The organism is Sphingobium sp. PNB (genome assembly GCF_019873065.1).
In the GTDB taxonomy this organism is placed as follows: Bacteria; Pseudomonadota; Alphaproteobacteria; order Sphingomonadales; family Sphingomonadaceae; genus Sphingobium; species Sphingobium fuliginis.
Genome location: NZ_JAINEZ010000043.1, coordinates 1 through 41,435, shown reverse-complemented (window position 1 = coordinate 41,435; position 41,435 = coordinate 1). Strand labels below are relative to the sequence as shown.

The 41,435-nt window shown below is 61.3% G+C and carries 35 protein-coding genes; 14 read left to right on the top strand and 21 right to left on the bottom strand.

Annotated features, from left to right (window positions below; genetic code table 11):
* Positions 1-376: 376 nt before the first annotated feature.
* The gene (locus K7W03_RS15375) at positions 377-2,767 is read right to left on the bottom strand and encodes a TonB-dependent receptor (protein WP_222886743.1); all 2,391 of its coding nucleotides are present in this window, start codon (positions 2,765-2,767) and stop codon (positions 377-379) included.
* Between the two features lie 158 nt (positions 2,768-2,925).
* The gene (locus K7W03_RS15370; protein ID WP_222886742.1) at positions 2,926-4,176 is read right to left on the bottom strand and encodes a cytochrome P450; all 1,251 of its coding nucleotides are present in this window, start codon (positions 4,174-4,176) and stop codon (positions 2,926-2,928) included.
* A gap of 106 nt (positions 4,177-4,282) precedes the next feature.
* On the opposite strand from K7W03_RS15370, the gene K7W03_RS15365 reads away from it, so the two are divergent.
* Positions 4,283-4,966 carry a TetR/AcrR family transcriptional regulator gene (locus tag K7W03_RS15365; RefSeq protein ID WP_176598818.1) on the top strand — a complete coding sequence of 228 codons (684 nt, stop codon included), beginning with the start codon at positions 4,283-4,285 and terminating at the stop codon, positions 4,964-4,966.
* Positions 4,967-4,969: 3 nt separating this feature from the next.
* Here K7W03_RS15365 and K7W03_RS15360 read toward each other — a convergent pair whose 3' ends face one another.
* Genes K7W03_RS15360 through K7W03_RS15350 form a run of 3 tightly spaced genes read right to left on the bottom strand, consistent with a single transcriptional unit; the run spans position 4,970 to position 9,444 of the window.
* On the bottom strand, positions 4,970-8,449 hold the full coding sequence (locus K7W03_RS15360; protein WP_176598817.1) for an indolepyruvate ferredoxin oxidoreductase family protein: 3,480 nt from the start codon (positions 8,447-8,449) through the stop codon (positions 4,970-4,972).
* Entirely contained in the window at positions 8,442-9,149 is a 708-nt protein-coding gene (locus K7W03_RS15355) for a glutathione S-transferase family protein (RefSeq protein ID WP_176598816.1), read from the bottom strand. The genes K7W03_RS15360 and K7W03_RS15355 overlap by 8 nt, the downstream gene beginning before the upstream one ends.
* Complete coding sequence (locus K7W03_RS15350) at positions 9,136-9,444, bottom strand: Rieske (2Fe-2S) protein (protein ID WP_176598815.1); 309 nt, start codon at positions 9,442-9,444, stop codon at positions 9,136-9,138. The genes K7W03_RS15355 and K7W03_RS15350 overlap by 14 nt, the downstream gene beginning before the upstream one ends.
* A gap of 215 nt (positions 9,445-9,659) precedes the next feature.
* Here K7W03_RS15350 and K7W03_RS15345 point away from each other — a divergent pair, with 215 nt between their 5' ends.
* Positions 9,660-10,679 (top strand): AraC family transcriptional regulator, encoded by a 1,020-nt coding sequence (locus tag K7W03_RS15345; RefSeq protein WP_226870198.1) that lies wholly within the window; start codon positions 9,660-9,662, stop codon positions 10,677-10,679.
* A gap of 15 nt (positions 10,680-10,694) precedes the next feature.
* Here the strand turns inward: K7W03_RS15345 and aldA are convergent, their stop codons facing one another.
* The 3 genes from aldA to K7W03_RS15330 all read right to left on the bottom strand — a co-directional run bounded on the left by aldA (position 10,695) and on the right by K7W03_RS15330 (position 14,675).
* Positions 10,695-12,122, bottom strand: a complete 1,428-nt coding sequence (gene aldA / locus K7W03_RS15340) for an aldehyde dehydrogenase (RefSeq protein WP_176598813.1) — start codon at positions 12,120-12,122, stop codon at positions 10,695-10,697.
* Positions 12,123-12,139: 17 nt separating this feature from the next.
* The gene (locus tag K7W03_RS15335; protein WP_222886740.1) at positions 12,140-13,357 is read right to left on the bottom strand and encodes an alpha-hydroxy acid oxidase; all 1,218 of its coding nucleotides are present in this window, start codon (positions 13,355-13,357) and stop codon (positions 12,140-12,142) included.
* Between the two features lie 67 nt (positions 13,358-13,424).
* On the bottom strand, positions 13,425-14,675 hold the full coding sequence (locus K7W03_RS15330; RefSeq protein WP_222886739.1) for a cytochrome P450: 1,251 nt from the start codon (positions 14,673-14,675) through the stop codon (positions 13,425-13,427).
* 240 nt (positions 14,676-14,915) lie between these two features.
* Between K7W03_RS15330 and K7W03_RS15325 the strand changes: the two genes are divergently transcribed.
* From K7W03_RS15325 to K7W03_RS15305, 5 genes are read left to right on the top strand one after another with little or no spacing between them, the layout of a single operon-like run.
* A complete protein-coding gene (locus K7W03_RS15325) occupies positions 14,916-15,635 on the top strand; it encodes an ester cyclase (RefSeq protein ID WP_176598810.1) in 720 nt (239 codons plus the stop codon).
* 14 nt (positions 15,636-15,649) lie between these two features.
* Positions 15,650-16,720: an aldo/keto reductase gene (locus tag K7W03_RS15320; RefSeq protein ID WP_176598809.1), complete on the top strand. Its 1,071-nt coding sequence runs from the start codon at positions 15,650-15,652 to the stop codon at positions 16,718-16,720.
* 2 nt (positions 16,721-16,722) lie between these two features.
* A complete protein-coding gene (locus K7W03_RS15315) occupies positions 16,723-17,082 on the top strand; it encodes an EthD domain-containing protein (RefSeq protein ID WP_176598808.1) in 360 nt (119 codons plus the stop codon).
* Positions 17,083-17,101: 19 nt separating this feature from the next.
* The gene (locus K7W03_RS15310) at positions 17,102-18,301 is read left to right on the top strand and encodes an MFS transporter (protein ID WP_222886738.1); all 1,200 of its coding nucleotides are present in this window, start codon (positions 17,102-17,104) and stop codon (positions 18,299-18,301) included.
* Positions 18,298-18,621 carry a DMT family transporter gene (locus K7W03_RS15305; protein WP_176598806.1) on the top strand — a complete coding sequence of 108 codons (324 nt, stop codon included), beginning with the start codon at positions 18,298-18,300 and terminating at the stop codon, positions 18,619-18,621. Before K7W03_RS15310 ends, K7W03_RS15305 begins: the two co-directional genes overlap by 4 nt.
* A 4-nt stretch (positions 18,622-18,625) precedes the next feature.
* On the opposite strand, the gene K7W03_RS15300 is transcribed toward K7W03_RS15305, so the two are convergent.
* Genes K7W03_RS15300 through K7W03_RS15285 form a run of 4 tightly spaced genes read right to left on the bottom strand, consistent with a single transcriptional unit; the run spans position 18,626 to position 21,886 of the window.
* The gene (locus tag K7W03_RS15300) at positions 18,626-18,943 is read right to left on the bottom strand and encodes a 2Fe-2S iron-sulfur cluster-binding protein (protein WP_176598805.1); all 318 of its coding nucleotides are present in this window, start codon (positions 18,941-18,943) and stop codon (positions 18,626-18,628) included.
* On the bottom strand, positions 18,940-19,869 hold the full coding sequence (locus K7W03_RS15295) for an enoyl-CoA hydratase-related protein (protein WP_176598804.1): 930 nt from the start codon (positions 19,867-19,869) through the stop codon (positions 18,940-18,942). The genes K7W03_RS15300 and K7W03_RS15295 overlap by 4 nt, the downstream gene beginning before the upstream one ends.
* A gap of 15 nt (positions 19,870-19,884) precedes the next feature.
* Positions 19,885-21,090 carry an acetyl-CoA C-acetyltransferase gene (locus K7W03_RS15290; RefSeq protein WP_176598803.1) on the bottom strand — a complete coding sequence of 402 codons (1,206 nt, stop codon included), beginning with the start codon at positions 21,088-21,090 and terminating at the stop codon, positions 19,885-19,887.
* Between the two features lie 13 nt (positions 21,091-21,103).
* Positions 21,104-21,886, bottom strand: coding sequence for an SDR family NAD(P)-dependent oxidoreductase (locus K7W03_RS15285; protein ID WP_176598802.1), 783 nt, complete (start codon positions 21,884-21,886; stop codon positions 21,104-21,106).
* 220 nt (positions 21,887-22,106) lie between these two features.
* On the opposite strand from K7W03_RS15285, the gene K7W03_RS15280 reads away from it, so the two are divergent.
* Positions 22,107-23,051 carry an NAD(P)-dependent oxidoreductase gene (locus tag K7W03_RS15280; protein WP_222886737.1) on the top strand — a complete coding sequence of 315 codons (945 nt, stop codon included), beginning with the start codon at positions 22,107-22,109 and terminating at the stop codon, positions 23,049-23,051.
* A 342-nt stretch (positions 23,052-23,393) separates the two neighbouring features.
* Here K7W03_RS15280 and mobF read toward each other — a convergent pair whose 3' ends face one another.
* The 3 genes from mobF to K7W03_RS15265 are packed head-to-tail and all read right to left on the bottom strand — an operon-like array spanning position 23,394 to position 28,533.
* Entirely contained in the window at positions 23,394-26,174 is a 2,781-nt protein-coding gene (gene mobF / locus K7W03_RS15275) for a MobF family relaxase (RefSeq protein WP_222886736.1), read from the bottom strand.
* Complete coding sequence (locus K7W03_RS15270; RefSeq protein WP_222886735.1) at positions 26,171-28,237, bottom strand: type IV secretion system DNA-binding domain-containing protein; 2,067 nt, start codon at positions 28,235-28,237, stop codon at positions 26,171-26,173. The genes mobF and K7W03_RS15270 overlap by 4 nt, the downstream gene beginning before the upstream one ends.
* Positions 28,234-28,533, bottom strand: coding sequence for a CopG family transcriptional regulator (locus K7W03_RS15265; protein ID WP_176598798.1), 300 nt, complete (start codon positions 28,531-28,533; stop codon positions 28,234-28,236). Before K7W03_RS15265 ends, K7W03_RS15270 begins: the two co-directional genes overlap by 4 nt.
* A gap of 488 nt (positions 28,534-29,021) precedes the next feature.
* Here K7W03_RS15265 and K7W03_RS15260 point away from each other — a divergent pair, with 488 nt between their 5' ends.
* Positions 29,022-29,378: a hypothetical protein gene (locus K7W03_RS15260; protein WP_226870196.1), complete on the top strand. Its 357-nt coding sequence runs from the start codon at positions 29,022-29,024 to the stop codon at positions 29,376-29,378.
* A 151-nt stretch (positions 29,379-29,529) separates the two neighbouring features.
* Here the strand turns inward: K7W03_RS15260 and K7W03_RS15255 are convergent, their stop codons facing one another.
* The 5 genes from K7W03_RS15255 to K7W03_RS15235 all read right to left on the bottom strand — a co-directional run bounded on the left by K7W03_RS15255 (position 29,530) and on the right by K7W03_RS15235 (position 32,988).
* The gene (locus K7W03_RS15255; RefSeq protein WP_222886734.1) at positions 29,530-30,543 is read right to left on the bottom strand and encodes a DUF2493 domain-containing protein; all 1,014 of its coding nucleotides are present in this window, start codon (positions 30,541-30,543) and stop codon (positions 29,530-29,532) included.
* Between the two features lie 81 nt (positions 30,544-30,624).
* Entirely contained in the window at positions 30,625-31,116 is a 492-nt protein-coding gene (locus K7W03_RS15250; protein WP_086485663.1) for a DUF736 domain-containing protein, read from the bottom strand.
* 742 nt (positions 31,117-31,858) lie between these two features.
* A complete protein-coding gene (locus K7W03_RS15245) occupies positions 31,859-32,158 on the bottom strand; it encodes a hypothetical protein (protein ID WP_222886733.1) in 300 nt (99 codons plus the stop codon).
* Entirely contained in the window at positions 32,155-32,439 is a 285-nt protein-coding gene (locus K7W03_RS15240) for a hypothetical protein (RefSeq protein ID WP_222886732.1), read from the bottom strand. Before K7W03_RS15240 ends, K7W03_RS15245 begins: the two co-directional genes overlap by 4 nt.
* A gap of 132 nt (positions 32,440-32,571) precedes the next feature.
* On the bottom strand, positions 32,572-32,988 hold the full coding sequence (locus K7W03_RS15235) for a hypothetical protein (protein WP_222886731.1): 417 nt from the start codon (positions 32,986-32,988) through the stop codon (positions 32,572-32,574).
* A 414-nt stretch (positions 32,989-33,402) separates the two neighbouring features.
* On the opposite strand from K7W03_RS15235, the gene K7W03_RS15230 reads away from it, so the two are divergent.
* Complete coding sequence (locus tag K7W03_RS15230; RefSeq protein ID WP_222886730.1) at positions 33,403-34,158, top strand: MucR family transcriptional regulator; 756 nt, start codon at positions 33,403-33,405, stop codon at positions 34,156-34,158.
* A 146-nt stretch (positions 34,159-34,304) separates the two neighbouring features.
* On the opposite strand, the gene K7W03_RS15225 is transcribed toward K7W03_RS15230, so the two are convergent.
* Positions 34,305-35,477, bottom strand: a complete 1,173-nt coding sequence (locus K7W03_RS15225) for a hypothetical protein (protein ID WP_222886729.1) — start codon at positions 35,475-35,477, stop codon at positions 34,305-34,307.
* A 269-nt stretch (positions 35,478-35,746) separates the two neighbouring features.
* Here K7W03_RS15225 and K7W03_RS15220 point away from each other — a divergent pair, with 269 nt between their 5' ends.
* From K7W03_RS15220 to K7W03_RS15205, 4 genes are all read left to right on the top strand, one after another.
* Entirely contained in the window at positions 35,747-36,097 is a 351-nt protein-coding gene (locus K7W03_RS15220; protein WP_226870195.1) for a MarR family transcriptional regulator, read from the top strand.
* A gap of 138 nt (positions 36,098-36,235) precedes the next feature.
* Positions 36,236-36,922, top strand: coding sequence for an RNA polymerase sigma factor (locus K7W03_RS15215; RefSeq protein WP_319024320.1), 687 nt, complete (start codon positions 36,236-36,238; stop codon positions 36,920-36,922).
* Positions 36,915-37,979 carry a FecR family protein gene (locus K7W03_RS15210; RefSeq protein ID WP_222886727.1) on the top strand — a complete coding sequence of 355 codons (1,065 nt, stop codon included), beginning with the start codon at positions 36,915-36,917 and terminating at the stop codon, positions 37,977-37,979. The genes K7W03_RS15215 and K7W03_RS15210 overlap by 8 nt, the downstream gene beginning before the upstream one ends.
* Before the next feature lie 144 nt (positions 37,980-38,123).
* Positions 38,124-40,676, top strand: coding sequence for a TonB-dependent receptor domain-containing protein (locus K7W03_RS15205; protein ID WP_222886726.1), 2,553 nt, complete (start codon positions 38,124-38,126; stop codon positions 40,674-40,676).
* Positions 40,677-41,435 lie beyond the last annotated feature (759 nt).

Sequence of the window (41,435 nt, the reverse complement as noted above, 5' to 3'; positions counted from 1 at the left end):
AATCCCGGTGACGCACCCAGCCCGTCACCGTGACCAAGACCGAGAAACTCTAGCCCCAGGTGGTCCAGAGAATGGTGTCGGATCAGAAGGAGCCGGACTCTACCTCTGAATGGTAACAATCAGGGGAGCACGTCAGTCCCTTTTCAGATTGGCTGAGAGACTTTTGGAAATGCGCGAAAGATCGCATTTCGATGCCGCACGAGCCTTCTCCCTTACACGACCACCCAACGGCAGTATCATATTGGTGGCCGGATGGGGGAGAAGGCTGGTGCCGCATGCGCTAAAAAGGCGCATTTCCAAACACCTCTCTGACAAAGAATGTGCTGCCACCTTGCGATGACAGCACATCCAGCGACCCTCCACTGCCCGTCGAGGATTATCTGAAACCGAACTTCAGGGTTACGCCATAGGTAGCCGGCCGGGCGGCGTAGCGAACGACCACATCCTGGGTGACGAACTGATTGCTCCAATAATATTCATTGAAGACATTGCGCCCCCAGACCGACAGGCTCCACCTGTCATCCAGCGCCTTGATGCCGGCACGCATGTCTACAGTCTTGAATGAGCCGATGACGGAAGAAGGCGCGACGCCCAGCGTGGAGCTCGTCTTGCTGTTGTACAGCATATTTGCTCCCATAAAGGCACCAAGACTGTCGTTCAGATTCCACTCATAATTGATGTCACCCACCACATGCCATTTCGGCGAGAAGGGCAGCGCCGATCCGCTGAAGTCGCCTGACACGCGCTCATTATTGATACCGGAGAAATTCAGAACCTTTGAGTCGACATAGGTGACGGCGCCACGCAAGATCAGGCCGGAAACCGGACGTGCCGTGATTTCCACCTCTGCGCCGTTGATCCTCGACTTCGGCACATTCACCAGCTTCTCCAGCTGGTTGAACACAGGGTCGATCACCAGACCGCGGATCTGCTTGTCCTTATAGATATAATGGAAGGCAGCCAGATTGAACTGAAGCGCGCGGTCCATCGCCGAAATCTTCGCGCCGACTTCATAGGCCGTCACCGATTCCTGCGTGACGGGCGAGAGCTGCGCAGTCGTGGACGCCGGCAGTGTCGGGAAGCTGCCCGATTTATAGCCCCGCGATGCCAGAGCATAGAGAAGAATGTCCCGATTTGGCTTATAGTTGACGCCCAGACGCCAGGAGAAATTATCTTCTTTCAGACTGTCGGTATAGGGCGTGCGTGTGTTTTCGAAGGTTGTCGCATCCATGCTGAGGCAGGATGTCGGGCCAAGCGGAGCGCCTGGCGTACCTGAGATCGCATCCGAGAGTATCTTGAATGTGGTCTGCATGCCAATGTCACCGGTCATGCAGGATGTGTAGTCATTCTTGCTCTTCGCATAGCGAGCGCCCGCCAACAGGGTAAGCTCCCGCGTCACCTCCGCCTCGACATTACCGAAGATCGCCCAGTCCTTGATATCCTGGGTGATCGTCGTCGTGGAAGCCGCAATCCATGGCCCACCAGGAAGAATGGCCGTATTGGTTGAGTCGCCAGTTAGAATGTCGTTGGCGCTACGCACCTTGTTCTTCGCATAGTTGCCGCCGAGCAACCAGTTGATGCCATGCATATCGCCGGAAAGCCGCAGTTCCTGACTGAAACTCTTGACCCGCCCGTCGGCATTGACGCCGGCATTCTTCAGTGAAGTACCATCGCGGTCGACCGAGTAATTCTCATTATAACGCGAGAAGGCCGTGATGGACGTGAGCGTTATATCATCCGTCAGTTCATAATCGCCGCGTAGCGACAGTTGATAGAAGCCATCGTCCCGCGTCAGATCCCGATCGGAATCCCAGTCTGCGGCCCGGGCGTTCTCGGGCGCAGGGCTGAGAGTGCGGAACACGGCGATCCGACGCAGCGTCTCGGTCAGATCCGCAGCGCCAGCTGCTGCCGCGAACGGCGCTGTTGTCTCGTTCAGCTGGAGGAAAAGGCCCTGAAGCTGGCCCGCCTGCGTGTCGGACTTGTCCCGCCAGCCATTGGCGCTGAACAAGAGAGTCAGGCGCTCGCTGGGCTTCCATTCCGCCTGGAAACGCCCGCGCAACTGGTCCTGTCGCCCGAGGCTGGCATCGCGGTTATAATTATATTGCCACGGGCCAGAAATGGTCGCAGCTCCCGCCAGACGCACGGACAGCGTATCGCTGATCGGACCACTAATGAAGGCTTCACCATCGAAGGTATCGAAACGACCATAAGATGCCGTTATACCGGCCTCAAGAGACTTGGTCGGCTTGGCCGCGATATAGTTGATCGCCCCACCGGTCGAGTTCTGGCCGAAGAGAATACCTTGAGGCCCTTTCAGGACCTCAACACGCTCCAGGTCTAGAGACACGCCCTGCGTGAATGCGCCATAGGCCAGTGGAACCTGATCCACATAGACGCTCACAGCGGGGCTGGCCCCCAGCGTGTAATCATTGAACCCTACGCCGCGGAGCGTGTAGAGCGGGGTCCCGTCCTGACTCTTGGTGAATGTGAAGCCGGGCGTGATCTTTGCCAGATCGCCCGCGCTACCCACACCCGCCGACGCCAATTGATCGGCAGAGGCCGCCGTGATCGACAAACCGACATCGTTCAAATTCTGCGCACGCTTCTGCGCAGTAACGATGATGTCTGCAACACCGCCGGAGGGAGTTTCTTCAGACGCTTGCGCAGGTGGCGCGGTTTGTTCCTGCGCAAAGGCTGAAGCAACATGGGTGATCGCAATCACAGAGGCTGCAGTCGCAAGAAGTCTCGACGAGAATTTCGTCATCATATTCCCCTCCAGAACGTGCGGCTTTACTCGATGGAAGCCGCATTTTTACTGTGCATCCTGTGATAGACCATATGGAGGATGATAACAGGGCGCACCGTGCCAGTTCGGGGCGAAACGCGCCATGGTTGAGCGATTGGCATCCCATGTGCCACACTACCTCATGAAGAGGCCCCATTTCCTGCGGTCGGCCAAACCAATTCCAGCGTCTCCAACCCGCAAGTTACGCCAAGCAGATTGAACGGTTTTGCCCCTGGTTTCAGTGAGAAGTCCGGGATTCGCCTCAACCACTCCCGCAGGAATATGCCAATCTCACGACGCGCCAGTGTCGCGCCCGGGCAACTGTGCGGCCCAGCCCCAAAGGCAAGGTGCCGCGCCGGCCGCTCTCGATCGAACCGGACTTCCAGCGGATTGTCGACGCGGCGATCATCCAGGCCGCAGAGCATGTTGATGGGCAATATCGTGTCATTTTTCCGGAAGGTCACGCCTTTATATTCGAAATCTTCCTGGATCACGCGCGCCGCCTGGACGATCCCGAACCGACGAAAAAGCTCCTCCATCGCGTCGCGAACAAAGCGATCGTCATCCAGCCGTTCGATCAATGTCGCACGGTGCTCCGGATGCGTAGCGAGAAACAGCGTGATGTACGACAGCATGGCTGCGATCGTATCGAGTCCCCCGAACAGGATCAGGGTCATGTAGGAGATCGCGTCCATTTCGCTGATCATCTCGTCGCCGACTGATGCATTGACGACGATCGAGGCAAGGTCATTGCCCGGATTGGCACGGCGGGCGCGCACGATGTCGGTCACATACACGAAAATCGCCTGCTGCGCTTCCTGGCGAGCTTCCAGCGTGCCACCCTTGATGAACTTTTCCACGAGCGGAAGAAGCCGGTGCCGCTCTTCCCGAGGAAGATCGACCAGGTCGAGGAAGATGTTCATGGGCATGATGTTGGCAAAATCCGCCACGAAATCACATTCGCCCTGGCCGATCAGCTCATCGATCAGATCATCGACCAGCTGACGCACGCGTGGCTCCATGTCGTCCACGATTTTGGGAAAAAGAGCGCGACTCAAAGGCTTTCGCAACTCCGTGTGGAGTGGTGGGTCCGTCTCCAGAGGCAATGAGCGTGGCGCATTGTCATCGCGTGGCAGAAAGACCCGCTTGCTGGAAAAGCGCGCGGGATCACGCAACATCATTTCCACATCCTCGGCCCGGGTCGCAACCCAATGTCCGCCATTGTGCGGCGTCCAGAAAATGTCTGGGCTCGCCAGCTGGACGGTGTGAAAAGCAGCTTGAGCATCCCAAGCACCGCCGGGAACACTATACATGTTGAAATCAATCACTAGCGACAGCGGCACATGATCGGGCCGAACCGCCAGCGAGACACGTTCACCAGCTTCCTGCATCCACTCTCTCCAGAAATTATGCCGCTGGATTAGATATTATTGAACTTACCTTCAATAACATGGTATGAGCGAAACGGGCCATGTCCAGGCAGATCATGACAAAACGATGCTGCGCCGCTTTTGGCAATTGCATCGCCATTTGAGCACCATATGGATTTTTGAGATGAACGCGGAAAATCAGCGCTCGCGAAAGGAAAGGGCGCCCCGCCTCTCACCAGGCGCGCGTCAGGCACAGTTGCGGGCTATAACGCTGGAGCTCCTGGCCGAACACGGCCTTGGTCATACCAACCACACGATGATCGCGAAGCGTGCGGGCGTGTCATTGCCCACCATGATGCATTATTATGCAGATCATGACGATCTTGTGCGGGATGTTCTCAACGAAGTCGCGAATTTCCTTCTGCACGGAATTGCCACGCGAGCCGCCGCAGAACAGGTTGATCCGCTTGCCGCGTTGGAGGAAATGCTCGTCTCGCTGGCGCGTTCGATCGACACGCATCAAGATGTTGTGCGCACGTGGCTCGACTGGAGCACGGCCACGCGTCACCCCACATGGCCCCGCTATATCGCCTTTCGCGAGGCTGCCTGCGCCGTGGTCGGAAAAAAGCTGAAAGAAGGAAAGGCTGACGGCACCATCAGCAAAGATTTGGTGGTCGAGGAGGCCGCAGAAGTGGTCGTCGGCCTCGCGCACATGATTGCGCAGATGCGTTTCACCGGGTCCACGGTTGCGCAGACCCGGCTTGCAATACAACATCTGCTCACCGGCTATCTGGGAGGAAAGCCGCGCTAAGGGTCAGCTGACCGCGACCTCCCGCTCAGGTGCCGCGACTGCACGGGTTTCTTCAAACTTGCGCAATATGGTCGGTTCGAGTGCTTTCACCTGTTCGACATTGGCGTGCTTGACATGTCCATAGCCGCGAATCTGCGCAGGCAACGAGGCCAGTTCTACAGCGGCGGCGTGGTTGGCGGGGGTCAGCCGGTCTGCGACCATGCGCATCTGCGCTTCATAATGGTCGATCAGCCCCCGCTCCATCCGACGCTCCTCGGTATAGCCGAAGATGTCGAAGGCGGTCCCACGTAGTCTCTTGAAGCGGGCGAGGACAGCGAAAGCCTTGCCCATCCATGGACCGAACTCGCGTTTGATCAGGTGCCCATTCGCATCGCGCTTGGAGAAGAGCGGCGGCGCGAGATTATAACGCAGCTTCGCGCCATTCTCGAACGTCTCCTTCAGCTGCTGCTGGAACGCTGGGTCCGCGTGCAGGCGAGCCACCTCATACTCGTCCTTGTAGCTCATCAGCTTGGCGAAGTTGCGAGCCACCATGACCGATAGAGTATCCTTGCCCGGCGCGGCCTGCTGTTCCGCATGTCTCACCAGGTCGACAAGGTCGCGATAGCGCTGGGCCCAGGCTGCATTCTGATAGCCAGTAAGCAGGCCAGTGCGGTGGGCGACAATATCGTCAAGTTTGGTCAGCGGCTGGAACTCGATCTCCTGCACATGACTCACCACGGCCTGTTCGATCCGCTGCGGGTCGACCGCCTGGAGGCGCCCGAGCGCGAAGGCTGCCTTGTTGAATGGGATCGCCACGCCGTTGATCTCGACCGCCCGCTCGATCGCTTGCGGAGAGACCGGCAACAGGCCAAGCTGGCTCGCATAGCCAAGCATGAACAGATTGGCGGCGATGGTATCTCCGAGCAATGCCAGGCCAAGGCCAGTGGCGTCGACGCTTTGCAACTGCGCGGACATTTTACCGAGGCGGCGAACCAGCAGCCCCTGATCCAGGGTCAGGTCTGGATTGCGCTGGAAGGCCGGCGTTGGCGTGACACGGGCGTTGACGACGGTCTTCGTCCGCTCGCCGTCCAGGGTGATCGCCGGTTCCTTGGAGAGAGCCGCGACGGCATCGAAGGCCAGCGCTAGATCCGCCTCGCCGATGCCCAGTTTCTGCGCACCCAGATCCTCATTATGCGCGGCGATGCGGACATGGCTATATACCGCGCCATTCTTCTGGCTAAGGCCGGTCATGTCGAACACCGATGTCGACTTGCCTTCCAGATGCGCCGCCATGGCGAGCAGCGCGCCGATGGTGACGACGCCGGTCCCGCCAATGCCCGACACCATGATGTTATAGGCGCCGTCCTCGAGGGAAACGAGAGCCGGAGACGGAAGAGCGATGTCGGTCTCACTCGCCAGCTGCGCCTTTTTGGGCTTGCGCGGCTCGGCGTCCAGCACCGTCACGAAACTCGGACAGAAGCCCTTCACGCAGCTATAATCCTTGTTGCAGTTCGACTGGTCGATTTGCCGCTTGCGCCCCAGTTCGGTTTCCTTGGGCCAGACGCTGACGCAATTGGACTGGACCGAGCAGTCGCCGCAACCCTCGCAAACAGCCGCATTGATGAACATGCGCTTGGCCGGATCGGGGAACTTGCCCCGCTTACGGCGACGGCGCTTTTCCGCGGCGCAAGTCTGTTCATAGACGATGACCGTGACGCCCGGCACGTTGCGCAATTCCTTCTGAACCGCGTCATAGCTGTCGCGATGATGGACCGTGACCCCGGCGCCAAGGCCGCTATGCGACCCATAAAGTTCAGGCCTGTCCGTCACGACGACGCAGCGTGTCGCTCCTTCGGCCAGCACCTGCCGGGTGATGTCACCGGGCGTCAGCGGTCCGTCCACCGGCTGACCTCCGGTCATGGCGACGGCATCGTTGAACAGGATCTTGAAGGTCATGTTGACCTTCGCCGCCACGGCGCCCCGCACCGCCAGCAGGCCGCTATGATAATAAGTGCCATCCCCCATATTCTGGAAGATGTGATTCATGTCGCTGAAATAAGCGAGGCTGTACCAATGCGCGCCCTCCCCGCCCATCTGCGTATTGGGCAGCATTTCCGGGCCGGAATACATCGCCATCGCATGGCAGCCGATGCCGCCCGCGGCGATCGATCCTTCAGGAAAGCGGGTGCCTGTATTGTGCGGACAGCCTGAGCAGAAATAGGGCGACCGCCCGGCATCGGCGGGCTTCAGCGCCGCAACCGTCGCCATTTGCCGCGACAGGCGTTCGGCGCGCTCCGCCAACGCTGCATCCTCGACGCCCAGACGCTGCAGCCGCTCGGCAATGACGATCGCCAGTTGCACCGGCTCCAGCTGTTCGTCCGCCGGAATCATGGCAACGCCATCTTCATCGGTCTTACCGACGATGCGCGGCATGTCCGGCCGGCCGTAGAGGATCGCCTTGGCCTGGTTCTCGACCAGCGGGTCCTTCTCCTCGATGAACAGCAACTCGCTCTGGCCGGCGGCGAACTCGACCAGCCCTTCGCGCTCCACCGGATACATGCAGCCCAGCTTGTAGAAGGACAGGCCGAGCGCCGCCGCGGCTTCCCGGTCCAGCTCCAGCATCTTGAGCGCCTGGCGCACATCCTGCACCGCCTTGCCGGTCGACACGATGCCCAGACGCCGCTGCGGCGCGTCGATCAGCGTCCGGTCGATGCCGTTGGCGCGCACGAACTTGCCGACCAGCGGCCAGCGATAGCGCTTGAGCACGATCTCCGACCCAATGCGGTCGAGATGGGTGGGGTAATTGTGGAAGCCATTGGCCGGGGCCGGACCGCGATCGGGACAGACGGGGCCATTGTCCCGCATCTCGATGTCAACCGTCATCGTCTGCTCCAGCGTCTCGTTGGTCAGCTTGAAGCCGGTATAGAGGCCTGTATAGCGCGACATGGCAAAGCCCAGCAGGCCCAGATCGATCACATCCTGCACGTCGGACGGCGCCAGGATCGGCATGCCCGCATGCATCAGCGCCATCTCGCTCTGATGCGCGACGGTCGACGATTTGCCCGAATGATCGTCCCCGGCAACGATCAGCACGCCGCCATGGGGATGGGTGCCCGCGATATTGCCATGCTTGAAGGGATCTCCCGAACGATCCACCCCCGGCCCCTTGCCGTACCAGATCGCGAACACGCCGTCGCGATGGGCGCCCGGCGTGGTCGCCAGCATCTGCGTGCCCCAGACCGCCGTCGCCGCCAGATCCTCGTTCACGCCGGGCTGGAACAATATGTCGTGGCTCTTGAGCAGATCCTTGGCCCGCCACAGTTCCAGGTCATAGGTGCCAAGCGGCGATCCGCGATAGCCCGAGATGAAGCCCGCCGTATTGAGCCCCGCCCGCGCATCGATCTCCTTCTGGAGCAGCGGCACGCGGATCAGCGCATGGGTGCCGCTCATGATCACCCGGCCTTCTTCGACCGTATATTTATCGTCCAGTTTCACGTCACGCATGATGGGTCTCTTTCAGCTCCGGCTCATGCCAGGCGGCCGCCTTGTCGCGGAGATAGGCAGCAAAGGCGGTGTCAAAATCGGTGAGAACCGTCCGGCTACTCGGCCGGTCGGCGATCAGGTTGAACCAGTTGCGCAGGCCGTCGACCTGATCCAGCAGGGACATGTCCCAGGTGAAACGCGCCACCCGCTCCCCAATGTCGAAGGTGTAGAAGGCGAAGAGGTCCGCCGTCGTCAGCTCTTCGCCCATAAGAAAGGGCTTCAATTCCACCAGATGGCTGAGTGCGCGCATTGCTCGGTCAAGGGTTTGGCGCGCCGCTTCGGTGGTGCCGGGCGCATTGCAGCCACCCATGAACACACCGGGAAATAGCGAACGCAGCGGCGTCTCGACATAGAGCTGCACGATGTTCGTGACCTGCCGCGCCTTCGCCCGCCCGAACGGCTCGTCCGGCAAAAGGGGAATGCCGCCTGTCGCCTCCTCCAGATAGTCGAGGATCGCCACCGTCTCCGCGATGCAACCTTGCCCTGTCTCCAGATAGGGGATCTTGCCCATCGCGCTGCGGGCGAGAAATGCGTCATCCTGCCTCGCCCGCTCCACGACGATCTCGAACGGCACATCCTTCTCGATCAGCGCAGCGCGCACCGTATTGAAATAATTACTCACGGCATAGCCGTGCAGCCGCAAGGCATCAGGCCGGGACATTGACCGAGACCAATATATCGTCGCCATCCCGCGTGACGGCATAGGTCGTCAAGAGCAGGTCAGGATCCTCTTCACAGCTGCCTGAGGGAAGATTGAAGGTCCAGCCATGCCAGGGACAGATCAACTGACCGTTGCAGATTTCGCCCTGATGCAATGGTCCCTGCGCATGCGGGCAGCGCGCCGCCGTGGCAACCGGCTCCCCGTCGACGAGAAATACCAACAGCTTGGTTTCGTCGACAGAGGCCCGGATCGGCTGACCGACCTCCAGATCTGCCATGGTTCCTACCTTGTGCATCCTGCCCGCTCTCCTTGCGCCATTTAGGCCCTTATTCCGGCCTAACCTGATGCCCGACGTTGGGGCATGGCGGACAGCGCCATGTCACAGCAAAACGTGACAGGACGCCCATTTTTGCCACAAATTCGTTGACGCACCGGGGGGAAAGCGCGACGCTACGAGCAGCAAAAAGGGACAATATGTCCCTGTCGCTTCAGGAGAGTGACGTGACTGGAATGGGCGTTTCGCGGTCGGCATCAACCGGCTGGGTGCTGGCGATCATCCGCGCCATGCGAACCGAAGGCGTGGACACCGACGCCGTTCTGTCTGAGATCGGAATGGACCCGGCGCTTCTGGAAGGCGGCTTCAGCCGCTATTTCCAAGCCGATGTAGGGAAATTGTGGCGCCGCGCAGTCGAACTCACGGGTGATCCCGATTTCGGCTTCAAGGTCGCGGCCGAAGTGCGTCCGGCGACCTTTCATGTGGTCGGCTATTCGATGAGCTGCTCCTCGACCCTGTCAAAGGCCTTACATCGCTTTGCCTATTATTGCCGATTGATATCGGATTCGGCCGCCGCGACCCTGACGGAAACGCAGGATCAGGCCATGCTGGAGTTCCACTTCGATACTGGCGGCGCGCCTCCGATCTATCAGACCGTGGATACCGTGGTCGCCAGCGTCCTGTCCTATCTTCGCTGGATCATCAACGAACGGCTGGTGCCGGTCGAGGTCCGCTTTGCCCATGAAGTGCCGCAACAGACGGCCAATTTCTCTAAATTTTTCGGCTGTCCGGTGCGGTTCGAGGACGCGCAGAACTGCATCATCTTTCGCAAGCGGGATCTGGAACGCCGCATCCTATCGTCGGATGAGGAACTGGCTTCCCTGCTTGACGGGGCGGCCAATCGCCATCTGGAACAGCGCATGGCTGGGCGCTTCGCGACCCGGGTCCGGGACCTGATGATGGCGCAGTTGCCCGATGAAGTACCGTCCAAAGTCGAGACTGCCAGGCGCCTCGGCATGACGGAAAGGACTTTGCTGCGACGGCTGAAAAATGAAGGCACGACCTTCGCAGATGTACTTCAGAAGTTGCGCGAAGAGCTGGCATTCCAATATCTTCAGCGCGGCATGTGTCTGAGCGAAGTCGCCTATCAACTGGGTTTTTCCGACAACGGAACTTTCTCTCGCGCCTTCAAACAGTGGACGGGGCGCCGCCCGAGCACCATCTTCAGCGAAGAGCCGGGAGAGAAGGCGGCCTAAGCCGCCTCCGATCGATCAGGTCTGGATATAGGCGACCTGCGTGTGCGTATATTCGTAAAGCCCATGCTTGCCGTCCGTGCCACCTATACCGGACTTGCGCACCCCGGCATGAAAGCCCTGGATCGCCTCGAAATGCTCCCGGTTGACATAGGTTTCACCGAAACGAAGGTCGGAAATCGCCTTCATCGCTGACGACAGGCTGCGGGTGAAGATGGAGGAAGACAGGCCATAGTCGCTGGCATTGGCCAGCGCGATACCCTGGTCGAGATCGTCGATCTCGTTCACCACGATGACGGGTCCGAAAATCTCCCGGTGCATGATGTCCATATCCGGCGTGGTCCCGGCGAGCACAGTCGGCCGGTAATGACAGCCCGCCCCCTCCAGCACAGCGCCACCTGCCAGGACTTCCGCGCCGAGCGAGCGCGCATTGTCGACGAGCGCCTCGATCCGCTGTACCGCTGCCCGATTGATGACCGGCCCCATCGCCACTTGCGCCCCGCCCAGAGGATCGCCCTGGCTGATCCCGCCGACCGACGCGGCCAGCTTGTCCCGGAATTGTTGCGCAACACCCTTCTGAACATAGACCCGCTCGGCGCAGTTGCACGCTTGCCCTGTATTGATCGTCTTGGACATGGTGAGCGTCTGGACGGCCAGATCCACATCCGCGTCATCAAGAACAATCACCGGTGCCTTGCCGCCCAGTTCCAGGTTGACCTTGGTCACATTTCGGGCGGCGCTGGCCATGATCGCAGAACCGGCAGCCGAACTGCCGGTGAAGCTGATCATCTGTACGGTGGGATGCGACACCAGCGCCGCCCCGGTCGTTTCACCCCGCCCGCAGATAAGATTGAATACGCCCACCGGCAGGTCCGTCTCGGCGACTAGCCTCGCGAAAGCCGCCGCGCCGAATGGCGTTTCTTCAGACGGCTTCACGACAATCGTATTGCCGGTGACGAGCGCGGGCGCCACCTTCCGCGCGACCATGAAGAAGGGGAAGTTCCAGGGCAATATGCCCGCCACCACGCCCATCGGCCGCCGGAACAGCAGCATGGTCTCGCCTGGCCGGTCGCTTGAGATGACCTCGCCCTCGATCCGCCGACCCCATTCGGCCATATAGTCGAGATATTCGGCCGTCAGCGCGACTTCCATCTCCGCAAGCGGCAGTATCTTGCCCTGCTCGAGCGCGGTGATCCTGGCCAGTTCGGGCAGCTTTTCCCTGATCTTCGTCGCGATCGCCCGCAGAGCCAATCCGCGCGTATGCGCCGGCAGGCGCGCCCAGTCGGCCTGCGCCGCTTCAGCAGCGCGCAGCGCGGCATCCACCACGCCCCTGTCGGCATCAGGCGCCCGCCCGATCACATCTCCCGTAGCGGGATTGAGGACATCGATCACGCCGTTCGCCGACGTGAATTCGCCGCCAATATAATTTTCGAAGCTCAGATTCATGGTCCGTCCCGCCGTCATCAAAGGATATTGCGCAAAGGGGTCGCCGAACGAGCCGACTCCTGCGTGCGAAGGAAGTCCGGCACTTCGCTCGCGAGCCGGATATGGTTGCGGCCAAGTTCGCTGAGACTGCCGCAACCGAGCAACGCCAAAGTCCGTTCCGTCTCCGCTCGCAGCAATTCAAGCACCCGCCCTACACCGGGAGCACCGAAGGCGCTGAGGCCGTAGAGATAAGGCCGCCCCGCCATGCACGCCGTCGCCCCCATCGCCAGAGCCTTGACGATATGACTGCCCCGCCGGATGCCGCCATCCAGGATCACCTCCAACCGGTCGCCGACCGCATCGACTATGTCCGCCAGCAGATCGATCGTGGGCGGCACGCCATCAAGCTGACGACCGCCATGATTGGACAGGATGACGGCCGTTGCTCCGGCCGCTGCCGCCATGCGCGCGTCGCGCACGGACTGGATGCCCTTGATGGCGAACGGGCCACCCCAATATTGCGCGACACGCTCTACCGCAGCCCAGGTGATGTTCCGTTCCATGCGCGCTGCGAAATAGGTTGCAAGGGTCGAAAGATCGCCGCTTTCCGCGTTCGCCGGACCGACGTTGGGCAAGCTGAAAGCAGGACTCGTCAGATAATTGACGCACCAGCGAGGACGCAATGCGAAGGACAGAATACTGGCTGCTGTCAGGCGGGGCGGCACGGTCAAGCCCGTGCGCAAATCCCTTTCCCGATTGCCTGCAACGATCGTGTCCACCGTCAGGCAAAGCGCGTCGAATCCCGCTGCCTTGCAGCGGTCGATCATCGCGAAATTCAGCTGCTCGTCATTCAACAGATAAAGCTGGAATATCTTGGGGCCCGCGCTGCTTCTGCCCACATCCTCAATGCTGGAGGTCGCCATGGTCGACAGCGCATAGCCGACGCCGCTCCGCTCAGCCTCGCGCGCCACGCCCAACTCGCCATCACGATGGAACATGCGGGTCATGCCGGTGGGCGCAAGCAAAAGGGGCCAGGCAAGGTCGCGCCCCAACACCCTTCGCCCCATATCGACCGAACGTATGTCCTTCAGATAGTCAGGCGCCAGATTATACCGGTCAAATCCTTCAATATTGGCCAGCATGGTGCGCTCATCATCGGCGCCCCCGGCGATATAATGATAGAGCGGCGCAGGCAGGCGTTTGCGCGCCAGCCGCTCGAAATCGGCGATATTATGGCAATTGCCGGTTCGAGCCATGCCCGTCAGGCCTCCCTAACAGACGCCCTTCGGGCGCCCTTTTCTTGTCATCGCAGCGCTAAGAAAGTCACCGCACCCTGTAGCGCACCGGAAGGACATGCGGTCCGCGTGCGAAATAGGAATCTAGCCAATGAACCTCATCCGAAACCGGCTCGATCAGGGAGAAGCGCGAGAAGATGACTTCCAGCGCCGACTTGGCTTCCATCCGGCTGAGATAGTTGCCGAGGCAAAAATGAGGCCCCTGCCCGAAGGACATGAGCGGCACCTCGATCTTGCGGTCTATATCGAACACTTCAGGATTGTCGAACTTGCTCTCGTCCCGGTTGGCCGAAGCAAGGATAGGCATGATCGCCGACCCGGCTGGGATTTTCACGCCGGCGATTTCCGTATCGATCGTCGTGTGACGGAAGATGATCTGGACCGGCGGATTGTACCGCAGCACTTCTTCCAGCACGGCCGGTATCAGGCTGTGATCCGCCAGCACACGATCGAACACATCGCGATGCCGGTTCAGTTCGATCAGCGTGGTGCCAAGCAGGTTGGTCGTCGTCTCGACGCCTCCGATCAGCAGCAATATCGCCATGGAGAGGACTTGGTTGCGCGTCAGCTTCTGCCCGTCAACCTCGGTGGTGATGAAGGTGGAGATCAGGTCATCGCCCAGATTCTTCACCCGCTCGTCATACAGATCCTCGAAAAAGTCCCGCATCTTTTTGGTGCTGGCTGCGATATGAGCGAGCTTTTCAGGTCCATAGGCAGCCCGGTTGGCCGCTGACAGCACATCATCGACCCAGACCTTGAACTCCGCGCGGCGCTCGGTTGGCACACCCAGAACCTCGGCCACGACCGTCACCGGGTAAAGGGCGGTAAATTCCCAGGCGAAATCGAACTCCCCTTCCGGCCCGTGCTTAGCGATGATGTCGTCCACCAGCAGGTTGGCAATCTCATAGGTACGATCGCGAAGACCATTCACCTTGGAGGGCACGAACGCCTTGTTGGCGATCCTGCGAAGCTGCATGTGGCCGGGCGGGTCCATGGAGATCATCGGCGCTTCCTCAGGCACCGGATCATATTCGCCCAGCAGCGCCGGCCAGAACTGGCCAGAACTGAACGTTCGTCCATCCTTCAGCAACGCGTCGATGTCATCATAGCGCGCCACGCCATAGGCCTGGAGGCCAGGCAGCCATTTCACCGGCTCATTGCGGCGAAGTTCGACATAATAGGGATAAGGCTCATGCTTCACATCCGGGTTCAGCGGATCATAATCCAGTTTTCCGCTTGCGCCGCCGGCATTGGCTTCCATGATCGCCGTCATCGTCATCCAACTCCACATTATCGCGCCAGCCGTTGGGACAGCGCTGTTGTTGGGGCGAGACTGCGCTATTCCGGGCCGGGATCGAAGGGCGGTTCGTGCCAGTCAAAGGCAGGATGTGCCAGATATGCCCTTCCTGTCACGTTTCGCCCTCAACTGACCCAATCGGCTGTAGATTCCTTACGGTTCAACCGACACACTCCGATCCAGACAGGCAATAACGACCGGTAGCAGGAGAGGCCCAGAGCCATGCATATTTTGTACGCCCCCTTGGTGAATGACGCCCATCTGTCGCCCGAGCAGCAGGACGTGCTGCAACGGCTGCGGAGCGGCACATCGATCACGGCCGACGCCCCGATCGCTCAGGGCGGCGGCGCGCGCGAGCATAAGAGCTTCGAGGCCGCCCAGGATTGGGTCACAGCCTTTTTCGACAAGGGCGCCGAAGAGGTGCTGGGCTATTATGCCGATGATTTCGTCTGGGAAGATATCGAGTTCATGCAGACGATCACCACGAAGGAAGATCTCTACAAGGCCTTCGTCGTTTTCAACAACAGCGGTCCGGAAAGCCCGTTCGGCGTGCACAAGTTCGAGGTTCTGACCTATGATGGCGGCCCGGCCGGCCGCTCACGCGGCGTGCGCCGCACCGAGGGCCCACCGCCCGAATGGCAGGGCGGGCTTGAGGGCGACTATGCCCGCTTTGCCAACAATATCTATCTTGGCGCAGACCTCGACTATGACGAGTGGGGCTATATGCAATGGGTGTGGAAGGCGACGCATAACAGCGACTTTTTCGGCATCCCCGCCGCCGGCAAGACCACGGTGACGCGCGGTACAACCACCCAGATGTACAAGAACGGCAAGATCGTCCGCTGCCGCACCCACTGGAATTTCCGTGAATTCGCCATGCAGCTCGGCATCATTCCGCCGCCGGATGAAGCATGGCGCAACAATCCGGGCCTCAACGCCTGATTGGACAGGACGCTATGCGCTATTCCCTGCTAGGCCGCAGCGGGCTTCGTGTTTCGAAGCTCGCTTTGGGCACCATGACCTTCGGAACAGCGGCCGACTGGTCGCGTCCCGAAGAGGAATGCCGCCCCGTCTTCGACGCCTATGTCGAGGCGGGTGGCAATTTCATAGACACCGCGAACATGTATACCGGCGGGGAGAGCGAGAAGATGATCGGACGTTTCATCGCGTCCGATCGCGACCGCTTCGTCGTTGCGACCAAATATGCCAATGCCGTCCCCGGCCGAAGCGATCCCAATGAAGCGGGGGTCCATCGCAAAAGCCTCGTCCGGTCGCTGGACGCCAGCCTGAAACGGCTCGGAACCGACTATATCGATCTCTATTTCGTTCACTGGTGGGACTTCACCACGCCGGTGGAGGAGGTGCAGAGGGCACTGACCGACGCCATCGCGGCAGGCAAGATTCTTCACATCGGTCTTTCCGACGTACCCGCATGGGTCGTGTCGCGCGCGCAAACGTTCCACGACCTGCGCGGCCTCGCGCCGATCAGTTGCATGCAGCTCGAATATAGCCTGGTGCAGCGCTCGATCGAACGCGAGCATATACCGCTCGCGCAGGCGCATGACATCGGCATCACCGCCTGGTCGCCGCTGGCGGGCGGCATATTGAGCGGCAAATATACCCGCCCCGGCACGGCCGATGACGGATCGTCTAAGCGCATGGACTCCATGCAGTTGCAACAGCTCAATGCCCGCAACTGCACAATCGCAGTGGCGGTCGAGGAGGTTGCCAACGAACTGGGGGTCAAGACATCGCAGGTCGCCCTTGCCTGGATCATCGCACGCGATGTGATCCCCGTCGCCGGTGCGACCCGGGTGGAGCAGATGAAGGAAAATCTGGCCGCGGTGACGCTGGAACTGCCCGAAACGGCGATAGCACGCCTGAACGCCGCCAGCGCCTTCGACGCCGGCCATCCCTATTCGATGCTGAACTGGGACATGCCGATGGCACTCGGCTATGCGGGCATGTTCGACCAGATTGATATTCCGCGCTTCCCTCCCCATGATTTCGGGCCGCAGGAGCATTGAGCATGGCGACGACGCTAATCGTCTTTATCAAGCGCCGCCCGGGCATGGTGCCGGAAGCCTTCTCCCGCTACTGGCGCGAGGTCCACGCCCCTCTGCTGCTGGCCTGCACCGATTTCAGCCGCCACATTCTGCGCTACGAGCAATTTCACGGCACGGCGCAGACCGCGGCTCTGGGTGCCATGTTCGGCGCTTCCGGTGATTTTGACGGCGTCGCGGCCATCACCTTTGCCAATGCCGAAGCGCTCGAAGAAGCCTTTGCCGAGCCGCGTTACCTGGCGGACGTCCGGCCGGACGAGCCCCATTTCGTCGATCTTCACAATTGCCTTTCCTTCATTGCCAGCCCAGAACTAATCAAAGGGTAGACGTCCGGAGGGGACCGCATTGACGCAGACACTGGCGTATAGACAGGCTCACGCGCCGCGCTCTCCGCTCGTGGCCTTCCTCTGCTTCCTCATCGCTATATTGGAAGGGTTCGATCTGCAGGTCGCAGGCATCGCCGCGCCCAATCTGAAGCTCCAGTTCGCCCTCGATCCCGCAACATTGGGATGGTTCTTCAGCGCGAGCACCATCGGTCTGCTCATCGGCGCGCTTGTGGGAGGCCATTTGTCGGACCGGATCGGCCGGGAGCGGGTTCTGCTTTGGTCCGTCGCAGGCTTTGGCGCGGCATCGATCATCACCGGCCTTTCGCAAAGCCCGGCAATGCTGATCGGCGCTCGTATCGCCACCGGCCTGGGCCTGGGCGGCGCACTGCCCAATCTGCTCGCCTTCACCTCGGAACATGCGGCACCGGGCCGGGAACGGCGGGCCGTCGCCCTGCTCTATTGCGGCGTTCCTGTTGGCGGCGCTTCGGTCAGCCTGATCGGCGCGGCGCTGGGCACGGACTGGCGCACACCCTTCGTGATCGGCGGCCTGTTGCCGCTGTTGCTGGCTGCCCTGCTATGGCGTGTCATGCCTCCCGGCCAGGCGCCGGCACTGGCTCGCGAAGAGCCGCAGGGCATCGCGGAGGCGCTTTTCGGCCAGGGCCGGCTGATTGCTTCGTTGCTGATCTGGACCAGCTTTTTCGCCACGCTCATCATCCTCTATCTGGTGCTCAACTGGCTGCCGACCTTGCTGACCGGGCTTGGCCTCAGCCGCCAGACATCCTTCCTCGCGCAGCTTGCCTTCAACTGCGGCGGGCTTGTGCTGTGCGCCGTCACTGCTCCCCTGCTGGACCTGCGTCGGGGGTGGCTCGTTGCGCTGGCGGCCTTCACGGCCATCCCAATCCTGCTCTTGCGCGCCTCGGCTATCGAGGATGCAGGTGCCGCGATCCTGTTCGCGTTCCTGCTGGGGGGAGCAGTGCTTGTTACCCAATCCTATCTTTATGCGCTCGCGCCCCGCCTCTATCCCGCGTCGTCGCGCGGCGTCGGCGTCGGCGCAGCGGTTGCCGCCGGTCGCATCGGCTCGATTGCAGGGCCCTTGCTTGGTGCCCTGCTCGTAGCCTCCGGCGGGGGAATGGGCGCGGTGCTGCGCGGCATCATTCCGGTCGCGCTGGTGGCGGGCGCCGCCGCGATCATCCTTTCCTTGCGGCAGCTTCGATCATGACCGGCTGGACCTGGCTCAGCCTTGCCATCATCGCGAAGGTCATCGCCACCTCCGCCCTCAATGCGAGCGCGGGCTTCAGCCGCGCTGCCCCGGCGGCCGTCGCGATCCCGGGCTATGTGGTCGCCTTCATCTGCCTGTCGATGGCCTTGCGGACGGTGCCGCTGGGCCTTGCTTATGCAATCTGGTCCGGGGCCGGGATCGCGCTGCTGGCGCTGATAGGCTGGCTGGCCTTTCGCCAGTCGCTCACGACCCCGCAAATTGCCGGACTGGCCCTCATTCTATCAGGCATTGCGCTGATGCGGCTGCCTATCGTGCGCTAAACCCTCAGTCCTCCGGCGCGATGGTGATGTCGAGCCGTTCGACCGCATCGCCGATCACCAGCTGGCAGGCCAACCGCGATCGCGCGGTGCGGTGGTCGCTGCTGTCGAGCAGATCATTCTCATCATCGTTCATCGCCTCGAACTGCCCGGCATGATCGGGCAAGACATAAACGTGGCAGGTCGCGCAGGAACAGCATCCCCCGCACAGTGCCAGCAGCTCGTCCAGCCCCGCGTCCCGGATGCTCTCCATCAGGTTCATGCCGGGGACGATGGCAATTTCATGCACCTCGCCCCGGCGTGACGTGATCCTGATCCCGCTCATGCCGCGGGCGCCTTGGTTTTGCGGTTGAGAAAAGCCGAGACACGTTCAGCCGCCACCGGTGTGCGCAATGTATTGAGGAAATAGCGGCTTTCGATCCTCAGCCCGGCGTCGATCGGCACCTGCGATCCTTCATAGACCGCCTTCAGGATATTCCCGTCCGCATCATTCGTCCGTTCACCCCCGCGCCTCGCGGCGATTGCCGGGCCGAAAAGCGCATAGCCCGCCAGCATATGAGGACCACCTCCAGGAAGGCGGAAGCCCTTCTCGTCCCATGGCGCGCTGCTTCGGCCGCCTGCGGCGATCCACTGGTGCGCACGGTCGAACGCCTGCTCGCGGCTGGCAGTCTCATCGATCACGCCCAGAGCCACCGCATCCTCAATGCTCATCGCTTTGCCTTCGAGCAGATAGGGCAATGACGGCATCAGACCAGCCAGCCGCAGGAGCCGTTGCGTGCCGCCTGCTCCCGGCATTAGGCCCAGCGTCGCTTCCGGCAGGCCAAGGCGCAGCCCCTCCTCCTCTATCGCGATCCGATAGTGGCAACCCAGCGCCAGTTCCAGCCCGCCGCCCAGCGCCACGCCGGCAATCACGACGACCAGGGGCTTGCCCACCCTTTCCAGGTCGCGAATGCGCCCGCTGAAATGGCCCGCCTCGAATAAGGCCGCCTGCAACTCCTCCTGTGTGCCCGCCGCACGCCACCGCTCGATATCGGCCTGGAGTTCATGGAGGTCTGCACCCGCGCAAAATCCGCTCGGCTTGCCCGAACAGAGGATGGCGCCAATGATCCGCTCATCCTGCCGGATGATTTCCGCCAGTTCGCCCAGATCATGCTGGACAGCATGGCTGATGGTGTTCATCGACCGACCCGGCATGTCGAAGGTGACGATGGCAACGCCGTCCGCGCCGACGTCCAATGTGAAATTTTCCATGTTTCGTCCCTCCCGTCAGACGCGCTCGATGACCGTGGCGGTGCCCATGCCTGCGCCGACGCAGAGATTGATGAGCGCCGTCGCCTTGCCCGATCGCTCCAGTTCATCGACCATCGTCCCCAGGATCATGCCCCCAGTCGCGCCCAGCGGATGACCCATGGCGATCGCGCCGCCATTGACGTTGATCTTCGCTGGATCGATGTCGAGCGCCTGGATGTAGCGCAGCACCACCGCCGCGAAGGCTTCGTTAAGCTCGAACAGGTCGATGTCGCCGCGCTCCATGCCGAGCCGGTCGAGCAGCCTGCGCGTGACGAACTCGGGGCCGGTGAGCATGATCGTCGGGTCCGACCCGATCGACGCAGTGCCCAGGATGCGCGCCCGAGGTTTGAGTCCGGCGGCCTCGCCCGCTCCCTTGGACCCGATCAGCACGGCCGACGCGCCATCGACGATACCGGAAGAATTGCCGCCATGATGGACATGGTTGATCGGCCCCATTTCGGGATAGCGCGCCTGCGCCACCGCGTCGTAGCCCGACTCGCCCATCTTAATGAAGGCGGGCTTCAGCGAGCCCAGCGACTGAAGATCGGATTGCGGCCGCATATGTTCGTCATGGTCGAGGATGACGATTCCCGCTTGGTCCAGCACCGGCACGATCGATCGCGCGAACCGCCCCTCCTGCCAAGACAGCGCAGCGCGCCGCTGGCTTTCGACGGCATAGGCGTCAACATCCTCACGGCCGAAGCCATGGATGGTCGCGATCATGTCTGCGCCAATCCCCTGCGGCGCGTAATAATGATCGAAGGCGAAGGTCGGGTCGACCATCATCGCGCCGCCATCGGCCGCCAGCGCGACGCGAGACATGGATTCCACGCCCCCCGCAATGGCAAAGCGCGCTTCACCCAGCGCAACCTTGGCCGCCGCCATATTGCATGCCTCCAGACCCGAGGCGCAGAAGCGGTTGACCTGCACACCCGGCACGCGCTGGTCATAACCCGCGACCAGTGAGGCGATGCGGGCGATGTCGCTGCCCTGCTCACCCACCGGCATGACGCAACCCAGGATGACATCGTCCACCAGCGCGGTGTCGAGGCCATTGCGATCCCGGACCGCCTGCAACATCTGCGCCGCCAGCGAAAGTGCGGTGATCTCATGCAGCGCGCCGTCCGGCCGCCCCTTGCCGCGCGGGGTGCGCACGGCATCGTAAATATAGACCTCAACCATGATGATCCCCTGTTCAGCGCGGCGCGAGCCGGATCGCGCCGTCGAGGCGGACGGACTCACCGTTCAGATAGCTGTTGCCGATCATGTGCAGCGCCAGCGCGGCATATTCCTCCGGCGCGCCAAGACGTTTGGGGAAGGGCACCGAAGCGCCCAGCGCAACCTGCACATTTTCAGGAAGGCCCCGCATCATCGGGGTCAGGAACAGACCCGGCAGAATGGTGTTGATGCGGATACCCTCACCCATCAGGTCGCGGGCAATTGGCAGCGTCATGCCAAGGACGCCCGCCTTGGATGCTGAATAGGCCGCCTGCCCCATCTGCCCGTCCTGCGCCGCAACGCTGGCCGTACAGACGATGGCGCCTCGCTCGCCATCGGCCAGCGGCTCAAGATCCAACATCCCCTGCGCGGAAGCAGCGATGCAGCGAAAGGTGCCGAGCAGATTGATCTGCACAACCCGCTCGAAATCCTTCATCGGAAATCGGGCGGTGCCGCCGCCTCCCTTGCTCCTTGACGCGGTCTTTATCCCGTTGGCTATGCCGGCGCAGTTGACGAGGATGCGTTCCTGCCCATGCGCATGGCGCGCCTTTGCAAAAGCCGCGTCGACCTGCTCGTCGGAGGTCACGTCGACCTGGCAGAATATGCCACCAATCTCCTGCGCAACCGCTATGCCTGTTGCCTCGTTCATGTCGAATATCGCTACTCGCGCGCCCGCCTGCGCAAGTGCTCGCGCGCTTGCTTCGCCCAGGCCCGAGGCACCGCCTGTCACCACAGCGGCAACATTTCCGTCTATTCGCATCCTCACCCACTCCAAAAGTAACGCTGCATTTCCTCCGTGTCTGTCACTGGCAGCGCCGGCGGCAAACGGCGCGATGTGACAAGTGATGACCTTTCAGGACAATTTCTGCGCGCCACATATTTTTGGCGTGATGCGCCAATGAGTGTCGCGTCGTGCCATGGTGAGAAAACGCGGAACGACCGATTGTTGCCGCATCCTGACAATCAGTTGGCGAGGATAAATGCATATACTCATCACCGGGCCGGCGGGCTCCAAAGCATTTTTGGAGCAGCTCGCCCGCGCGATTGATAGTCAGGCGGCGCAGATCGTCTGCCGTTATGATCTAGAGCGACCATCCGACTATGAGAACTGGCAAGAGGTGGAGATACTTGTCGCCTTCGCCAGGCCTTGCGATCACGAAGACATGCAGCGCGCTCCACATTTGCGCGCGATCGTTCTGCCCTCTCTCGGATTCGAAGGCATCGATGTCGATGCCGCTACCCGAAGAGGTATTGCTGTGGCAAACGGACATGTCGCTGAAAATTTCGAAACGGTTGCGGAGGCAGCGATTCTGTTCATCCTGATGTCGCTGTACGACATCGAGGCGACACAGGTGCGCCTTAAACGCGATCTCGTGCGCGTAGGCCCCCCCAGAGCTCGTATGCTCAAGGGTAAGACCATCGGCATATTGGGATTCGGCAACATAGCCCGTGCTGTCGTGAAACGACTTGAAGGCTGGGATGTCGACATGTTGATACACACTCGCCGCCATGTTGGAGTCGCCGTAGCGGAACAATGCGATCTGGAGACATTGCTTGAACGAAGCGACGTCGTCGTCCCTCTCCTGCCCCTCACCGCCGAAACTCATGGCATTTTGTCCAAAGAAAGACTGCTTTCGATGAAGGAGGGCGCCATTCTTGTAAATCTTTCGCGAGGCGCAATCATCGACGAGGGCGCATTGTGTGATCCGGAGGTCGTGGCGCGCCTGGGAGGGATAGCGCTGGATGTGTTCGAAAACGAACCATTACCGAGTGACAGCCCTCTCCGAGGGCACCCAAGGGCCATCCTGACCAACCACGAAGTGGCTCATACCAGCGAGAATCTGAGCGCTCTGTTCGCCACCGCTGTGACCAATGTCCAGGCCGCCATGAAAGGCTCGATAATGCCAACAATTCTCAATCGATAGATGCACTGACGCCCTTTGAATGTAGCCGCAACCTTCTCTTCACGGCAGTAACCATATCTTGGAAAAGCGGATCGGGAATGAATTGTAGCCGCCGATGAAATTGCCATCGACCAGTCGCGGGTTTCCCGTAAGCTCCATGAACTTGAGATGGGGAAACAATTCCTCAAAGAGAACGCACTTTTTAAGTTTGACCAGAATTTGGCCTAGGAACATACCAATGGGCGCACTGTGCTTTTCAAAAAGTCGCTTACATATCCTGAACAATGCTATCTGTCTCGAGTTGGCAAATAGTCTGAACCTGCCAGAGCCATCCCGCCGTGAGCGGTCAATCCGCCGTTCGCTTCAAGTTAGGAATGCTCGAAGGAATCGAACCGGTGTCACGCATATTAGCGGGGGAAGACGGCGGCGACTCTCCCGCCGCTGGATTTCCTGTTCGATGCGTTGACGGCGCAGTTCTTCCCCATGGCGCTCGATGAAAATGGTTCGACTATCTCGATCCAGGCGACCAAGCCCTTCAAGTGCCGATGTCTTTTCGCCTGAGTTCCGCTCCAATTTCTGCGCGAGCTTATCTCTGTCTTCCGTCCAGAGCTTCACCCCCAGGCGCGCTCTGGTAATCGCCGTGTAAAAATTCTGACCATTGACCAGACTTGATCCTATCGGAGCCAAGACATAGACACGCGCATAGGTCTTCGACTGCGACGAATACACCGTCTCGGCATAGCCATGGTCCCAGGTCTTGTGGATGGACAGATCAACGGTCTGGATTCTGGCATCCCGATCCCACCTGATGGTCGCAATTGATCCATGGAGCTTCTCGACCGTGCCCCGCTCTGCATTTTTCAGATCAAGCTCTTTGTTGGCCAGTCGCCATTGAACGCGATCCCCGGACGCCAAGTCTCGCTCACCTTGGTCAAAGACATTGATCTGTCGGGGTCGCGTCGATCGGGGATCCCATCGGATAATCCGTCCCTGCTCATCGGCAAGGCGAACGATTTGCCGGCCGTTCTCATTGCGGCCAAGTCCTGCCACGCGATATTCCGCGTCCCGGGCGATACCGGCCTCGGCAATGTCACGCCCAAATTTCACGACCTGCCCACCCGAATAAAAGCGCGCGAACCGCTTCTCTTCATCGGTCATCCCCGCCGGCGACAAAATCTGGACACGACTCTCCTCGATGGCGATGCCCCCCTCCTTCTGGAGCGCTTCCCGTATCTGGGCGTTCACAGCCAGACGAGTGGCATTTTCAAGCACGAGAATGTTCGTGCCAGCGCGATGCTCCGGTTTGAGCCGGGTCCACTCCCTCACCATGTCCTTGGCGAGTATGTCCACGCTCTCCCCGCTTACGACCTTATCGAGAGCGGCGATCGAAGCGGGATAGTCAGCCTCGCGCGCGTACGTAACCGCCGCCTTCATCGACTTGGTTTCCTGCCGTACCGACTCCTTGAGTTCCGCGGTCGGCAACCCCAGTCGTTGCAGCAACCAGAAGGTTTTGCCCTGCTCGATGGCACCGGTCTGGTGATCGTCACCCAAGAGGAGAAGGCGAGCCCCCGTTTTCCGGCTGATCCCCAGCACACGGGAAGCTTGCCGATTGCCGAGCTGCCCGGCCTCATCCAGCACCAGCACATGACGGTCACTGATACCATGCCCGCCCCCGGCAAGCAGGCTGGCAACAGTCCGGGACTCTATGCCAGCATCCTGCCCGAGCTTCAATGTCGCCGACGAGGTCGGTGCGGTCGCGATGAGGATGGTCCCTGGCTCCGCAGCCTCTTTGAGCGTCTTGACCAGCGTTGATTTCCCCGAACCGGCCACCCCATGGATGCCATTCACCCGATCGCGCGAGATCGCGACATCCACCAGCGCCTGTTCCTGGGCAGGCGTCAAGCCTGCCTTGTCGAGCGCGACCAGCAGCCGGTCCGTAGACGCGATGGGCCGAGCATCGTTCAGCGCAAGGGCAAGATGCTGGGTCAATGCCAGCTCAAGACGGGCGGTTTTTCTCGTCGTGCGCCCCCGGGTCAGTATCCGGTCGCCCGTTTGCTCGTGCGTTGCCAGGAGCTTGCGCCGTGCCTCATGGGCTTCGATCATCGGGCGGACGTCAGACAAGCGCACTTCCCCAACATGGGAAGCGAGGCCGAGACGGAATATGCGTCCCAGATTGTTCACCGCTTCGCGCGATTCCGCCTGTCGCATGCCGAACAGGGCGGCCCGGCCGACGTCAGCGGTCCGTGGAACGATCTCCCTCCTCTCCTTTCGGCTCAACAGGTCAAGACCTTCGCGATACCGTTCCGATCGTTGCTGCCATTGCTCCCGCAGCGCCTCGATATCGACCTTCTGCTTGGGAGGCCGGGTCGCATAGAAGGAGGCCTGGCGTCCGGCCTGCCCGGTCAACCCCTCTTCCCGCGCATGGACATCGATCTGTTCGGCACGCCTGGAAAATGCCTTCACCAGATCCTGCGGGACATCTTTGATTTCAAAAAGGCCGGTGCGCGGATCATACTCGATTTCATAACCCAGCTCCCGAAGGCCATGGGCCAGGTCGTTGCGATACACCTGTCCCGCGGTCATTTGCTCCGCAAACATGGCGCGGGTTTCCAGACTTGCCATTTGCGCCTCACCGTCCCGGCCGGTGATGTTCATGACAACCACATGGGTGTGGAGATGGGGGTCGAGTTCCCGGCTGGCATGTTCGGTGAAGCGAGCAAAAATCAGTCGGCCGGTCGTCTCATGGACGATCTCGCCTGCAACGCGGTGCCGCAGGGCGGCATGTTCCTCCAGATAGTCCAACGCCCTCCCAACGGCATTTTCATGTACAGCCAGTATCCGCTCGTCTCCCGCGACCAGCGCCATGATGGAAACCGACTTGGGTGCGTTGACCGCGAAATCCCAACCGGGGTGATGCTCGATCTCCCCGCCCTTGCGGTGTCTTCCAAGCTGCTGCTCCCCAACACGGCCGGAGAGCAGTTGCTCGAATATCTCGTGATCGACCATTCCTTCCAGACCAAGGTCGCGGGCTAGGGACCCTCCCCATTCGGAATGCTCATCGAAACCCTTTTTGTAATAATCGCCGAGCGCATAATAGCGCGCGATGTTACCGGGTTTGCCATGCAGGCGCATGGGATTGATCATGCCGGCCTCGCCTCTTCGCGGGGACCATCGGCGCGGCCATGCTGGACGAGGTTCGACTGGATGCTTCCCTGTCGCGCCGCCAGCAAGGTCCAGGCATCGCGCGGCGGGATCGGCAATTCACCCTGCTCCGCGCCGAGAATGGCGTCGACCTGCGCCGCCTCACTCTCGACCGCAGGCGACCCATCCACGCTCGGCGCACCGGTGGCATAAGCACTGGAGCCCTGCCCCTCCTTAGCGGGAGGACGCAGATCATCACCCTGCTCCCTTTCCCGATCGAGCGCCTCGCGCACCCGGGCCTCGGCCTTGGCCAGTTTTACCAATTCGTCCGCCTTGCTGAGCTGCGCCGGCGGACCCACACGTTCGACAAATGCAGGTTCGTCAGAGGAGACGACATTGTACCGGTCCGCGAACTTGACGACCGGAAGATCACGCCCGAACCGGAGGAAACCGGAAAGATTGGGAAGGTTCGTCACCTCCGTGTGCATGACAAGCGGCCGGGTCACCTGTATCCGGGAGAGATTGACGCCGTCCCGCATGTCGTTGACGCCATAGCTCATGCCTTCATTGGCTTCGACCTGTTCGACCTGCCCAAGATTTTCCGAAACATGCTTGGCGGTCGGGGTATCATTGGCGCGCAGCGCCACCCAGGTCGAACAGTAACCTGTGATGGCGGCGGCGTCCTGAATGCCATAGGTCGCCTCAAGCTGCGGGTAGCTTTGAAATCCCAATATCCCGCAGCCGCCATATTTGCGCGCGCGGGCAAGGAAGTCGCTCAAGGAGGGCAGCTTCTGGAGCGTTGGAAGTTCGTCGATGACGCAATAGAGTCGCCGGTCCCGATCCGGCATGAGGCTCATGATGGCGCTGATGGCGATGTCGAGCCAGACCGTGATCAGGGGGCGGAGCGAGGGGAGCTGGTCCGCTTTTACGGTGATAAACAGCCAGCTTCCCGGCTTCCCTTTTTCGACCCAGTCGCGGATGGAGAAGCCGTCCTCGGTGTCGTCGAGATAAGAGAAGCTGCGCATGACCGAGGCCAGTTCCGCCTGGATGCCGGCCGAGGTCCGGTCTCCCTCCATGCTGAGGAAGGCTGCGGCATCGGTGCCCGCCGCAAACGCCACAAGATCCTTGAGCTTGGACCGGAGCAGCCGATCAAGGAGCAGGGAGACATAGGTGTGCTTCTGCCGGGCGAGCTTTCGCAGGACTGCTACCAGAGTCCCTCTCGCCGCCTTCGCCCAGAAGGGATCACCGCCCTTGTCCGGGATCGTGGACTCGGCGATCTGGTCATAATGATAGTCGCGCGGGACATCGACCCAGGGGGACCAGCGAGCGGTCCGCTGGTCGAGGGGATTGAGCAGCGTGTCATATTGCGGCCGATAGAATTTCTCGACGAAGGTGCCGGCCGTATCATAGACGATCGCCCGTCGACCCGAGACGCGAATGCCGTCGAGCATCTTGACGATGAGGTTGGTTTTGCCGGTGCCGGGCGCTCCGCAGAGGAGGATATGCTCAGGCTCGAAAGCCTCCGGCACGGGTACACCGCCGATCGTAAGCGCTCCCTTTTTCTGCCAGATCAGTGCGCGCTTCAATTGACCGACGGTGCCGAAGCGGGCGCCCCGCAGGAATTGATTGGAGCCCAGGCCGCGCCCCGTGCGGGTGAAATAGAACCAGGCCCAAAACAGCATGGCGAGGGCGAAGACACCCGACAGAGCAGCCCCGTGCAGGAGGTAGCTTTCAAAGGCGGCAAGGGTGTTATGGGCAAGCCTGGAGTCGAGCAGGGCCTTGGGCGTGGTCCAATATTGCAGGCCCGCCGGTGTCCTGAACAGGATCGGCGTGACGTTGCCGGGAACGGTATCGCCCATGAAGGTCGCCTGACCGATCTTCACCAGGACAAAGCGCTCATAATCGGAGGATTTTTCGAGCGCATACCAGATGATGCCGCCGATCCAGATCACCATCCCTGCAAGGCATGTCTGGTAGAAGACCTGGGTGGTCATGCGAACATTGTGAACGATGGCCTGCCCACCCCTCGTCCAGCTGCCGAGCGTATCATTGCGGAAGATGCTCATGAGCGTCCCTCCTCGGCCAACAGGCCCCGCTCATCGAGCAGTTGGCGGGCATAGCCTTGCCCCTTTTCGAGGGCCTGTGGCGATCGTTCGCCGATCGCGGTCACGAGGATGGCGAAGGTCTGGATTGCCACGGCCAGGATCTCGTCTTTTGACGAGTAAATATAGGTACGGTCGGGATCGGCGGCCCGGGTCAGAACCGATCGGATGAACGCGGACAAACTGAGATCGGCCCCATGGGCACGACGCAGCAGACGCCGATGGAGGGCGTCGTCGAGACGAAAAGTAACTGTGACCATGCACAAGCTCCGATGATACGGAGCCCCTGCCGGGGAGGTGAAGCACAGCCTTTATAGTTGAAATAACCGGATTTTTCAACGCCTCGAGGACAGCACGTTGAGAATGTCAGGATGCGGCAAAGTAATATGGATCATACCGCGTCATTTCAGTATCTTATCGAGAAAATGCGATGGTCCGGTCATACCAGTATGACAATCGGCAGTGCATCGGTAACACCCGTATGACGCCCGCAAAGCCGCAGAAATGCTGGGAAAACGCCGTGCAGCACCCGTGCGTGGGGTGCATTACACCCGCCTCCGGCGTGCGTCCCTCGCCCGCAGCGCGCTTGCCCGCTGCGCCCGTCGATCCCGATCGGCGCGGGTCTCCCCGGCAGGGGAGCCGCGCTTGATCGGTTGCGCTCTGTCGGTGGGAAGGCGTTGCAAGCGAAAGCTCCTTGGTGGATAGTCGGGACTGGCGAGCAGACCTCCTTCCTAGAAGGAGTCCAAACATGCCCAAGATGACGGAACGGGAACGGCTCGCGAAGATCGAGGCCGACCAGCGCAACCTCGCGCAAGAAGCCGAGACGGTGCGGCGCGGATTGCGCGCGCAATATGGAAAGGTCGCGACCGAGATTGCCGTGGAGAGACTGAGCGAGCGCGAGTTTCGCGATGTCCTCGGCCAAGCGATCAGGGTCGGCGGTGGTGCCGCGCTGGCAGCCTTGAAGGCGCTTCCGGCCGCGTCCGATGATCCGCCCGCACGGGGTTTGCCAGCGAAAACTGGTGGCGGCGCGCGGGGGAAGCCCGGTGCCGCGCTGCCTCCCGGATCGGAGGCCGGAGGAGCGAGCCAGGCGACGGTGCAGCCTTAGCGGAAAGGGGAGCGACGTTGGTGGGCGGAACGCCCGGCAAAAGGAGCGACGCGGGGGAAACCGTTCGGGTTTCCCCCGCTCGTGCGACAAGCACGACAAGGGACCGGCTGCGGTGTGCCGCGCCGGTCCCTCTCGTTGGGTGTTCGTCCGATCAGGCCGCTATGACGCGGCGCTTGCGCTTGATCGGCACATCGGGTTCCTGATCGGTCCTCATGAAAACATGGGTCGGGACGCGATGGCCCTTCTCCGGGTTGAGCAGGTCATAGAGGCTCGACTGGATGCCGGAGCCTTCGCACAGCAAGGCTTCGACCGGCATAAGCTCGGCAATGTCGCGGTTGCGCTTGAAGCCCTTGCCCTTGCCGCGTCCATAGAGGCCGAACGCGATACAGACGGCACCGCGTTGCGCCGCCCATGCTGCGGCGGCGGCGTCCACACCGGCGCGTTGCCCGGTGGTGACAAGCACCATATTGGGAATGCGCGCCCTGATCTGGTCGAGCCTGTTCCAGATGACGCGCCAGTCGTGCCAATCCTGCGGGCCGGAGACGACGACGACGGGGCCTTGCGGGTCGTAGCGATCGCGCCGCCGTTCGGATCGTGCGCGCAGGAAGTCCAGTGCGGAAATCTGGCTGGCGGTGGTGACGTGCGACGCGCGCGATCCCCGAGCCGGGGACCATGGGCGACCGGCATAGGCGCGATACATCGCGGCGGCATAGTCGCGCATGGCTTCCATGGCGGCGCGCTGCTCGGCGACCGACTGGCATTCAAGCTGGGTGTCTTCCAGTTCCTTGTTGAACACCTCGCCCGGCTCCAATCGGCGCGCCATGTCGCGGATCGTATCGGCCAGCCTGTCCTCCCGGCTTTCCAGCTTGTTCGCGACGAAGTGAAAGCTGTTGACGAAGCCCCATGCGAGTTCCGGCGCAAGCGGGTCCAATCGCGTATCGTCCAGCAGGTCGAAAATGGCGGCGATGATCCCGCCGCATTCCGCCTGCGCCGCGAGCGGGTTGGGCATGGTGTGTTCGGCGGGTTCCTCGCCCGCGTCGATGATGGTGAGGGGCAAGGGATCACCGAACGATGCCACGAAATCGGGCGTGGCAGTGAGTTCGGCATAGAGTTCCGGCAGGTCGGCAAAGCTGCTAACGCTGCGCAAGGCCGTTGGCTTGCTCATGGGATGGGTTCCTTTGGTCGGGTGACGGTTCAGGGTCCGGGGAAGCGTTCCAGCGCTCCCCCGGCCCGCCTTTGGTGCCGCTTAGAAGGGCACGTCTTCGTCAAGGCCGCGCCCGTTCCCGGTATATTCGCCGCCGGGGCCTGCGGTGCTGCCGCCGGAGAAGCCGCCGCCCGACCGTCCGCCGAAACCGCCCTGCCGCTGGCCGCCGCCGGAGCGTCCGCCAAAGCCGCCGCCCTGTGCCTCGCGGTCGCGTTCGCGCCGCCACTGGACATCGAAGCCGTTCGTCTCGTCCCCGAAAAGGGCGATGGGGAGCGGCTCGCGGAAGCTCGGGTCATCGACCATGCCGGACAGGAACACCTCGTCATTGGACTTCATGCGGCGTTCCCAGACGACACCGATCTGGATTTCGTCGCCCGCGCGGTTCGTCTCGTAGATTTCATAGACGGGGGCGCTGTCGCTCTGTCGATCCTCGACACGGCGCATGATGAGGTAGGGAAAGCGCATCTCGCGAGTGGCGATCTTGCCGATAATGTCGCTGGCGCGTTCGTCGAACTTGAAGCTACCGATCTTCATGACTTCATCCTTTCTCTCGGGTGTGGGCCGTTTCTCTTTCCCGGCCGCATCCAAACCCTACTCCCTCCCCTCCATTACTTCCATGTTATTGATTTATTGACAGATTTTCATCGTATCTGGTGAGCCCGAGCATCAAGCGGCCGCGTCAGCGGCCCACAAATGACAAAGACGCACCGGCCGCGTAGCGGTCGGTTCCGCTTGAATGGAAAGGGAGCGTGGGCCGGCTCGATCGTCATCGCATCCGGAGCCGCCCTCGCAGGTCCGAAGGCGCAGGGCGGGGCTCTTGTCCGCAAGAAGCACGGGAGGGGCTCTAGCGAAGCTTGGCGAAAAGGGGCCGGCGCTTCTGTTGAAAACAGACAAACATCGCCGGCCCCTTTTCGCCTAGCGTAGCTTTGTCCCGACGCAATTCTTGCGGACGAAACCCGTCCTGCAACGCACGGATCCTGCGAGGGCGGCGAAGGGGGCGATGCGGTCGGGCTGGCTCCACGATCCGCATCGCGCGACTAGCGCGATTCCTTAGGCGAAGCCTGCATTGCGGTCGTCGTGCGGCCGGACCCTTCGGTCGAGAGGGAAGCGCCTCACATGCCGCGCGCACCCGCGGAAGGGATCGTTACCGCGAAGCGGACAAGACCCCGCAAGGGGGCTTGGTCGGAGCGTAGCGGAGATAGAGCCCGGTGCCCGCCTCGGGCGGGCATCCGCCCACCCCGGCCACGACTGTCGGCCATTGCGAACCCCGCTGCGGTCATGTGATCGGTTCAAGGATTTCGCCACCGCCGCGTCGAATGCCCACGCAATCGCTGCAAAGCCTGAGCGACGGCACCCCGGGCATTGCCTCGGCTGCGTTCACGAGGCGATAGTCGTCGGCCGGATCGCCGCATGCCGAACAGACATCCGGTGACCCCATACGCTGGATGGAGATGCGCGAGATGGCGCCAAGCACCGTGACATGATCGTCCGGCCCGTAAAGCTCGCGCTGGATATTGTGCGCCTGCACGCCGTCATCGGCTGAGTCTACGATCGAGCCGTGCTGGACGCAGATCATGGCGTGGGATAGAAGCCCTCGTAGCAGGCACCGTCGCCCTGGCTCCAGAAACCGGTGAAGTAGATGCGCGGCTCGCTGCGTGTCCCTCCGCCATGGAGGCGCACGATATTGGTCTTGAGGCTGACACCGAGAATGTCGCAGGCCCGTTCGAAGTCATCGTATGTGAAGTCGTGCCAGTCATAGTCGAGGCCGGTTTCCCGATACCAGCTGCGGGCGTTTGTCTTAGCGCGCTCGGACAGTTCTTCGAGCCGATAAGTCTCGATTTCCATGAGTTCGGGCATGGTCTGGGATCCTTGTGGGATGCGGCCGAGGCCAGGGGAAGCCGCTTCGCGGTGCGGTGCCGCGAGCGCGGGCTTGTTCGCTATTGAGGGAAGCCCGGTTGTCTGCGCCCTCGTCGGCCGGGGCGGCGGACGTCAGGAGGGGTTCGGGGCCTCGTGGCGGGCGATGATCCTGCGCGCGAGCTGCTCGATCTCGGCGCGGTCGGCAGTCTCGGTGCAATCGCCGGAGAGCACCACGAGGTCGTTCAGGGCCGCGCTGCCTTTGCTGATAAAGATCCGCCAGACATTTCGCCGGATTTCGCCCTGCTCGCGAGGTTTGGTGTCGAGGTGGAACATATCCACCCACTGGCGCCGACCGGGATCATCGGAGAGATCGGCCCAGTCACCGAGCATTGCCCAAACGGCATAGCCATCGATCCGGGCGTGATGCTCGCGGGCGGCGCGACGCTCGGCGTCCCTTTTGGGCTGTTCCCGCCTTGCCCTGGCCTCCGCCTGCTTCCATCGGACCGATGCCAGGCCGAGTTCGAGGCCCTGGATGACGTCGGGCGCCACGGCTTGTCGCCCAGCACGATTTTCGAGAGCGGCAGCGTGTTGGGATAAGTCGGTTCCAGCGTGTTCACGGCTGATCTCCTTATGGAATGTGGCTGGTCCGTCCGGCCGGGCCGCGTGCGCGCCTCGGCGGTCCGGTCTATCGACGGGGAAGTTGCGCGGAGCGATGTCGGTTTGGGCATCGAGGGTGCGGGCATGACGACAATCCCGAGCCGACTGCCCAAACCCTCCCCCTTCCCTCCCCTGGCGCAGAAAGATCTGCAGGCGGGGCCATTGCGTTCAGAGGGTTGGATGCCGCGCGCCGAGCGTTGAGCGCTCTTGAACATTGCGCGCTTCAGGCGGCACCGGCGTCGCGGACTATCGCGTGACCACGCGGCGGGTCAAGACCGCTATTTCCAGCCAGAAGAAGGACGTTGCATGGCCGAGACCGAAGAAGCGGGCGTCATGTCTTTGACCGTGACGCTACTCAGCGCTTATTTTGCGAACAACACCGTCCCAAGCAGCGAACTGCCTGCACTCGTCGAGAGCACACGACGGGCCCTGCTGGGCGGCGGACCAGTCGCTGCCTCGGCGCCCGAAGTGAAGACCGAGGAAGACGGGGTCGAAGTCCCCGCTCCCGCATCCGATTTCAGGCCGGCCGTGACGGTGGAGGAAAGCCTTGCCTCGCCCGACCAGATCCTGAGCCTGATCGACGGGAAGCCATACAAGGCGCTCAAGCGTCATCTCTCGACGCATGGACTGACGCCGGCCGAATATCGCGCGCGCTATGGCCTGTCCGCCGACTATCCGATGGTCGCGCCGGGCTATTCCGCAGCGCGGCGCGAAGTCGCGATGCGGCTTGGATTGGGTGGAAAGCGCAAGGGCGTGTCGCCGCCTCCAGCGCCCGAACGCGAAGTTGCGCCGGCAAGTGTCGTAGAAGCGGCAGCGCCGGTTGCTGTCGAGGTTCCTCCGGCAAAATCCGAACCCGTTCGGCGCGCTCGTGGAAAGGCTGCGCGGGCGGAAGCTGCGGCGGTCGCGTCCAAGAACGCCAAGCGTAAGGCGGCGAGTCGCGACGCCAAACCCATTGCGGCCAAGGCCGCACCGAAGCCCAGACGGAGCCAGGCACCGAAGGCCGTCGACGCTGCAGCGACGCTACCGGATACAGCGCCCGTCGAGGCGCCTGCGGCCGGCTAGTGGTGAAAATCTTACGCTTGACACCCAAGCCGTCTCCGTCCGCTGTCGCCGACATAGCGGTCGTAACGGAAACGGAATCAGCTCTCTGAAACCGGCCGTTCATTCATAACATTACGGACGGCCGGAATGACCCCGCCGGCGGGCGGTCAGCGCATGACCTCGTTGATGAGGCTGGTCGGCCGGCGCTGGCCCAGGAGCGTCTTTACGGCGTCGCCCGATGCCTTCTCGGCTGCCTTATCGAGGCGCTGCGGCATGTCGCCGCCGATGAGCCTAAAGTCGGGGTCGCGGCGAGGCGATGGGCTGAGCAGTTGCCGGCGGTCCGCGGAGGCGATGCCCAGCTCCATGAAGCGCCACCTCTCATGGGGGTCGTTGGCGGCGGCGGCGAGCGCGAACCAGTGCGCTGCATGTGCGGCACGCTCGTATCTCGCACGCGCGGCACTGGCCGCTCCGCCAAGGAACCCGCGTCCCCAGTCGCGACGGAGCAAAGCGTCGGAATGCGCGTTGGCTGGGCGGAATGAGGCCGTGGTGATTGCGAGCGCATGGTCGGCCGCCGCATCCGAGGCCAGGCGCTCGTCGATGAAGCGATCGAGCCACTCGTCCGCACCTGCCGCCACCGCGGCGAGAGTCAGGCGCTCGATTTCCCGATCGTCGAGGGCGCCGCGATACGCATCGAGTCTAAGGCGGTCGATCTCTGGCGACGGGGTCGCCGAGAACAGCGCGAGGTGGCGGAGCTGGTGCTTCGCATCACCGACCTGCACAACGAGATGCGACTCTACCGACCAAAGATGCGCGAGGACACTGGCCGCGAGAACCGGGTCGATCTCGGCATAATTCTGGGCCAGCGTGAAGCCTAGGTTCTGCAACTGGCGCAGGGCGCGGGGATCCTCCGTTCGGAGGATCGTGCGCAGCCATCCGGCGTATCGCTCGCTCTGCGCGCCCGCGAGTTCGGCGAGACCGACGGTGTATGGGCGGCGCGCGAAGGCTATGGCGCTTTCGCTCATCAGGCTGGCCATGAAACGGTCGACCTGGTCGCTCAGTAGCTGTCGGCGATTCGCGAACTTGGCGCCAGAGGCGTCGCTCATTTCCTCGTTGAGCGCCTCAATGGCTGCAACCGGATCGTCGGGCCTCTTCTCTCCTCGATCGACTAGGTTCATCTGGGTTTCGGCGGGGTCCTCGCCGACTTCGAGCACGATGATGGCATCACGCGGCTCGTCCATGGTGAGCGGTTCCACCAAGTCGTCGATGACCGCCTCGATGGTGTCCGCGAGCCGGTCGCGTGCTGCGGGCATGCGTTTGGCTGATGCAATGCATTGCTTCATGAACGCCCCACTCGAACTCAGAGTCCGATTTAGCGGCCCCCACATAATCATCCAGAATGGATAAATGCAGTCCGGAATCCATTTACGGGCAAGAACTTACAATATGGCGCGTGGAGACATGAGATTCTTTCTCGCCTGAGAAAGGAGCGTGTCATGCCCATTCGCCCTAAGATGATTCCCGTCGGTTCCCGCCCGTCCGACAAGTCGGATCGGGAGCAGCTGAAATGATGGAGGGTTCGCGCATCACAGCCACCGTAAACAGGTGCAGCATGGTCGATTTTGCAGAACAGGTGCAGCGGTTGCGAGCAGATGAGTTCGGCCGGGACTTATTTACGATTCCCGCATTCGAGATGCTCCTCGATCTCTATACCTGCAGGAGTCGCCAGCCGCGTTCGCTGACCGCTCTAACAGCAGCATCGAGCGCATCGGAACGGAATTCGCAACGGATCGTCCACCGACTGGCTCAACGCGGGCTGGTCAAACTCCAACGCGATCCGAACGATGGCCGAAGGATCCTTGTCGAGCTGGAGCCGGCGGCGAGAGAATTGCTCGACCGCTTCTTTGACCGGTTGGTCGAACTCGTCGCGGTTCCGCCGGCGCGCAAGCAGAACGAGGCCTGATGAGGCGATGCAGATGGGAAAATGGGAGTTCCCTTCTTGTAGCGCCTTGCAACCATCTGGAAATCGTTGCAGAGTTTTCGCGCAGCGCGGGAAACGGCTGGGGACCGCCTGCAGGATAAACCTTCCAGGCATGGCAACGTGTCCATCCATGACGGTTGGGCGCACGCATTGGACGCTATTGCCCGCCACCCTTGGGTGGTCCTGTCATGCTGCCTTCGCTACTTTTCTGGCGTCGCCCTTTGGCGCGCTTCGCCCTCCAAACGTGCGCGTAGACCAATGTTTCGCGGCAACGGGGATGATGGCATCTGCGCGCGTGCGTCTGCACGCTATGAAGATCGCCAGTTCGAAGCCGTTTATCGAAGGGAGGCGCCGAAGCTGCTTTCCTTTCTCAAGCGGCGCATCTGGCTCGAGGAGGACAGGCATGATCTGGTGCAGGAGGCTTTCACGAGGCTGGTCGCTTCGCGATCCACCGCCGCCTTGAGCAATCCCGGGGCTTATTTGCAGGGCATTGTTCGACATCTCCTGGCCGATCGCGTGCGCGCCTGGACCAAGGCACAATCCTTCGATCCCGTGGTATATTCGGCCGGCGAGGAGATTGCCGGGCCGGACGCCATCGCGGAAATAAACGAGATGCGGCACCGCTATCGACTGGCTGTCGAGCGCCTCCCGCCAAGGACGAAAGAGGTATTTTTGTTACATCGCGCTGAAGAACTCGGGTATAGGCAGATAGCCGAACAACTCGATATCAGTATCCGGACCGTGGAGTGGCATGTGGCGGAGGCCATTGTGCGCATTGGCAAGATTATCGGAAATGCCCATGGCTGAAGATGAGATGCCGGAGGCTATGCCGAGGATGGACCAGCAGATGCGTGAGGCATCTCTGTGGTTCGCCAGGATGCGGGGTCCTGATGCCGAGGAGTGGCGCGCCCAGTTCGAGCAGTGGCTCGCCCTCGGGGCATCGCATCGAGGCGCATACAACGAAGCTGGCGAGATATTCGCATTGGGGCGCTTCATGGCGGCTCAGGACGAAGAGCAAACCAGTGAAGCCAACGACAATGAAGAGAGCGGACGCGCTTGGAAATGGGTGGCAATCGCAGCCAGTCTCCTCCTGACCGTCGGTATCGGAGGATGGATCGCAAAGGTGGAGTTACCAGGCGCTGGAGAGGCTCCGGTCCAGGTGGCACAGCCCAAGGTTGATCAAGCGGTCGAGCGCCAGCACTATGCGACGCTGAACGGTTCCCGAAGGACGGTGCGGCTCGCAGATGGTTCGTCGATCGATCTCGATCCCAACAGTGAACTCCTCACGAGCTTCAGCACTGGTCGGCGCGAGTTGAAGCTCGAACGTGGTCGTGCCCGCTTTGATGTTGCGCATGAGACGCGCCCCTTTGTCGTCCTAGCTGGTGGAGGAAGCGTGACTGCACGCGGGACGATCTTCGACGTCAGTCTAGATCGCTATGAGCGCGTAACCGTTAGGCTGCTGCGCGGTGCAGTCGACGTCGAACGCCCCAGCACTATCAAGGGAACGACCGGCCGGACAGCCGTGGCGCGTCTTGAACCGGGCGAGACCCTCAGCTTCGCGGCTATCACGCCGACCGTGCTTCGATCCGCGCCGGGAAGAGCCGAGCTTCAGCCTATAGCCCCGCTACCGGCCATCTCGGCCGTGCGTGAGTATGAGCGCACGCCCCTCGCTGCGGTCGTGGCCGAAGCCAACATGGATTCTACAACCGCTATCCGTCTGGGCGATCCGAGTATTGGGACGTTGCGAGTTAGCGGCCGATTCCGGGTAAATGATGCCGATCAGGTCGCCGACCGACTTGCCACTCTGTTCGATCTTGAAGTCGAAAGGACCAAACCGGACGAGATCACGCTCCGGAAGCGATAACCGAAAACTTTTTTGTCCCTTACCCCGTAGGTTGCAGTTTTGTTGCGATGCTCCCTGAAAATCTCGCCAAATTGTCGGGAGTTTCGAAGGGGGCAAAAGATGGTTCGAATGGGGTCTCGGTTTCGGTGTGCGCTTCTTGCGGCCGTGGCGGTCGGTACGGTGGTGCCTGCCGCCCCTGCTCTTTCGGCGGCGGAGCGTCGCATCGAGTACAACATCGAGGCTGGCGATCTCGGCGAGGCCCTTAAGACCGTGAGCCGCCTGTCGGGGAAGGAGATCATCTTCAACTCCGAAGCGGTGCTCGGGAAGAACGCTCTCCGATTGCACGGAACTTTCAGCGCTGACGAGGCGGTCCAAGCGCTCCTTGATGGGACTGGGCTAACAGCTCAGTTCCGAAAGGATGTCATCATCATCCGGGGGCGATCGGAGCCGTCGAGAGATTTGACGGATCGCTCGACGGATCAAAGTGAGATCGTGGTCACCGGATCACGGATTCGTGGAAGCGAGCCCGCTTCGCCCATTACCGTCACGACGAGAAGCGATATCGAGAAGCGTGGCATTACAGATATGGGCGGCTTTGCCCGAAGCCTCGTGCAAAACTTTTCTGGAGGACAAAACCCGGGTATTCCCGGGGGCGGACAGGGCGGCTCTGAAAATGTCACCTCATCGTCCGCGTTGAACCTTCGCGGACTTGGCGCCGACGCGACCCTGACGCTCTTTAATGGGCATCGCGTCGCGTATGATGCGATTAGCCAGGGTGTCGACATAACCGCTGTGCCTCTGGCGGCTGTCGATCGGGTCGAAGTGGTCGCCGATGGCTCGTCGGCGCTTTATGGCTCCGACGCTGTTGGCGGCGTTGCGAATGTGATCCTACGGCGGGATTATGATGGTGCGTTAGCGTCCGCCAGATGGGGGGCCGCCACCGACGGCGGAGACGTCGAGCAACAATACGACCTCGTGACCGGCCGCCGTTGGTCAACGGGGGGAATCATGTCCGCCTTCGACTTTCGGCATTCGACGCCGATCACCGCTGGGCAAAGATCATACACCCAAACAAATGACCCCACCGAGACGCTTCTCAACGGCCAAACTCAATACAGCGTGGTTCTCGCCGGCCACCAACAACTCGCAGACGGCCTCATGTTTGAAGCAGATGGTCAGTTCAGCCGCCGGGAAAACGATATCTGTGTCAACTTCACTGCGACAGACGGCTGCTTGGTTTCCGGTAGCAAGATCGCCGTCGATACTCAGATGTGGACAGTTGCGCCTTCACTCCGTCTACAGACCATCGGAGGCTGGGAAGCGAAGCTCGCCGGCGTTATTGGCGAGAGCCGCGTAGATCAAGAGGTTGATACCACATTTACGAACGTGCTCGTCGAGCATCAAAGCGGCAGTTACATCAACCGCATAAGGTCGGTCGAAGCTAGCGCGGAGGGTCCCTTGTTCCGCCTGCCAGGCGGAACCGCCCGCATGGCAGCCGGCGGAGGATTGCGGAACACGCGGTTCACAATCGACGTCGCCTCAATCGCTGGCGGCATAACCACACCTCGTTCAGACTTTTTCGTTGATCGAAACACCTACTATGTCTTCGGCGAGGTATCACTTCCGATCATTAGTCCATCGAACAACATCTCTTTAGTTGAGCGCCTCAGCATTACAGGTGCCCTCCGATATGAAGACGTTAGCCGCGCCGGCAAGGTTGCAACACCCAAGGTGGGGATCGTCTTTGCGCCGTCGCCTGATATCGCGTTCAAATTCAGTTGGGGAAAATCGTTCAAAGCACCAACGCTCTATCAAACCGGCCGCCCGCGGATCGGCTATTCACAGATTGGAGAGACATTCTATTCCCCGCCAAGTCCTCGGCCCGGCACCGTACTCTATCTGGTCGGCGGAAACCCTGACCTCAAGCCCGAGCGAGCAACAAGCTGGACCGCAACGATCTCGTTCACACCCACGATCGTTGAGGGGCTGAGGATCGATACAAGCTATTTTCGGATCAAGTACCGCGATCGGGCCGTATCGCCGATACCCAACAACTCACTCGGTTTCGTCGACATTTACAAGAAATACGTAACTCTGAACCCGACGAGAGCGCAGCTCCTGGCAGCGCTAGCCGGCACGTCGAGCGTCTCCGATCGCGGTGGAGGAGATGTGCTCTCGGCGGATGTCGTCGCCATCGTTACCAACTACCTGCAGAACGCGTCTCGTCAATCGATAGAAGGGTTCGATATTTCCGCTGAATACAAGCTGTTAGAAACGCCAAAAGACCAAGTTACGCTTTGGACAGCTGCGAGTTATCTCAAGAGCAATCAGCGACTGTCCGAAGGGCAGCCAACGATCCAGCTAGCCGGAACGATCTTTCAGCAACCTCATTGGAGGGCAACGGGCTCCGTTGACTGGCGCCACAATAACCTATCTCTGACTGGCACCTATAATCATATCGGAGGCAGCCTCGACAATCGGATCGATCCATCAGTCGAGGTGCATTCTTACAATTCTTTCGACATCTCCGCAAAACTCGACGGCCAGAGCGACAGTGGCATATTGAAGGGCGCTTCTCTGACCCTGACGCTTCTGGACATATTCAATGAAAAGCCGCCATTCGTGAGGACCACGAGCTCGATCGGCTACAACTACGACGCGAACAACTATCCAAGCATAGGGCGCTTCATCGGCATTACGATCAGCAAAGCGCTCTGATGCCACCTATCGCAATTGGGCGGTTCGCCACCGTCCTACTCTTGCTGCTGCTCATAGCGCAGGCACAAGGGGTCCATTGTAAGCCGCTTAAGGATCAGGTTGAGCGCACGCTGAAACCCCTTACACCCGCCGCACTTGCTGGGCTAGTGGATATCGGGCCGATGGAACTTGCCCCTGGTAGGCACTTCTTGGCGTTATCTCCAGATCATCGAAAAGTTGCCTTTCAGGTGCGGCAAGGCAATCCAGCTACGAACAGCTATCGGTTGAGAATGGTGGTGCTGGATCTCGGCAAAAATACTCGCCCAACGGTAATTGACGAAGGGGGCGATCTCACTCTCCTACGAGTGCCCGGTTTGAATGGGGCAATTGTGGACACAGGGCTACCCGCCACAATCGAGCCCCAGTGGTCGCCCGACGGTAGGTACGTATATTTTCTAAAGCAAGTTGACGGGACGTCGCAGATCTGGAGGGCCTTGGCCACCGGCCACAACAGTGTTCCCGTGACGCGAACCGGTCACAACATCGACGACTTTGCGTCATCGTCAGACGGGCGGAGCCTTACATATTCGACGACGGTCCCTGACCCAACAGTCCTGGCGGGGTTAGAAGAGGAGGCGCTGTCCGGATATCGATATGATGGCCGCTTTGTTCCATTGGTTGATACCGCCCCCTCGGCTATAGCGCGACGATCTGGGTGAGAGGTCAGCGACTATCAGGATGAGAACAGATTGTCGCGGCGGGTTCATGGTGCCGGGTTAG

Bases quoted from the DNA above. Each gene is read 5' to 3' on its own strand.
- K7W03_RS15280 (WP_222886737.1), top strand. From the start codon at position 22,107: ATGCATATACTCATCACCGGGCCGGCGGGCTCCAAAGCATTTTTGGAG.
- K7W03_RS15300 (WP_176598805.1), bottom strand. From the start codon at position 18,943: ATGAGCGGGATCAGGATCACGTCACGCCGGGGCGAGGTGCATGAAATT.
- K7W03_RS15250 (WP_086485663.1), bottom strand. From the start codon at position 31,116: ATGAAGATCGGTAGCTTCAAGTTCGACGAACGCGCCAGCGACATTATC.
- K7W03_RS15225 (WP_222886729.1), bottom strand. From the start codon at position 35,477: ATGAAGCAATGCATTGCATCAGCCAAACGCATGCCCGCAGCACGCGAC.
- K7W03_RS15240 (WP_222886732.1), bottom strand. From the start codon at position 32,439: ATGCCCGAACTCATGGAAATCGAGACTTATCGGCTCGAAGAACTGTCC.
- K7W03_RS15360 (WP_176598817.1), bottom strand. From the start codon at position 8,449: ATGCGTGACGTGAAACTGGACGATAAATATACGGTCGAAGAAGGCCGG.
- K7W03_RS15350 (WP_176598815.1), bottom strand. From the start codon at position 9,444: ATGCACAAGGTAGGAACCATGGCAGATCTGGAGGTCGGTCAGCCGATC.
- K7W03_RS15285 (WP_176598802.1), bottom strand. From the start codon at position 21,886: ATGCGAATAGACGGAAATGTTGCCGCTGTGGTGACAGGCGGTGCCTCG.
- K7W03_RS15220 (WP_226870195.1), top strand. From the start codon at position 35,747: ATGGTCGATTTTGCAGAACAGGTGCAGCGGTTGCGAGCAGATGAGTTC.
- K7W03_RS15345 (WP_226870198.1), top strand. From the start codon at position 9,660: ATGGGCGTTTCGCGGTCGGCATCAACCGGCTGGGTGCTGGCGATCATC.
- K7W03_RS15290 (WP_176598803.1), bottom strand. From the start codon at position 21,090: ATGGTTGAGGTCTATATTTACGATGCCGTGCGCACCCCGCGCGGCAAG.
- K7W03_RS15320 (WP_176598809.1), top strand. From the start codon at position 15,650: ATGCGCTATTCCCTGCTAGGCCGCAGCGGGCTTCGTGTTTCGAAGCTC.
- K7W03_RS15335 (WP_222886740.1), bottom strand. From the start codon at position 13,357: ATGGCTCGAACCGGCAATTGCCATAATATCGCCGATTTCGAGCGGCTG.
- K7W03_RS15325 (WP_176598810.1), top strand. From the start codon at position 14,916: ATGCATATTTTGTACGCCCCCTTGGTGAATGACGCCCATCTGTCGCCC.
- aldA (WP_176598813.1), bottom strand. From the start codon at position 12,122: ATGAATCTGAGCTTCGAAAATTATATTGGCGGCGAATTCACGTCGGCG.
- K7W03_RS15375 (WP_222886743.1), bottom strand. From the start codon at position 2,767: ATGATGACGAAATTCTCGTCGAGACTTCTTGCGACTGCAGCCTCTGTG.
- K7W03_RS15330 (WP_222886739.1), bottom strand. From the start codon at position 14,675: ATGACGATGACGGCGATCATGGAAGCCAATGCCGGCGGCGCAAGCGGA.
- K7W03_RS15230 (WP_222886730.1), top strand. From the start codon at position 33,403: ATGGCCGAGACCGAAGAAGCGGGCGTCATGTCTTTGACCGTGACGCTA.
- K7W03_RS15295 (WP_176598804.1), bottom strand. From the start codon at position 19,869: ATGGAAAATTTCACATTGGACGTCGGCGCGGACGGCGTTGCCATCGTC.
- K7W03_RS15355 (WP_176598816.1), bottom strand. From the start codon at position 9,149: ATGTCCCGGCCTGATGCCTTGCGGCTGCACGGCTATGCCGTGAGTAAT.
- K7W03_RS15255 (WP_222886734.1), bottom strand. From the start codon at position 30,543: ATGAGCAAGCCAACGGCCTTGCGCAGCGTTAGCAGCTTTGCCGACCTG.
- K7W03_RS15370 (WP_222886742.1), bottom strand. From the start codon at position 4,176: ATGCAGGAAGCTGGTGAACGTGTCTCGCTGGCGGTTCGGCCCGATCAT.
- K7W03_RS15260 (WP_226870196.1), top strand. From the start codon at position 29,022: ATGCCCAAGATGACGGAACGGGAACGGCTCGCGAAGATCGAGGCCGAC.
- K7W03_RS15270 (WP_222886735.1), bottom strand. From the start codon at position 28,237: ATGAGCATCTTCCGCAATGATACGCTCGGCAGCTGGACGAGGGGTGGG.
- K7W03_RS15210 (WP_222886727.1), top strand. From the start codon at position 36,915: ATGGCTGAAGATGAGATGCCGGAGGCTATGCCGAGGATGGACCAGCAG.
- K7W03_RS15315 (WP_176598808.1), top strand. From the start codon at position 16,723: ATGGCGACGACGCTAATCGTCTTTATCAAGCGCCGCCCGGGCATGGTG.
- K7W03_RS15365 (WP_176598818.1), top strand. From the start codon at position 4,283: ATGCTGCGCCGCTTTTGGCAATTGCATCGCCATTTGAGCACCATATGG.
- K7W03_RS15245 (WP_222886733.1), bottom strand. From the start codon at position 32,158: ATGATCTGCGTCCAGCACGGCTCGATCGTAGACTCAGCCGATGACGGC.
- K7W03_RS15305 (WP_176598806.1), top strand. From the start codon at position 18,298: ATGACCGGCTGGACCTGGCTCAGCCTTGCCATCATCGCGAAGGTCATC.
- mobF (WP_222886736.1), bottom strand. From the start codon at position 26,174: ATGATCAATCCCATGCGCCTGCATGGCAAACCCGGTAACATCGCGCGC.
- K7W03_RS15265 (WP_176598798.1), bottom strand. From the start codon at position 28,533: ATGGTCACAGTTACTTTTCGTCTCGACGACGCCCTCCATCGGCGTCTG.